Origin of the sequence: Bacillus sp. FH (assembly GCF_052216825.1) — a bacterium.
Lineage (GTDB): Bacteria > Bacillota > Bacilli > Bacillales > Bacillaceae_G > Bacillus_A > Bacillus_A paranthracis.
Genome location: NZ_JBQOUU010000001.1, coordinates 2,142,387 through 2,198,864 on the forward strand (window position 1 = coordinate 2,142,387; position 56,478 = coordinate 2,198,864).

68 protein-coding genes, 1 riboswitch and 1 other annotated feature (2 of these 70 running past the window's edge) are annotated in these 56,478 nt (G+C 36.9%); of the genes, 16 read left to right on the forward strand and 52 right to left on the reverse strand.

Annotation, left to right across the window (positions count from 1 at the left end):
* The 3 genes from ACTT1L_RS11430 to ACTT1L_RS11440 form a co-directional block, all read right to left on the reverse strand.
* Window positions 1-159, reverse strand: partial view of a TIGR01457 family HAD-type hydrolase gene (locus ACTT1L_RS11430; protein ID WP_000276467.1) — the start only. 606 nt of this gene lie to the left of the window's left edge; only the first 159 of its 765 coding nucleotides appear in the window; it begins with the start codon at window positions 157-159; its stop codon lies off the left edge, out of view.
* A gap of 109 nt (window positions 160-268) precedes the next feature.
* Window positions 269-901 (reverse strand): helix-turn-helix transcriptional regulator, encoded by a 633-nt coding sequence (locus ACTT1L_RS11435; protein WP_071729366.1) that lies wholly within the window; start codon window positions 899-901, stop codon window positions 269-271.
* Between the two features lie 70 nt (window positions 902-971).
* Entirely contained in the window at window positions 972-1,412 is a 441-nt protein-coding gene (locus tag ACTT1L_RS11440) for a DUF86 domain-containing protein (protein WP_061131750.1), read from the reverse strand.
* Window positions 1,413-1,559: 147 nt separating this feature from the next.
* Here ACTT1L_RS11440 and glpX point away from each other — a divergent pair, with 147 nt between their 5' ends.
* The 3 genes from glpX (at window position 1,560) to ACTT1L_RS11455 (ending at window position 3,688) form a co-directional block, all read left to right on the forward strand.
* Complete coding sequence (gene glpX / locus ACTT1L_RS11445) at window positions 1,560-2,531, forward strand: class II fructose-bisphosphatase (protein WP_000439091.1); 972 nt, start codon at window positions 1,560-1,562, stop codon at window positions 2,529-2,531.
* A gap of 17 nt (window positions 2,532-2,548) precedes the next feature.
* A complete protein-coding gene (locus ACTT1L_RS11450) occupies window positions 2,549-2,815 on the forward strand; it encodes a DUF3055 domain-containing protein (RefSeq protein WP_000392606.1) in 267 nt (88 codons plus the stop codon).
* A 372-nt stretch (window positions 2,816-3,187) separates the two neighbouring features.
* Window positions 3,188-3,688: a hypothetical protein gene (locus ACTT1L_RS11455; RefSeq protein ID WP_061131751.1), complete on the forward strand. Its 501-nt coding sequence runs from the start codon at window positions 3,188-3,190 to the stop codon at window positions 3,686-3,688.
* Between the two features lie 45 nt (window positions 3,689-3,733).
* On the opposite strand, the gene ACTT1L_RS11460 is transcribed toward ACTT1L_RS11455, so the two are convergent.
* Window positions 3,734-4,036: a YutD family protein gene (locus ACTT1L_RS11460; RefSeq protein ID WP_000435941.1), complete on the reverse strand. Its 303-nt coding sequence runs from the start codon at window positions 4,034-4,036 to the stop codon at window positions 3,734-3,736.
* Window positions 4,037-4,154: 118 nt separating this feature from the next.
* Between ACTT1L_RS11460 and ACTT1L_RS11465 the strand changes: the two genes are divergently transcribed.
* Window positions 4,155-4,733, forward strand: a complete 579-nt coding sequence (locus tag ACTT1L_RS11465) for a YhcN/YlaJ family sporulation lipoprotein (RefSeq protein WP_000744032.1) — start codon at window positions 4,155-4,157, stop codon at window positions 4,731-4,733.
* Between the two features lie 37 nt (window positions 4,734-4,770).
* Here ACTT1L_RS11465 and ACTT1L_RS11470 read toward each other — a convergent pair whose 3' ends face one another.
* Window positions 4,771-5,502, reverse strand: a complete 732-nt coding sequence (locus tag ACTT1L_RS11470; RefSeq protein WP_086707148.1) for a MerR family transcriptional regulator — start codon at window positions 5,500-5,502, stop codon at window positions 4,771-4,773.
* 85 nt (window positions 5,503-5,587) lie between these two features.
* On the opposite strand from ACTT1L_RS11470, the gene ACTT1L_RS11475 reads away from it, so the two are divergent.
* Window positions 5,588-6,403, forward strand: coding sequence for a YhfC family intramembrane metalloprotease (locus ACTT1L_RS11475; RefSeq protein ID WP_002163480.1), 816 nt, complete (start codon window positions 5,588-5,590; stop codon window positions 6,401-6,403).
* A 22-nt stretch (window positions 6,404-6,425) separates the two neighbouring features.
* Here the strand turns inward: ACTT1L_RS11475 and ACTT1L_RS11480 are convergent, their stop codons facing one another.
* Complete coding sequence (locus tag ACTT1L_RS11480; RefSeq protein WP_061129184.1) at window positions 6,426-6,869, reverse strand: hypothetical protein; 444 nt, start codon at window positions 6,867-6,869, stop codon at window positions 6,426-6,428.
* A gap of 132 nt (window positions 6,870-7,001) precedes the next feature.
* On the opposite strand from ACTT1L_RS11480, the gene ACTT1L_RS11485 reads away from it, so the two are divergent.
* Window positions 7,002-7,556, forward strand: coding sequence for a histidine phosphatase family protein (locus tag ACTT1L_RS11485; protein WP_061131754.1), 555 nt, complete (start codon window positions 7,002-7,004; stop codon window positions 7,554-7,556).
* 74 nt (window positions 7,557-7,630) lie between these two features.
* Entirely contained in the window at window positions 7,631-8,110 is a 480-nt protein-coding gene (locus ACTT1L_RS11490; protein WP_076875593.1) for a YbaK/EbsC family protein, read from the forward strand.
* 20 nt (window positions 8,111-8,130) lie between these two features.
* Here ACTT1L_RS11490 and lipA read toward each other — a convergent pair whose 3' ends face one another.
* The gene (gene lipA / locus ACTT1L_RS11495; protein ID WP_000166370.1) at window positions 8,131-9,027 is read right to left on the reverse strand and encodes a lipoyl synthase; all 897 of its coding nucleotides are present in this window, start codon (window positions 9,025-9,027) and stop codon (window positions 8,131-8,133) included.
* 189 nt (window positions 9,028-9,216) lie between these two features.
* Here lipA and ACTT1L_RS11500 point away from each other — a divergent pair, with 189 nt between their 5' ends.
* Window positions 9,217-10,200 carry a M23 family metallopeptidase gene (locus ACTT1L_RS11500; RefSeq protein ID WP_000944673.1) on the forward strand — a complete coding sequence of 328 codons (984 nt, stop codon included), beginning with the start codon at window positions 9,217-9,219 and terminating at the stop codon, window positions 10,198-10,200.
* A gap of 36 nt (window positions 10,201-10,236) precedes the next feature.
* Here ACTT1L_RS11500 and yunB read toward each other — a convergent pair whose 3' ends face one another.
* From yunB to ACTT1L_RS11575, 15 genes are all read right to left on the reverse strand, one after another.
* A complete protein-coding gene (gene yunB / locus ACTT1L_RS11505; protein WP_071742159.1) occupies window positions 10,237-10,968 on the reverse strand; it encodes a sporulation protein YunB in 732 nt (243 codons plus the stop codon).
* A gap of 54 nt (window positions 10,969-11,022) precedes the next feature.
* On the reverse strand, window positions 11,023-11,325 hold the full coding sequence (locus ACTT1L_RS11510; protein ID WP_000248464.1) for a YunC family protein: 303 nt from the start codon (window positions 11,323-11,325) through the stop codon (window positions 11,023-11,025).
* Window positions 11,326-11,390: 65 nt separating this feature from the next.
* Window positions 11,391-12,806, reverse strand: a complete 1,416-nt coding sequence (locus tag ACTT1L_RS11515) for a bifunctional metallophosphatase/5'-nucleotidase (RefSeq protein WP_442821967.1) — start codon at window positions 12,804-12,806, stop codon at window positions 11,391-11,393.
* A 538-nt stretch (window positions 12,807-13,344) separates the two neighbouring features.
* Window positions 13,345-14,742, reverse strand: coding sequence for a Fe-S cluster assembly protein SufB (gene sufB, locus ACTT1L_RS11520; protein WP_001118823.1), 1,398 nt, complete (start codon window positions 14,740-14,742; stop codon window positions 13,345-13,347).
* 48 nt (window positions 14,743-14,790) lie between these two features.
* Window positions 14,791-15,222 carry a Fe-S cluster assembly sulfur transfer protein SufU gene (gene sufU / locus ACTT1L_RS11525; protein WP_000009523.1) on the reverse strand — a complete coding sequence of 144 codons (432 nt, stop codon included), beginning with the start codon at window positions 15,220-15,222 and terminating at the stop codon, window positions 14,791-14,793.
* Window positions 15,212-16,432, reverse strand: coding sequence for a cysteine desulfurase SufS (gene sufS, locus ACTT1L_RS11530; protein WP_001020761.1), 1,221 nt, complete (start codon window positions 16,430-16,432; stop codon window positions 15,212-15,214). Before sufS ends, sufU begins: the two co-directional genes overlap by 11 nt.
* Window positions 16,432-17,724, reverse strand: a complete 1,293-nt coding sequence (sufD, locus tag ACTT1L_RS11535; RefSeq protein WP_000152165.1) for a Fe-S cluster assembly protein SufD — start codon at window positions 17,722-17,724, stop codon at window positions 16,432-16,434. The genes sufS and sufD overlap by 1 nt, the downstream gene beginning before the upstream one ends.
* A 15-nt stretch (window positions 17,725-17,739) precedes the next feature.
* Window positions 17,740-18,525, reverse strand: a complete 786-nt coding sequence (gene sufC, locus ACTT1L_RS11540) for a Fe-S cluster assembly ATPase SufC (protein ID WP_000929157.1) — start codon at window positions 18,523-18,525, stop codon at window positions 17,740-17,742.
* A 238-nt stretch (window positions 18,526-18,763) separates the two neighbouring features.
* Window positions 18,764-19,570, reverse strand: coding sequence for a methionine ABC transporter substrate-binding lipoprotein MetQ (gene metQ, locus ACTT1L_RS11545; RefSeq protein WP_000722401.1), 807 nt, complete (start codon window positions 19,568-19,570; stop codon window positions 18,764-18,766).
* 72 nt (window positions 19,571-19,642) lie between these two features.
* Entirely contained in the window at window positions 19,643-20,455 is an 813-nt protein-coding gene (gene metQ, locus ACTT1L_RS11550; protein ID WP_442821915.1) for a methionine ABC transporter substrate-binding lipoprotein MetQ, read from the reverse strand.
* A 23-nt stretch (window positions 20,456-20,478) separates the two neighbouring features.
* Window positions 20,479-21,144, reverse strand: coding sequence for a methionine ABC transporter permease (locus ACTT1L_RS11555; protein WP_000359556.1), 666 nt, complete (start codon window positions 21,142-21,144; stop codon window positions 20,479-20,481).
* Window positions 21,137-22,162, reverse strand: a complete 1,026-nt coding sequence (locus ACTT1L_RS11560; RefSeq protein ID WP_000601776.1) for a methionine ABC transporter ATP-binding protein — start codon at window positions 22,160-22,162, stop codon at window positions 21,137-21,139. The genes ACTT1L_RS11555 and ACTT1L_RS11560 overlap by 8 nt, the downstream gene beginning before the upstream one ends.
* 179 nt (window positions 22,163-22,341) lie before the next feature.
* Window positions 22,342-22,449, reverse strand: a riboswitch (SAM riboswitch).
* Window positions 22,450-22,574: 125 nt separating this feature from the next.
* Window positions 22,575-22,919 (reverse strand): hypothetical protein, encoded by a 345-nt coding sequence (locus tag ACTT1L_RS11565; RefSeq protein ID WP_074533262.1) that lies wholly within the window; start codon window positions 22,917-22,919, stop codon window positions 22,575-22,577.
* A gap of 154 nt (window positions 22,920-23,073) precedes the next feature.
* Window positions 23,074-23,382, reverse strand: a complete 309-nt coding sequence (locus tag ACTT1L_RS11570; protein ID WP_001998544.1) for a thioredoxin family protein — start codon at window positions 23,380-23,382, stop codon at window positions 23,074-23,076.
* Window positions 23,383-23,385: 3 nt separating this feature from the next.
* Window positions 23,386-23,730, reverse strand: coding sequence for a toprim domain-containing protein (locus ACTT1L_RS11575; protein ID WP_000640869.1), 345 nt, complete (start codon window positions 23,728-23,730; stop codon window positions 23,386-23,388).
* Between the two features lie 67 nt (window positions 23,731-23,797).
* On the opposite strand from ACTT1L_RS11575, the gene ACTT1L_RS11580 reads away from it, so the two are divergent.
* A complete protein-coding gene (locus ACTT1L_RS11580; RefSeq protein ID WP_001974357.1) occupies window positions 23,798-23,947 on the forward strand; it encodes a hypothetical protein in 150 nt (49 codons plus the stop codon).
* Between the two features lie 162 nt (window positions 23,948-24,109).
* On the opposite strand, the gene gcvH is transcribed toward ACTT1L_RS11580, so the two are convergent.
* The 5 genes from gcvH to ACTT1L_RS11605 form a co-directional block, all read right to left on the reverse strand.
* Complete coding sequence (gcvH, locus tag ACTT1L_RS11585; protein WP_000026900.1) at window positions 24,110-24,493, reverse strand: glycine cleavage system protein GcvH; 384 nt, start codon at window positions 24,491-24,493, stop codon at window positions 24,110-24,112.
* Window positions 24,494-24,534: 41 nt separating this feature from the next.
* Window positions 24,535-24,900 carry an arsenate reductase family protein gene (locus tag ACTT1L_RS11590; protein WP_000218967.1) on the reverse strand — a complete coding sequence of 122 codons (366 nt, stop codon included), beginning with the start codon at window positions 24,898-24,900 and terminating at the stop codon, window positions 24,535-24,537.
* A 744-nt stretch (window positions 24,901-25,644) separates the two neighbouring features.
* A complete protein-coding gene (locus tag ACTT1L_RS11595; RefSeq protein ID WP_080501294.1) occupies window positions 25,645-26,016 on the reverse strand; it encodes a hypothetical protein in 372 nt (123 codons plus the stop codon).
* Between the two features lie 117 nt (window positions 26,017-26,133).
* Window positions 26,134-26,376, reverse strand: coding sequence for a DUF3937 family protein (locus tag ACTT1L_RS11600; RefSeq protein ID WP_000475829.1), 243 nt, complete (start codon window positions 26,374-26,376; stop codon window positions 26,134-26,136).
* Window positions 26,377-26,630: 254 nt separating this feature from the next.
* A complete protein-coding gene (locus ACTT1L_RS11605; RefSeq protein WP_270727555.1) occupies window positions 26,631-27,158 on the reverse strand; it encodes a hypothetical protein in 528 nt (175 codons plus the stop codon).
* A gap of 143 nt (window positions 27,159-27,301) precedes the next feature.
* Between ACTT1L_RS11605 and ACTT1L_RS11610 the strand changes: the two genes are divergently transcribed.
* Window positions 27,302-27,949, forward strand: coding sequence for a phosphatase PAP2 family protein (locus tag ACTT1L_RS11610; RefSeq protein WP_000713754.1), 648 nt, complete (start codon window positions 27,302-27,304; stop codon window positions 27,947-27,949).
* Between the two features lie 56 nt (window positions 27,950-28,005).
* Here the strand turns inward: ACTT1L_RS11610 and ACTT1L_RS11615 are convergent, their stop codons facing one another.
* The 11 genes from ACTT1L_RS11615 to ACTT1L_RS11665 all read right to left on the reverse strand — a co-directional run bounded on the left by ACTT1L_RS11615 (window position 28,006) and on the right by ACTT1L_RS11665 (window position 39,611).
* On the reverse strand, window positions 28,006-29,019 hold the full coding sequence (locus ACTT1L_RS11615) for a PTS transporter subunit IIC (protein WP_000666170.1): 1,014 nt from the start codon (window positions 29,017-29,019) through the stop codon (window positions 28,006-28,008).
* 22 nt (window positions 29,020-29,041) lie between these two features.
* The gene (locus tag ACTT1L_RS11620; RefSeq protein ID WP_000820657.1) at window positions 29,042-29,992 is read right to left on the reverse strand and encodes an L-lactate dehydrogenase; all 951 of its coding nucleotides are present in this window, start codon (window positions 29,990-29,992) and stop codon (window positions 29,042-29,044) included.
* Between the two features lie 245 nt (window positions 29,993-30,237).
* A complete protein-coding gene (locus ACTT1L_RS11625; protein WP_001002987.1) occupies window positions 30,238-30,486 on the reverse strand; it encodes a spore coat protein in 249 nt (82 codons plus the stop codon).
* A gap of 13 nt (window positions 30,487-30,499) precedes the next feature.
* Complete coding sequence (locus tag ACTT1L_RS11630) at window positions 30,500-30,685, reverse strand: hypothetical protein (protein ID WP_001180555.1); 186 nt, start codon at window positions 30,683-30,685, stop codon at window positions 30,500-30,502.
* 146 nt (window positions 30,686-30,831) lie between these two features.
* Entirely contained in the window at window positions 30,832-31,545 is a 714-nt protein-coding gene (locus ACTT1L_RS11635) for a CPBP family intramembrane glutamic endopeptidase (protein ID WP_098671675.1), read from the reverse strand.
* A 488-nt stretch (window positions 31,546-32,033) separates the two neighbouring features.
* Window positions 32,034-32,600, reverse strand: coding sequence for a permease (locus ACTT1L_RS11640; protein WP_442821916.1), 567 nt, complete (start codon window positions 32,598-32,600; stop codon window positions 32,034-32,036).
* An 86-nt stretch (window positions 32,601-32,686) separates the two neighbouring features.
* The gene (locus ACTT1L_RS11645; protein WP_074533267.1) at window positions 32,687-33,244 is read right to left on the reverse strand and encodes a TetR/AcrR family transcriptional regulator; all 558 of its coding nucleotides are present in this window, start codon (window positions 33,242-33,244) and stop codon (window positions 32,687-32,689) included.
* A gap of 3 nt (window positions 33,245-33,247) precedes the next feature.
* On the reverse strand, window positions 33,248-33,970 hold the full coding sequence (locus tag ACTT1L_RS11650) for an MBL fold metallo-hydrolase (RefSeq protein ID WP_098671676.1): 723 nt from the start codon (window positions 33,968-33,970) through the stop codon (window positions 33,248-33,250).
* A 138-nt stretch (window positions 33,971-34,108) separates the two neighbouring features.
* Window positions 34,109-35,893: an acyl-CoA dehydrogenase family protein gene (locus ACTT1L_RS11655; RefSeq protein ID WP_000416279.1), complete on the reverse strand. Its 1,785-nt coding sequence runs from the start codon at window positions 35,891-35,893 to the stop codon at window positions 34,109-34,111.
* A gap of 142 nt (window positions 35,894-36,035) precedes the next feature.
* Entirely contained in the window at window positions 36,036-37,208 is a 1,173-nt protein-coding gene (locus ACTT1L_RS11660) for an acetyl-CoA C-acetyltransferase (protein ID WP_442821917.1), read from the reverse strand.
* Window positions 37,209-37,229: 21 nt separating this feature from the next.
* A complete protein-coding gene (locus tag ACTT1L_RS11665) occupies window positions 37,230-39,611 on the reverse strand; it encodes a 3-hydroxyacyl-CoA dehydrogenase/enoyl-CoA hydratase family protein (protein ID WP_000486341.1) in 2,382 nt (793 codons plus the stop codon).
* A gap of 235 nt (window positions 39,612-39,846) precedes the next feature.
* Between ACTT1L_RS11665 and ACTT1L_RS11670 the strand changes: the two genes are divergently transcribed.
* Window positions 39,847-39,993 (forward strand): YuzL family protein, encoded by a 147-nt coding sequence (locus ACTT1L_RS11670; RefSeq protein ID WP_001096347.1) that lies wholly within the window; start codon window positions 39,847-39,849, stop codon window positions 39,991-39,993.
* A gap of 87 nt (window positions 39,994-40,080) precedes the next feature.
* Window positions 40,081-40,920, forward strand: a complete 840-nt coding sequence (locus ACTT1L_RS11675; protein WP_000831472.1) for a D-alanyl-D-alanine carboxypeptidase family protein — start codon at window positions 40,081-40,083, stop codon at window positions 40,918-40,920.
* A 22-nt stretch (window positions 40,921-40,942) separates the two neighbouring features.
* On the opposite strand, the gene ACTT1L_RS11680 is transcribed toward ACTT1L_RS11675, so the two are convergent.
* The 4 genes from ACTT1L_RS11680 to ACTT1L_RS11695 all read right to left on the reverse strand — a co-directional run bounded on the left by ACTT1L_RS11680 (window position 40,943) and on the right by ACTT1L_RS11695 (window position 44,846).
* On the reverse strand, window positions 40,943-41,860 hold the full coding sequence (locus ACTT1L_RS11680) for a proline dehydrogenase family protein (RefSeq protein WP_442821918.1): 918 nt from the start codon (window positions 41,858-41,860) through the stop codon (window positions 40,943-40,945).
* Window positions 41,861-42,171: 311 nt separating this feature from the next.
* Window positions 42,172-42,417 carry a YusU family protein gene (locus tag ACTT1L_RS11685; protein ID WP_001290594.1) on the reverse strand — a complete coding sequence of 82 codons (246 nt, stop codon included), beginning with the start codon at window positions 42,415-42,417 and terminating at the stop codon, window positions 42,172-42,174.
* A 48-nt stretch (window positions 42,418-42,465) separates the two neighbouring features.
* The gene (locus ACTT1L_RS11690; RefSeq protein ID WP_001018860.1) at window positions 42,466-42,768 is read right to left on the reverse strand and encodes an MTH1187 family thiamine-binding protein; all 303 of its coding nucleotides are present in this window, start codon (window positions 42,766-42,768) and stop codon (window positions 42,466-42,468) included.
* Window positions 42,769-42,845: 77 nt separating this feature from the next.
* Entirely contained in the window at window positions 42,846-44,846 is a 2,001-nt protein-coding gene (locus ACTT1L_RS11695; protein ID WP_000946338.1) for a methyl-accepting chemotaxis protein, read from the reverse strand.
* 186 nt (window positions 44,847-45,032) lie between these two features.
* On the opposite strand from ACTT1L_RS11695, the gene ACTT1L_RS11700 reads away from it, so the two are divergent.
* Window positions 45,033-45,791, forward strand: a complete 759-nt coding sequence (locus tag ACTT1L_RS11700) for a TrmB family transcriptional regulator (RefSeq protein WP_000939491.1) — start codon at window positions 45,033-45,035, stop codon at window positions 45,789-45,791.
* A 27-nt stretch (window positions 45,792-45,818) separates the two neighbouring features.
* Here ACTT1L_RS11700 and ACTT1L_RS11705 read toward each other — a convergent pair whose 3' ends face one another.
* The 3 genes from ACTT1L_RS11705 to ACTT1L_RS11715 form a co-directional block, all read right to left on the reverse strand.
* On the reverse strand, window positions 45,819-45,995 hold the full coding sequence (locus ACTT1L_RS11705; RefSeq protein WP_052737355.1) for a hypothetical protein: 177 nt from the start codon (window positions 45,993-45,995) through the stop codon (window positions 45,819-45,821).
* Window positions 45,996-46,073: 78 nt separating this feature from the next.
* Window positions 46,074-47,258, reverse strand: a complete 1,185-nt coding sequence (locus ACTT1L_RS11710; RefSeq protein WP_136800465.1) for an MFS transporter — start codon at window positions 47,256-47,258, stop codon at window positions 46,074-46,076.
* A gap of 107 nt (window positions 47,259-47,365) precedes the next feature.
* Window positions 47,366-48,682: an APC family permease gene (locus ACTT1L_RS11715; protein WP_061131772.1), complete on the reverse strand. Its 1,317-nt coding sequence runs from the start codon at window positions 48,680-48,682 to the stop codon at window positions 47,366-47,368.
* 65 nt (window positions 48,683-48,747) lie between these two features.
* Window positions 48,748-48,985: a binding site (T-box leader), on the reverse strand.
* A gap of 165 nt (window positions 48,986-49,150) precedes the next feature.
* On the opposite strand from ACTT1L_RS11715, the gene ACTT1L_RS11720 reads away from it, so the two are divergent.
* The gene (locus tag ACTT1L_RS11720) at window positions 49,151-49,378 is read left to right on the forward strand and encodes a hypothetical protein (protein ID WP_000562242.1); all 228 of its coding nucleotides are present in this window, start codon (window positions 49,151-49,153) and stop codon (window positions 49,376-49,378) included.
* 81 nt (window positions 49,379-49,459) lie between these two features.
* Here ACTT1L_RS11720 and ACTT1L_RS11725 read toward each other — a convergent pair whose 3' ends face one another.
* The 3 genes from ACTT1L_RS11725 to ACTT1L_RS11735 form a co-directional block, all read right to left on the reverse strand.
* On the reverse strand, window positions 49,460-50,275 hold the full coding sequence (locus tag ACTT1L_RS11725) for a hypothetical protein (protein WP_086707160.1): 816 nt from the start codon (window positions 50,273-50,275) through the stop codon (window positions 49,460-49,462).
* 129 nt (window positions 50,276-50,404) lie between these two features.
* Window positions 50,405-51,187, reverse strand: a complete 783-nt coding sequence (gene yidC, locus ACTT1L_RS11730) for a membrane protein insertase YidC (RefSeq protein WP_000920536.1) — start codon at window positions 51,185-51,187, stop codon at window positions 50,405-50,407.
* A gap of 28 nt (window positions 51,188-51,215) precedes the next feature.
* Window positions 51,216-51,500: a hypothetical protein gene (locus tag ACTT1L_RS11735; protein ID WP_000394930.1), complete on the reverse strand. Its 285-nt coding sequence runs from the start codon at window positions 51,498-51,500 to the stop codon at window positions 51,216-51,218.
* 277 nt (window positions 51,501-51,777) lie between these two features.
* Here ACTT1L_RS11735 and ACTT1L_RS11740 point away from each other — a divergent pair, with 277 nt between their 5' ends.
* Window positions 51,778-52,671: a YitT family protein gene (locus ACTT1L_RS11740; protein ID WP_442821919.1), complete on the forward strand. Its 894-nt coding sequence runs from the start codon at window positions 51,778-51,780 to the stop codon at window positions 52,669-52,671.
* A gap of 99 nt (window positions 52,672-52,770) precedes the next feature.
* Here ACTT1L_RS11740 and ACTT1L_RS11745 read toward each other — a convergent pair whose 3' ends face one another.
* Complete coding sequence (locus ACTT1L_RS11745; protein ID WP_442821920.1) at window positions 52,771-53,292, reverse strand: GNAT family N-acetyltransferase; 522 nt, start codon at window positions 53,290-53,292, stop codon at window positions 52,771-52,773.
* Between the two features lie 462 nt (window positions 53,293-53,754).
* Between ACTT1L_RS11745 and ACTT1L_RS11750 the strand changes: the two genes are divergently transcribed.
* The gene (locus ACTT1L_RS11750; protein WP_001077770.1) at window positions 53,755-54,141 is read left to right on the forward strand and encodes a DUF3938 domain-containing protein; all 387 of its coding nucleotides are present in this window, start codon (window positions 53,755-53,757) and stop codon (window positions 54,139-54,141) included.
* A 451-nt stretch (window positions 54,142-54,592) separates the two neighbouring features.
* Here the strand turns inward: ACTT1L_RS11750 and ACTT1L_RS11755 are convergent, their stop codons facing one another.
* From ACTT1L_RS11755 to ACTT1L_RS11765, 3 genes are all read right to left on the reverse strand, one after another.
* Window positions 54,593-54,733 (reverse strand): DUF3985 family protein, encoded by a 141-nt coding sequence (locus ACTT1L_RS11755; RefSeq protein WP_000404784.1) that lies wholly within the window; start codon window positions 54,731-54,733, stop codon window positions 54,593-54,595.
* 96 nt (window positions 54,734-54,829) lie between these two features.
* Window positions 54,830-55,882 (reverse strand): hypothetical protein, encoded by a 1,053-nt coding sequence (locus ACTT1L_RS11760; protein WP_061131952.1) that lies wholly within the window; start codon window positions 55,880-55,882, stop codon window positions 54,830-54,832.
* Between the two features lie 42 nt (window positions 55,883-55,924).
* Window positions 55,925-56,478, reverse strand: the 3' portion of a protein-coding gene (locus tag ACTT1L_RS11765; protein WP_061131953.1) for a DUF3169 family protein. Its footprint extends 154 nt past the window's final position; 554 of the gene's 708 nt are visible here — the last part of the coding sequence; its start codon lies off the right edge, out of view; it ends in the stop codon at window positions 55,925-55,927.

The window sequence follows — 56,478 nt, forward strand, 5'->3', positions numbered from 1 at the left end:
TTCTGCCACTTGTTCTGGTTTACGAGTTGAGTTATTCGTAACGAATAAATATGGAATGCCGCGCTCTCCTAATGCTTTTACGAAGTCGCTCGCTTCTTCAATTTGTTCTTCTCCGCGATACATTGTACCGTCTAAGTCAATTAAGTAACCTTTATACATCGATTATGTCTCTCCTTCTATGCTAACGTTCTCACCTTATCATACCACTCTTATATTACCCGCTTTTTACAAAGAAAAAAACGCTTTACCTTAAAGCGCCCCATAACGTTCATTTTTTCTCTTTTATTTGATAAGAACAACTACAATCGCCCTCGCACATGTTTGCTAGCGTCTTTACATCAGCTCCTGCAAATAAACGCTTATACATTTCTTTTTCATCTTCACACACTTGCGGGAATCTCTCGGCAATTTCCTTTAACGGACAGTTTTGCTTTTCAATTACGAAAGAATTCTCTCCGTCTCTCTTAATTTGAACCATATAACCATTTTTCTCTTGCATAGCCGCTATCTCTTGCACTTTATATGCTAAATTCTTTTGATTACTCACTCGCTTTTGCAACTGTTCTTCCATTCGCTTCGTTCGCTCTTTTAAAACGTAACGAAGTATTTTTTCATCGCCCATTCGAGCTAAATCTTCTAGTATATCAATCGCAAATTGCTTATACTCCTTCGGGAATGTATCTTCTCCCTTTTCGCTTAATCCATACAAATAAGTTGGTCTTCCGACATGTTGCCTTACCATCTTGGAATAGATGAAACCATCTTTCTCAAGATTACTTAAGTGTCTTCGGATCGCCATTTCTGTAATCTCTAAAACTTCAGCTAGTTCCGCTACCGTGTGCTCTCCCTTTACTTTCAACAATTGGATAATTTCATCTTTCGTCGTACGTGCTTCCCCCATGCTTCACCCTTCTCCCTCACATACAATATAAGATCCCCAAAAAGGTAACTTGGGGATCTTATAAGCATAATTATTCTGGTACAAATGCAGATACAGGTCCTAATTCCTTTTCTAAATAACTGCGAATATTGGCTGGGTATTTCTCTACCACTGCAATATGTTTTTGAATCGTCTTATATAATTCATCATGATTCATTTGAATATAATCTTGCGTAAGCATTTTTCGAAGAAGGATAATTCCTTTCATCCCTTGTCCATCTTCTGCACTTATCACTCGCTCGTCCATTAAAATATCAATAATATCTTCATAGCTTCCTGGATCGCGCATAATAAATCCATCAATCATCGCATTCCCTACATCTAATACAGAATCAATCATTAGATGCGCTATGCGTTCTAATGCGTAAAATTCAAACTCGGTTTCATATATCTTTTTCTCTTGAAATGTACTTGTTGCTCGTTCTAAACATACTAGCATTTGTTCTATTTTCTTTCTGTCTACAAAATACATGAATGTCACCTACCTGGAAATTAAAGCATTTACATTTTAATTGTAACGCTTTCTTCTGAAAAAATCGACAATTTTTCGAATTCACCTTTTCCCCGTAATTTGTTATAGTTATATTTGTATGATTTTTGAAATTGGAGGAATGGAATCTTGGAACGTGAACTCGCACTAGAAATTGTCCGTGTAACAGAAGCAGCAGCATTAGCATCCGCACAGTGGATGGGCCGCGGAAAGAAAAATGAAGCAGATGATGCAGCAACTACAGCAATGCGTGATATGTTCGATTCAGTAAACATGGCAGGTACAGTTGTAATTGGTGAAGGAGAACTTGATGAAGCACCGATGTTATATATTGGTGAAGAACTAGGAACAGGTAACGGTCCAGAAGTAGACATCGCCGTTGACCCATTAGAAGGTACAAACATCGTTGCAAAAGGTCTTGCAAACGCAATGGCAGTTATCGCAATCGCAGATAAAGGAAACCTTCTTCATGCTCCTGATATGTACATGGAAAAAATCGCGGTTGGTCCAAAAGCAGCTGGTAAAATTAGCTTAGATGATCCAATTGAAAAAACAATTGAAATTGTAGCGGAAGCTAACAATAAAAAGATTCGCGATCTAACAGTTATCGTTCAAGAACGTGAACGTCATCAGGATATTATCGATCGTGTTCGTGCAAAAGGTGCACGCGTAAAATTATTTGGTGACGGTGATGTTGGTGCGTCAATCGCAACAGCACTACCTGGAACTGGTATTGATTTATTCGTAGGTATTGGCGGAGCTCCAGAAGGCGTTATTTCTGCAGCAGCATTAAAATGCCTTGAAGGTGAAATGCAAGCTCGCTTAGTTCCAATGAACGAAGAAGAAGAAGCTCGTTGTCGTGAAATGGGATTAGAAGACCCTCGTCAACTTCTAATGCTAGAAGACTTAGTGTCTGGTGATGATGCAATCTTCTCAGCAACTGGTGTATCTGCTGGTGAGTTATTAGACGGCGTGAAATTCCTAGGCGGAGATTTAGCTGAAACATACTCTATCGTAATGCGTTACAAAACAAGAACGGTACGATTCATTAAAACGCATCACCATTTAGATCATAAGCCACACTTAAACTTAGATATTTAATAAAAGGAGCCATGTGTATGGAAGAACGTTTCTTTCTGTACGACGACACTGTCGCTACAAAAACTCGTTTTGTTAGCTTTATGGGAGAAAATGAGCGTCATGATTTAGCGCTACTATACTCCGATCGTCATTACGGTAAAACAATTGTCCTTGATATGCAGCGTAATAAATTTGCAATCATCGGCGCTGACGATTTAAACGAACCAGGCTACTTAGAGCATGCATTTTCTATGACTGAAGAAATTGCAGAAGAACTACGCTCATTTTTATTTGAACTTATATAATTTATCTTAGGCACCAGCTTTTAGCTGGTGTTTTTCCACTTTAAGTATTTTGAATTTTCAATTATCTGTGTTATAATGAAGAATAAATCTATTTGGATAGAAAGGACGTTATCTACGTATGCCAACATTTACTTTGTAATGGACCAGCAATTGGATAGCATTACTCTCAAAAAAGCACCACGCTTTTTCAAGGGAGTAGTCTGCCCATTCCCATTACAAAGGAACGTATTGCATCTGTAGTATGATGTTTACGGAGGTTCCTCTTTACGGGAACCTCCTTTTATTTTTGTCTTTTTCTCATGTCTTCATACTACAAGACATCCAAATAGCTGTATTACGTTCCTTTACCACTACTATAAGAGGTGAAGGAAAATGCAGAAAGTACAACTTTCTTGGAGTTTATATGAAAACGAGCAAAACACAATCGAAAAGTATTGTAAAAATTGTAGACGCACTACCCTATTTACCGACACAAATATTCGTAGGCATAACGCCAACGGAAAAAACATATACCGCTTTGCCATTTATAAATGTCCGAAAGATCATACGTGGAATCAAAAATTGCATATTTATAAATCATATACTGACCACGTTGAAACAGTCGATATGACGCAGGAAGATCAAATAGAAGCAACTACTACTACCATTTCCATTACACAGCATAAAGAAAGTGGTATAGCTGAAATTACGATTGTATTAGACCTTGTTTTCGGTTCTCACCGGATGGATAAAGCATTATCCACATATATTTCCGACTGGAGCCGTACACGCATTGTGGATAAAATTAAAAATGGGGATATTCAATTGAACGGACAACAAATGAAACCAAACACAATACTTTCTGAAGGCGATCGTATCTCGATTTGTTTATAAATGAGAATATGCAAAAAATCCTCTTACAATCGTAAGAGGATTTTTTTATTTCTTCACTTTTCGTAATACGAAGTGTGCACAACCAAAGTTACAGTACTCGTATAAATACTCCGATAACGTACTAATTTTCGTATCATATGTCGCACGCTGGTTACTATCATCAAAGAATCCGCGCAATCTAAGTTGCTCATAACCCCAGTCCCCAACGATGTAATCATATTTATTTAAAATTTCTGCATAGCGCTCTTTAAATGCTTCTTCACTAAAACCGTCACGAAAGTTTTTAATTACTTCGTACTGCACATTATTAATGCTCACCGTAGCATGAATCTCCTGCTTTTGCTCCATCATTAACTTCCTCTCTAAGCATTCTTCTTTTTATCGTATCACAAAGCATACCAACCAACAATTTCAAATACAAAAAATTGAAAATTAGTGCATGCTATGGAGAAGGAGGTGATACATCGTGAAAAAACAAATTATACTTTCTCTCCTCACTCTTTCCTTATTTGCAGGCTGCCAACCAACGAATAAAGCCGAAATGGAACGTGAAGAAGGAAGTCGTGTTCTTGTTTCCAACAAAAACGACATGTATCATACGGAAAATACAAATACACGATTAACGAGAGTCGGCTATTCATCTAAACAAAAGCATGAAGTATCTAATAAACAAGTAGGAGCCATTAACCGTGAGAAAGTTGCTGAAATGATTACAAGCATGACAGTCAAACTTCCTGACGTTACAAACGCTGCTACGCTCGTTACAGACGATGAAGTATTTGTTGTATACCGTGCAAACACAACGGATCCGAAACTCGTAGCGGATCAAGTATATAGAGCTGCTTTGTCCATCGTCCCTCGCTATTATAAAGCATATGTATCAACAGACCAAAAGTTGATTTCTCAAATTCAAGGGCTTCAATCTGGCGCATTAAATGATACAGAATATACGCAAAGCCTCGATATGTTAAAACGTGAAATGAGTAAAAATCCTCATTTGAACAATACAGGGGATCAGACTTTGAATGATATGATAAAAAAATAAAGAAGGTGGAGAAAACCTCCATCTTCTTTATTTTTTACTATTTCTTACGATTTGCGTAAACCTCCATCGCATCACACATAAACTGAGCTAATCCTTCACCAAACTTATCGATATTTTTCGTAAAGCGCTCATCAGCGACGTACATTTGACCAAGTCCTTTAAAAGCATCTAATGAATATTCACCGAATTTTTGCAAGTAATTGTACCATACTCCAATTGCTTCTTGTGCCTCTTTAGAATCTGGTGCTCCGTGTCTAAGCGCCGCTAAGTTTCTGTAAATCGTATTAAACTCTTCTTGGTTTTCTTTAGACATACCTTTCGCATATTCATTCGCTTTATCTACAGCTCTGTCTCCCCATCTTTCACGCGCTTCTTCTTCGTACGGATTATGGCTGAAATCGAAGCCTTCAAATTTCTCTTTATTCGTCATTTCAATCTCTCCTTTTGTATGCTGAATTGTTTTATCAATCGTCGCAATCACTTTATCTAACCTAGCCCGCTTTTCAAGAAGCATTTTCTTATGAAGCTGCAATGCTTCTTCCCGGTCAAATGATGGACTCATGATAATTTCTTTAATTTTCTTCAAAGGGAAGCCTAATTCTTTAAAAAATAAAATTTGCTGCAGCGTCTCTAAATTTTCATTGGAATACAGACGATACCCAGACTCTGTCGTCTCATCTGGGGTTAACAACCCAATTTCATCGTAATGATGCAGTGTGCGCACACTAATTCCAACTAAATTAGCTACTTCTTTTACCTTCATTGCCATGTGTATCTCCCCCTTAATACATACGATAAAGTATGACGCAACGTTAGAGTCAATAAGTAAATTCATTTTCTTTATAAAATATTTCATGCATAATAGATATGTACATATATTAGAAAGTGGTGAAAATATGGTTTCAAATACTGTAATTGCCAGCATCATCTTTCAACTCATTGTCTCGATTCTGGTCCCAATTATTGTACTCGTTTATTTCCGTAAAAAATATAATATAAATTGGAAAGTAGTCGGTGTTGGTGTTCTTATCTTTATCGGATTTACCCAAATTCTCGAAACACCATTCCACCTATTTATGCGCGGTAATCCAGCAATCGCTCCAATTTTAGAAAATCCATTTGTCTTCGCACTTTATGGCGGACTAACTGCTGGTATTTTTGAAGAATTAGGACGCTTCGTTGCCTTCTTCTTCCTACTAAAAAAATATCAAGAATATAAAGATGGCTTTGCTTACGGAATCGGTCACGGCGGAATTGAATCCATTTTAGTTGGCGGATTCTCTGCATTCCAAGCACTTATATTTGCGAATTCAATTAACAACGGTAGCTTCGCCCAGATGGTCGAAAAAATGCCAGAACTAAGCCGCCTACAAGACATGTTAATTCAGCAACCTGCCTACTTATACTTCCTTGGCAGCTTAGAAAGAATTATGGCACTCGTGCTGCAAATCGCCTTTACAATGCTTGTTTTATACGCAGTAAAACAGAAGAAGTATATCTTCCTTGTGTACGCTATACTATTCCACGCACTTGTAGACTTCTTCGCGGCACTTTACCAAACGAAAACAATTAACATTTTTGTTGCAGAAGGAATCACCCTTCTCTTCACAATTGGCGCTATCATTCTTATTCGTAAAATGAAAGAGAAATTAATGAGTGTGCCAAAGTAAAAATAACCCGCCTGTTGGTGGGTTATTTTTTATAAAGATTATCATAGCGATGATAACTTTTACCGCTTTGTAGCTCCTTCTTTGTTTCTGCATCTATAACGATGTACTTGTGTAACTCTTCTACTTCATTTTGAGAAAAGGAAGCGAAAAAATAAACTTGGCGATCAGGGTGAATAAAAGAATCTTGAAGCACTACTTCACCCCGACAACCCGCGGCTGTTTTTTGTAAAAAGGAATATTCTTCGTCGGGTACTTCTTTAAATAAAATCTTTTTTCGAACACTATACGCTGCATTATTGTATTCTTTATACATTTTCTTATCTAACTGTTCGTAAAACACATCTTCGCTCACAAATGACTTATTTCGATTACTTGGATAATCTAACTTTTGATTGGATTGTGCATATGTTGTGGACATTTGCGTAAGAAAACAAATCATGAATACGAGACATATCATTTTTTTCATACTGGCACCTCAATTTTCATTATCCACATTACTTTTCCACATCTATAAATCAATATGCCGTTTCCAATAAAAAGGAATTTTTTCCGCATTTGTCGAAGTATATAGCGTCAACTTGAAAGATGGGGATGAATTATGAAGAAAATCATTGTCATACGACATTGTTCAGCCGCTGGACAAGAACGTCATGCCGAATTAACGACCGATGGAAAAAAACAAGCAAACACCCTTGCCACATTCCTTTTAGAAAACCAACTACAAATAGATCATATTATTTCAAGCCCATTTGTGCGAGCTATCGATTCTATTCGGCCCTATGCACTCCAAGCTAATTTGTCTATCCAAGAAGATGAACGATTAGCTGAACGCATATTAAGCGACGTTTCAATGGACGATTGGATGCAAAAACTAGAATCTACTTTTACAAATATAGATATTGCCTTTTCAGGCGGAGAGTCAACGAAACAAGCAACGGACCGTGCTATATCGCTTATCGAAGACGTTTTAAAATTAAACCATACTACAATATTACTCGTTACACATGGAAACTTACTTACGCTCATTTTAAAGCACTTTGATCATACGATCGGCTTTCATGAATGGAGAGCTTTAACGAATCCTGATATGTACGAAATTACAATTAATGAACAATGTAGCCTAAAACGATTATGGAAAGCACCGTCCAAGTAATATCTCTTTCCAACACATTCAGTTGACGCCACGAGAAGAAACTGTACTAATAATAGAAAGGGGTATCACTCCATATGTACGAAGATGTACTTGCTTTACTACATAAAACAAATGTTTCTTATGAAAAATTCGAACACGAACCGGTACTCGATTATGAGACAGATCGGATCGTACGCGAGAGGCTTGGCTTACAAGGTACTCCAAGTAAAAGCTTATTTTTAAAATCAAAGGCTGGAGATTATTACGTATTTTTCACGTTAGAGGGCACAAGGCTTAACCGCGGAGAGATGAAAGAACTAACAGGAGAACGCTTATCTCTCTGTTCCGCTGATGAACTGCGAGACAAAACTGGTTGTACGCCAGGATGTGTAGCTCCTTTCGGGTATGCACACGATGTAACAATTATTGTGGATAACGCTATTTATACGTACGATAAAATTTTAATTACACCTGGTGTACCTGAATTTACAATTGAATTATCCACAGAAGAATTAAAAAAGATTTTATTAACATGTTCAAATACTGTTTTGGAGTACAAACAAAAAGAGAGCTAATCATTAGCTCTCTTTTTTCATTATTTTGCTTCTGCTGTGTTTTCTTTTGCAGAACGAACTTGCTCGTCCGCATGGTAAGAAGAACGCACAAGTGGGCCAGCTTCACAGTGGCTAAAGCCTTTGCTAAGTGCAATTTCTTTTAGCTCTGCAAATTCCGCTGGTGGGTAATATTTAAGAACTGGTAAATGCTTCTTAGATGGTTGTAGGTATTGTCCAAGAGTTAAAATATCCACATTGTTTGCACGTAAGTCATCCATTGCCTCAATTAAATCTTCTCTCGTTTCACCTAAGCCCACCATAATGCTCGATTTAGTTGGAATATCAGGCTGCATTTCTTTTGCTCGACGTAAAAACTCTAATGAACGATCATATTTTGCTCTAGCGCGAACTCGGTCAGATAATCGACGTACTGTTTCAATGTTATGGTTTAAAATATCTGGTTTTGCATCCATTAACATTTTTAAGTTTTCTTCTACTCCACCCATATCAGATGGTAATACCTCGATTGACGTAAATGGATTTTTACGACGTACAGCGCGTACTGTTTCAGCAAAAACAGCTGCTCCACCATCTTTTAAATCATCACGTGCAACCGCTGTTATAACAACGTGCTTTAAGCCCATTTGTACTACAGAATCTGCTACGCGTTCTGGCTCTTGTAAATCAAGCTCAGTTGGTAAGCCTGTTTTAACCGCACAAAAACGACAAGCACGTGTACAAACCGCACCTAAAATCATAAATGTTGCTGTTTTTCTTACAGCCCAGCATTCATGAATATTCGGACATTTTGCTTCCTCACAAACTGTATGAAGATTTTTAGAACGCATCATTTTCTTTAAGCCTGTATAGTTTTCATTCGTGTTTAACTTAATTTTCAACCATTCGGGCTTGCGCTTATATTCTGTTTGTTTTGTCATGGTTATCAACTCCGCACAATATGAAATAGTTTACCGTGTTCGCTTCTTTCAATGTAACATATCTATTCTAACGTATGAAAGCGATTTGCTCAAATGAAGATTCTAAGATTTTTTCCAATCGTTCCCTATAATGAAATACTCCGTATATCCCACACTAAAAAGAGTGATGATGTGAAAGGAGTCTATTTCATGCTTCGAAAAATTTCTCTTTTGCTTTCGATTTGCTTTCTTCTCCACCAAAACATCGCTTACGGTGAAGATAATCAGCAAAGCATATACGAAAAGCGCATGGCACTATATAAAGAAACCGAGCAATCTTCAGGCATTCCGTGGTATTACTTAGCTGCAATGGATCAATACGAAAGAAATATACGGAGCGTAAGAAAAGATATTCCGAAAAAACCAGATGCCATCATTTCCCTTTATTTCAAACCAGAAATATGGGCTGGACCTGTTAATGGTAACGACACTCTCCCCCACACAATTGCTCTATTTGGCGGGTTAGGTTTAGATGGTGACAAAGATGGATTTGCAAATGCAAATAACGACCGTGATCTTTTGCATACAGCAGCAACGATTTTAAAGAAACAAGGAACGTCAGAAGAACGTATTAAAATCATGCTCTGGGAATATTATAGACGTGCAAAAACAGTTGATTTAATTACCGAATACGCCCAAATTTATAAACATTACGGACGTATTAATTTAGAAGGAAATGCGTTCCCTCTTCCGATTCGTAGTGACCATAGCTACCGTAGTACTTTTGGCGCTGGAAGAAGTTTTGGGGGAAGAAGAGTTCATGAAGGAACCGATATATTCGCAGGCTATGGCGTACCAGTAAGATCCACTTGCTATGGCATTATTGAAACAAAAGGCTGGAACCGCCTTGGCGGATGGCGCATCGGTATTCGTGACCTTCATAACAATTATCATTATTACGCTCACTTAGGCGGGTTCTCAAAAGAGATACAGCTTGGACAAATTGTCGAACCCGGAAAAGTAATCGGATTTGTTGGTAGCACCGGTTACGGTCCTCCCGGCACAGCTGGAAAATTCCCGCCTCACCTACATTTCGGCATGTATAAAGACAATGGTTATACAGAATGGGCTTTCGACCCCTACATGCACTTAAGTCTTTGGGAGCGAAAAGAACGCGCAAATACAAAACGATAACCGTAGCACATTGCTACGGTTATTTTTTATTTATGGCTAACTATCCGTTTTCTTTTTATCAGGTACAACAACACTTCCGCTTCCGTAATAAGTAGGCACTTCCCCTTGAACGATGCGCGTCGCAATTGGAACATTTTGTTTCACTTTTATTTCTTTCGTATGAAATGGAATAATGACTTGCAACGTAACTTCCATCTCCATAATAATTTGAATCGCTGTCGTATTGATTCCGTGCGGCTCAATTTTTTGTTTAATATCCGTATTTACATGACCAATCGTCGTGAAATCAATTGGAATATCGGGTCCGATATTTCCAAGAAGCGCATTATTTGTTACACGGCCAAACGGAACTGCCATCGTTGCCCCATTTTTTTCAGAAATATCTAGTCCCTTCAAATTCCCTTGTTCTACTTGCTGTAAATACTTTTCTATGTATGTGGTCGTTGACGTTACGATTTCATTTACTTGCTTCGTATTTAAATTAATTGTGGATACTTTCCCGTTTTTATCATTTTGTACTTTCATTAATGAATCGACATCGAATCCCTCATCAATTCTATCTTTTACCGCCTTCGTCATAACCGCTGTCGCCATTTTATGTGTCTCTACTTCTCCATATTTCATTAACGTCGGCTGAATGCTGCTATTCACAATCCATAATCCTTGCACGAGTAATATGACAAAAAGAATACACGACATAAGCAGTATGTGCCGAAAGGAAATAGGTCCCCTTCGAAACCGCGAATTTTTCGAACGAAATATACTCATAAAAAAACCTCCTTCTTATATCATTTCTATGCAAGAAGGAGGGACGATATATGCTTATCTCATTTTTAATAATGCTTCTTTTCCGATTGTGCCAGCCGTAATACCTAACGATTCGGCTTCAATCGTTACTGATTCTAGCGGTGCTTCAAGAAGTTGTTCAATCGTTCTTACACCAACCGCGCGACCAGCAATAATACCACGATCTCCTAACTTCTCATTTAAAAGACCTACATCTAATGCACCGCACATAATATATCCTTTATCGCTCATTACAGCTAGCAAATTTGTCTTTGGAAGTTTGACGCTAACCGCAATAAACGTATAATTATCGATTATAATCGGCTCTACATTAACCATAGTTCACACTCCTCTCTTTCTTATCTGTATGACAAGAGAAAAATGAGTGTTACAAGTTAACTAGCCTATAGTTTGACAGAAGATGTATAAGTTATTAACATGTCTGCTAACACATCCCTAAGTAGTTCTGGCATATAATATTGTTTGTTAGAAAGTGTGGATAGCTCTGGGTATAAGTACCCAAATGTAAACATATCAATCGTTCCTACTGTATATATACGATCTAACTCAAGCGATTCTCCGTTAATTAATACATCTTCGAGTAAAATTTTATTCCCGGGAATCGTATCTGGAATGACTTCTACACCAGCGTAAATCATTTTCCCCATTACTTTCCCCCGAAATCCAAACCCTTTTACCTCAAGGTTCTCCATATTCGGGCGACGTGCTTTCAAGATCACTTCTCTTAACGTTTTCCCCGGCACTTTTAATAGGCATGGATTAATTGGATGTGGACAAATTCTGTGAATATCTCCGCGCGTCACAACGCCTTCTTCTAATCCTTCAAGAAGTACACCGGCGTTTACCATGCCAATTTCTGCATCGCACCAGTTTTTCAGCGCATTTGCTAACATGTGCGAAAATGCTGTCTCATGAAACCAATCAACCGGTAATGATTCCTTTAAATGAACGACAGGCTCTTCCATAATATATTTACTTTCTTCCTGCAGCGCTTCAATTGTGGATAATGGTTTGTTATAAGCACCTAAACGTTCAGTCTTAATCGCTCTACCATCCTTTTTCAACAGCTTCTTCGTCTCTTTATCCACAGTAAGCTGAACGTGCCCAACGTAACGTCCCCACTTTTCACAACAACAAAGTAACGTATGATTCATAAGAACACCACGCTCAAATAAATGATGCGTATGTGCCCCTAAAATAACATCTATATCATACTGCTCCGCCATATACTCATCCATACTTTTTCCAAGGTGAGAAAGGACAACCGTTATATGAGCCTCATCTCTCACTTCTTCTAAAATAGACTCTAAATGCTCAATTGGATCTTCAATATGCCAATCTAACATTTGATAAAACTCTGGATACGCAACCGTTAATCCGATAAAAGCAATCGTAATCCCATCTGTCGTTGTATGTAATTTATAAGGCTTTGCCCACTCTGGACGTACCCCTTCTTTTTCAAATAAATTCGCGACAAGCACCTCAAATCCAGCATCATCATATAGACGATTCAAATGCTCCTTCGCTAACGTAATTCCTTCATTATTTCCGATCGTTACATAATCATATAAAGCCTCATTTAAAAGTTTCGTATTGCCAAGCCCATTCGTCGCTTCCGAAATACTATGAAAACGATCCACATGATCGCCGATATCTACAGTTAAAACAGTCTCTCCCGCTTCCTGTCTTCGCTTTTTCTCTCCTTGTACAAACCGAGAAATTTGCGGCCAATTTTCAAAATGACTATGTATATCGTTTGTATGATAAAGGTGGATAATTGTTTCTTTATTTATATTCAGAGAAAAAACCTCCTCTCAGTTCCTTACTGCCATTTACGCTATGCGCACGCAATAATCCTGTAAATACTTTTCGTCTTTTCTTGCTATTTTACATTGTACTCGCATTGTGAGAAAAAGCAAAAGATTGCCCTTTTTATATGAGAAACTTTACTTTTTCCAGTCTGGGGATTTGTTGGTAGAGCGGGGATTTGTCAGAAAGTTCAACAGGAGATTCGCAGGTCTTTTTTCAATTGGATTCACCAGTGGATTTGTCAGTATCTTTGCCTTACTTCCAGTCGGTCCCCTTTCATATAAAATGTTGCAGGGTATATGAAGAATTTCTTTTGTCGTAATTTGTTGATAAGTCGATATTCCTTGTCGAATCGTCGATATATTGAAATAATCGCCGATATATTCGGAGTTATCGTCGATATATTTGAAAAATCGCTGATATATTTAGTCAGAAACCCACCTAGGTATCTCGGCTAACCCCACCCCAAGCCCAGCTCACACAATAAAAAAGCGCCCTGCACAGCAGGGCGCTTTCTTCATACATATATTAACCGATAGAACCTTCCATCTCAAACTTGATTAGGCGGTTCATTTCAACTGCGTATTCCATTGGAAGTTCGCGAGTGAATGGCTCGATGAAGCCCATTACGATCATTTCTGTAGCTTCTTGCTCAGAAATACCGCGGCTCATTAGGTAGAATAATTGTTCTTCTGATACTTTCGATACTTTCGCTTCGTGCTCAAGTGAAACGTAATCATTTTTGATTTCGTTGTAAGGAATTGTATCAGATGTAGATTGGTTATCCATGATTAACGTGTCACACTCGATGTTAGAGCGAGAGTTTTTCGCTTTTGGTCCGAAGTGTACGATACCACGGTAAGTTACTTTACCACCATGCTTCGCAATCGATTTAGAAACGATTGTTGAAGACGTGTTTGGTGCTAAGTGAATCATTTTCGCACCAGCATCTTGGTGTTGGCCTTTACCAGCAATCGCGATAGATAATGTTAAACCACGAGCGCCTTCGCCTTTTAAGATAACTGCTGGGTATTTCATCGTTAATTTAGATCCGATGTTACCGTCAATCCATTCCATCGTTGCGTTTTCTTCACAAACCGCACGTTTTGTAACTAGGTTGTATACGTTGTTCGCCCAGTTTTGGATTGTTGTATAACGGCAATATGCATCTTTCTTAATGATGATTTCTACTACCGCACTGTGAAGTGAGTTAGTCGTGTAAACAGGTGCTGTACAACCTTCTACGTAGTGTACGTGTGCGCCTTCGTCTACGATGATAAGCGTACGCTCGAATTGTCCCATATTTTCAGAGTTAATACGGAAATACGCTTGAAGTGGTGTATCAACTTTAACACCTTTTGGAACGTAGATGAATGATCCACCAGACCAAACTGCAGAGTTTAATGCTGCGAATTTGTTGTCTGTCGGTGGGATTACTTTTCCGAAATGCTCACGGAAAATATCTTCGTTCTCTTTTAATGCGCTATCTGTATCTTTGAAGACGATTCCTAGAGCTTCTAGGTCTTCTTTCATGTTGTGGTATACAACTTCAGATTCGTACTGTGCAGATACACCAGCTAAATACTTTTGCTCAGCTTCTGGAATACCTAATTTATCAAATGTAGCTTTAATTTCATCAGGTACTTCATCCCAAGACTTCTCAGATTTCTCAGATGGTTTTACGTAGTACGTAATTTCATCGAAATCTAAGTCGTTTAAGTCGCCGCCCCATTGTGGCATTGGCATTTCATAGAACTTATCCAGTGATTTTAAACGGAAGTCTAACATCCACTGTGGTTCTTCTTTCATACGTGAAATCTCTTCAACGATCTCTTTTGTTAAACCGCGTCCAGCACGGAAAATCGAAACGTCTTTGTCTTTGAAACCATATTTATAATCGCCGATATCTGGCAGTTGCTTCGCCATGTTGGTGTGTCCCTCCTTAGATAACCTCGTTTTTAGGAACCTTTAACATTACTTATCTTCGTTTAAGCCCTTTTCTAACGCTTTCCACGCTAATGTTGCACATTTAATACGTGCAGGGAACTTGCATACGCCTTGTAATGCTTCAATATCTCCTAAATCGATGCTGTCATCGTACTCTTTTCCTAGCATCATGTCAGAGAAAATTTTAGAAAGCTGAAGTGCCTCTTCAATTTTCTTACCTTTTACTGCTTGTGTCATCATTGAAGCTGAAGACATTGAGATAGAACATCCTTCTCCTTCAAACTTCGCTTCTTGCACAATACCTTCTTCTACTTTCATCGTAAGTTGAATACGATCGCCGCAAGTTGGATTGTTCAAGTTCACTGTAACACTATCTTCTAACACGCCATGGTTACGAGGATTCTTATAATGATCCATAATAACTTGACGATATAACGTATCTAAATTATTAAATGACATTTGTGAAATACTCCTTTGTCTTGATTAGCGATTCAACAAATGTATCAATTTCTTCTTTTGTATTATATAAATAGAAGCTTGCACGTGCTGTTGAAGAAGCTTTCAGCCACTTCATAAGCGGTTGTGCACAGTGGTGTCCTGCGCGAACCGCAATACCTTCTACATCTAATACTGTCGCTACATCGTGAGGATGTACGTCTTCAATATTAAATGTAACAAGACCAGCGCGATGCTTTGGACCATAAATTGTAACGCCATCTACTTCTGATAGTCTTTCTAAAGCGTATTGCGCTAATTCATGCTCATGCTTTTCAATATTATCAAGACCGATTTCTTCTAGGAAATCAATTGCCGCACCAAGTCCGATTGCATTACCGATAATCGGCGTACCTGCTTCGAACTTCCACGGAAGCTCTTTCCAAGTAGATTCTTGTAAATCTACGAAATCAATCATTTCACCGCCAAATTCAATTGGCTCCATATTGTTTAGCAATTCTTTCTTACCATATAATACGCCGATACCTGTAGGGCCGCACATCTTATGAGCAGATAATGCGTAGAAATCACAATTTAAATCTTGTACATCCACTTTCATATGAGGTGTACTTTGTGCACCGTCAACGACCATAATTGCGCCATTTTCGTGTGCAATTGCCCCGATTTCTTTTACAGGGTTAATCGTTCCAAGTACATTAGAAACATACATGATAGAAACGATTTTTGTATTCGGTGTAATTGTTTGACGAGCATCTTCTATTGAAATTGTCCCATCTGGTTGAAGCGGAAGATATTTTAAAGTTGCACCAGTTTTCTTCGCAACTTGCTGCCACGGAATGATGTTACTATGGTGCTCCATGTAAGAAATAACGATTTCATCGCCTTCTTTTACATTTTCAAGACCATAGCTAGCCGCTACTGTATTTAATGCAGTTGTCGTTCCGCGCGTGAAAATAATCTCTTCCATTGATTTCGCATTAATAAACTTGCGAACTTTCTCGCGTGCACCTTCATACGCGTCGGTAGCTTTCGTACCGAGCGTATGAACACCGCGATGCACGTTAGAATTGTATTCTTTATAGTAACGTTCTAACGTTTCAATGACTTGAATTGGTTTTTGAGAAGTTGCTGCACTATCGAAATAAACAAGTTGTTTGCCGTTCACTTTTTGATCAAGAATTGGAAACTGTTTGCGTATTTCATGAATATTCATTAGCGAACTTTCCTTTCAATTACCTCAACAAGCTGTGCCTTTACTCCTTCAATTGGAAGCTCATTAACTACAGGTGCTAAGAATCCATGGATGACTAAACGTTCTGCTTCGCGTTTTGGAATACCACGGCTCATTAAGTAGTATAGTTGAGTTGGATCTACGCGACCTACTGAAGCTGCGTGACCTGCCATAACATCATCTTCGTCAATTAAAAGAATTGGGTTTGCATCACCGCGTGCTTTCTCATCTAACATAAGAACGCGAGAAGATTGTTGTGCATTTGACTTAGATGCACCGTGTTCAATCTTACCAATTCCGTTAAAGATAGATGTTGCACTATCTTTTTGTACACCGTGTTTTAAAATCCAACCTTCAGAGTGTTTACCGAAGTGAACAACTTTAGTTGTAAAGTTTTGTGTTTGGTTACCACGGCCAATTGTTACTGTTTTCGTATCAGCATATGAACCGTCGCCCATTAAGTTTGTAACGTTCTCTGAAATTGTGTTTCCGTCATTCATAAGGCCTAGAGCCCAATCAACGCGGCCGTCGCGTCCAACAATACCGCGGCGGTTAACGTAAGTTGTTACGTCTTTTGCTAATAGATCAACCGCACCGAATTTCACTTGTGCGCCTTGTTCCACGATTACTTCTGCTACGATATTTGCAATACCTTTAGCATTTTCATTTGCAACGTAGTTTTCTACATAAGTTGCAGTACTGTTCGCATCAGCTACGAATAATACATGGTTATATACGTTAGCTTCTTCGCCGTCTACTAAGAATACAGCTTGAAGTGGAGTTTCAAGAACAACGTTTTTCGGAACATATACGAATGCACCACCGTTGATTAATGCAGCATGAAGTGCAGTTAGACGATGCTCGTCTACCTTCACGCCGTCTTTCATTAAGTACTTTTGTACTAGTTCAGCATGCTCAGTTGCAGCTGTTACGATGTCTGTGAAAATAACACCTTTTTCTTTTGCTTCGTCTGCTAAAGAAACGAATGCAGTTGTACCAGTACGTTGCACTAATACACTGTTATTTTCATCGATTAAGTTTTTCACTGCTTCTGGAAGCTCTGTTAAAGAACTTACAGGCTCTTGCTTAGCAGCGTCGCCTTTTCCGATAAAGTCCCATTTGTCAATTTTCGTTTTATCAGGAGTTGGCATTGGAAGTTCAGTTGCTTGTGCAAGAGCTTGTAAGCGGAACTCAGTCAACCAAGCTGCTTCGTTTACTTCGCTTGCGCGTTGACGGATTGTTTCTTGATCGAAAGGTAATGTACCGATTGTCATGTTTATGCTCCTCTCTTACGCTTCTTGCTCTGTTGTTTCGTCTTCAATACCTAATTCTTTTTTAATCCAGTCGTAACCTTCAGCTTCTAGACGTTGTGCAAGCTCAGGTCCACCAGATTTAACGATACGACCGTTCATCATAACGTGAACGAAGTCTGGAGTGATGTAGTTTAATAAACGTTGGTAATGCGTAATCATTAGGCAACCGAAGTCTTCGCCGCGCATTTCGTTAATACCTTTAGATACAACTTTTAATGCATCGATATCAAGACCTGAGTCAATTTCGTCTAAGATTGCGATTTTTGGCTCAATCATCATTAATTGAAGAATTTCGTTACGTTTTTTCTCACCGCCAGAGAAACCTTCGTTTAAGTAACGTTGTGCCATTTCTGGATCCATTTCTAGGAATTCCATGTTTTTATCTAATTTACGGATAAATTTCATAAGAGAAATTTCATCGCCTTCTTCACGACGTGCGTTAATTGCAGAACGTAAGAAGTCAGCGTTTGTTACTCCGCTAATTTCACTTGGATATTGCATTGCTAGGAATAGACCTGCTTGTGCGCGCTCATCTACTTCCATTTCTAATACATCTTCACCGTCGATGATGATGCTACCTTCTGTTACTTCATATTTTGGGTGACCCATAATTGCAGAAGATAAAGTTGATTTACCTGTTCCGTTAGGTCCCATAATTGCGTGGATTTCTCCACCTTTTACTTCAAGGTTTACACCTTTTAAAATTTCTTTGCCATCAATTGATACGTGTAAGTCTTTAACCGTTAATGTAGAACCAGCCATCTCAATACCTCCATTAATCCTATATATACATTTTAAAAATTCCTAAAACGTTCATATTCTCATTTTATTCTCATTCTAATTTTATATCAAATAAAATGATATCGCAAACGACGAAAAAAAGTAACAATTTTTTCACAAATGTATATAAGTATTTCCTTCACATCTTTCTATGATACACCTTTCTTCTTATTTATATAAAGAAAAAAGGACTGGTAATTTTCCAGTCCTTTCCTTATATTTATTCACTTACCGGAAGTACAGCACCTTTATATTCTTTATTAATAAAATCTTGAATTTCTTTTGAATGCAGTACTTCTACTAGCTCTTTAATTTCTTTTTTCTTCTCGTCACCTTTACGAACTGCAATAATATTTGCATACGGAGAGTCTGATCCTTCAATCGCAATCGCATCCTTTGTTGGATTTAATTTTGCGTCAATTGCATAGTTTGAATTAATAAATAATGCATCACCTTCATTATTTTCATATAACTTTGGTGAAAGCCCAGGCTCTACATCTGTTTTAAACTTTAAGTTTTTCGGATTTTCTACAACATCTTTTACTGTTGCTTTCACAACATCTACTCCGTCTTTTAGTTTAATAACGCCGCCTTTTTGTAACAGTGCTAGCATACGGCCACGCTCCGCTACGTTATTACTCATAATCACTGTCCCGCCATCTGGTAAGTCTTTTAAGCTTTTATATTTCTTCGAATAAATACCCATTGGCTCTAAATGAATTTTTCCCGCGTTTACAATTTTATATCCTTTTTCTTGGATTTCTTTATCTAAATAAGGAATGTGTTGGAAGTAGTTCGCATCAATTTCCTTATCCGCTAACGCTTTATTTGGCAACACATAATCTTGGAATTTTTTAATTTCTAATTTAATTCCCTTTTTCTCTAATATCGGCTGTGCCTTTTCTAAAATAACAGCGTGCGGTACGTTAGAAGCTCCCACAACAAGCTTATTCTCCTCTTTCCCTCCGCAAGCAGCTAATGTAAATACAGACAACGCTGTAACAACTGACAATAGAATCTTTTTCATATGATGTCCCCTTCTCCCGTATAATTATGTAGTTATAAAAAAGGCTGGCATACACCAGCCCTTTTACAGCAATTATTCTTTTACAGGAACAACTGCCCCTTTATATTCTTTATTAATGAAGTCTTCGATTTCTTTAGAATGTAATACTTCTACAAGAGCTTTAATCTCTTTCTTATCTTTATCGCCTTTACGAACAGCTACTACGTTTGCGTATGGTGAATCATTACTTTCAATTGCAATTGCATCTTTTTCTGGGTTTAACTTCGCATCAATTGCATAGTTCGAGTTAATTAAAACCGCGTCGCCTTCTTTATTGTTATACACCTGTGGTAATAAACCAGGCTCAATATCTGTTTTGAATTTCAAGTTTTTCGGGTTATCCGCAATATCTTTTGGAGTTGCTTTAACTGGATCCACCCCATCTTTAATTTTTAAAATGCCTTCTTTTTGTAAAATTGCTAAACCACGTCCATGATCAGCAACTGAATTACTCATAATAATTGTCGCTCCGTCTGGAAGTTCTTTTAAGCTCTTATATTTTTGAGAATATACACCAATCGGTTCTAAATGAATTTTTCCTGCTACTTCAAAATCATATTTTTTATCTTTCATTTCTTTTTCTAAATACGGAATGTGCTGGAAGTAGTTTGCATCTAAATCCTTATCTGCTAACGATTTATTTGGTAATACGTAGTCTTGGAATTTTTTCACTTCTAATTCAATTCCTTTTTTCTCAAGTAACAGTTTTGCCTTTTCTAAAATTTCAGCGTGCGGTACGTTAGAAGCACCAACAACTAGTTTCTTTTCATCGTTATCTTTCCCGCCACAAGCAGCTAACCCAAAAATTGAAGTTGAAATAAGTGCTGTCAGTAATAATTTTTTCATTTAAAACATCCTCCCGTTTTTTATTATCGTTTATCTATTCGAGTCGTTACACGATCACCAATCCATTGAATGAAAAATACAACTAGTAATACACAAATTGTCGCAACGATTGTTACGTCGTTATTTCCTCGTTGGAATCCTTCTAAATAAGCAAGTGTTCCAAGGCCACCAGCACCAACAACTCCCGCCATTGCTGTATAGCCTACTAAAGCAATTGTCGTAACCGTAATACCAGATACTAATGCTGGTAACGATTCTGGAATTAACACCTTCAAAATAATTGTGCTTGTTTTTGCTCCCATCGCTTTTGAAGCTTCAATTACACCTTTATCAATTTCACGAAGGGCGATTTCAACCATTCTCGCGTAAAACGGTGCCGCTCCAATAATTAAAGCTGGAAGTGCTGCACTCGCTCCAAGAATTGTTCCAAGCAGAATCTTTGTGAATGGGATTAATAAAATGATTAAAATAATGAACGGTATCGAGCGGAAAATGTTTACGAACGCTCCAATCGCCGTGTTAACCGCTTTGTTTTCCCATAAATTATCTTTCGCTGTCATAAAGAGTAACAATCCTAAAATGAGTCCTAAAACAAATGTGGCAAGAGCTGCGATTGCCGTCATATATAACGTTTCACCCGTTGCTTCTAACATTTGATTCCAATCAACATTTGTGAGTAATTTATCCATGTGCAATCACCTCCAGCTCTACTTGATCTTGATGTATTCCCTCTATTGCTTGCTGAATCGCTGTTTCCTCACCATTTAAATGAACAACTAAACTACCGTAAGAGCCGTTATTCGTTTGTGCAATATTTCCTTGCAAAATGCTAACTTCTATATCACTGCGCTGCATTAACCTTTGAAGTACTGGTCTTTCTACCGCTTCACCGATAAACTGCAAACGAATTACTTTTCCATCTGGATATTTTTCAATTAAACTTTCAATCGTTTCATTTGTATCTTCAGAATCCGTTAACTGCTGTACAAATCGTTTCGTAATGTCTTGCTGTGGATTACGGAATACATCAAGTACTGGACCTGTTTCTACAATCTTCCCTTTCTCCATTACCGCAACACGATTACAAATCTTTCGAATTACGTGCATCTCATGTGTTATAAGTACAATTGTTAAGCCGAGACGCTTATTAATATCTAATAGTAAATCTAAAATTTGATCTGTCGTTTCTGGATCAAGAGCTGACGTCGCTTCATCACATAAAAGTACTTGTGGGTTGTTAGCTAATGCTCTTGCAATCCCAACGCGTTGCTTTTGCCCTCCGCTCAGCTGAGATGGATACGCGTCTCCTCTTCCTTCTAATCCAACAAGATGAATTAGCTCATCAACGCGTTTTCTTCTCTTCGCCTTATCAACACCTGCAATTTCAAGTGGGAACTCGATATTTTCACGTACAGTTCGTGACCAAAGTAAGTTGAAGTGCTGAAAAATCATTCCGATTTCTTGCCTTGCCTTACGAAGTTCGCTTCCTGTAATTGCTGAAATGACACGATTTGCAATTGTAATTTGGCCAGAAGTTGGTTTCTCCAACTGATTGAACAATCTAATTAAAGAACTTTTTCCAGCGCCACTATATCCGATAACACCAAATATTTCACCTTTCTCTATTTTTAAATTGGCATTATCTACAGCAGTGACATCACCGCTTTTTGCTTTATATATTTTCTTTACATTCTCTAATAGAATCATGGTGTATCACCCCTTTTTTGTTTAGGTCGACTCCGCAATTTTTTATTTTTGATGCGTGTAGTCCACCGTTCTCATTACTTTTATTATTTGAATGTCCTCCACATTCAAACAACAAAAAAACCTTTCCGCTTTAGAGAAGCAGAAAGGTTTATATGCGTATATAACAACATTATCCCTCTCTCTCATCTCTCAAAGCATTTGCTTTGCAGGAATTGGCACCATTTCAACATAAGTTGACGGTTGCCGGGCTTCACAGGGCACAGTCCCTCCACCTCTCTTGATAAGAGAAATCAGATTACATTTTCGTCTGATTTGTAATTTATGAAATTGTCTATATTTTATGAATTGAATTGTATCAATATCCACACACCATGTCAACAGAAATTTTCGTAAAAAACGAAACTTCAGAATTTTAAGCACCTACTGACATTGGTTTACATATATGAAACATCGATTCAATTAATAACATCGTTCGATACGTTCCCGAATATTGTATACGTCCATCGTCCATTAACGTTTGCAATCGTACATTGCCATTCACCAATTGTTTTACATCTTCTTCATCTACACAAACGATTTGCTCTGTTCCTCTTTCTTCTTTCAACAGCTCTATATAATCTCTTGAAATTTGTAACGAACAACTTTCATCTCCAAAGCGGAAATTAACAGTTTTTTCTCCTTGTCTTAAAAGCGGTTCTAAATGATATTGACCATTAGCGTAATTTACAAATGATTGCAGCAAAGAATATAATTTCACTCTAAATCACATCCTTCATATCACTTTCTATTACACATACCATTCCCTCTCACTCAAGAGCAATCCTGTTACTTTCGCTCGACAAATACTGTAACCACCCTGCATCTCGACATATTTCCCAAGAAATATGTCGAGGCGGCAAAAACTTTGCCGCCTACTTTAATTCCGTATATAAATATTCAACCGAATGAAATGCATATATCTTCTTCATGAGTGTCCCATTTTCAAAAACAAGTAAACACGGTACACTTTCAATTCCATACTCTTTCGCGAAATGCGGAGCATAATTTAAATCTAACATCCCAATTTTCAAATCTTCAATTGTCATCTCAACGACTGTTAACATCTTTTTTGCTAATTGGCATGTTCCACACATTGGAGTATATACATATAACACTGTTTTTTCTTCGTTCTCTATTAGGGCTGTAGCTTCGGCTCCTGTCCAATCAATCACTTCTATCATTCCTTACCGTAAATATTCTGTATAAACGTCAATGTCAGCTCCCCATAATACATTTGCTAAGTGTGAAGATGGCGCTGTTGCCACTTCCCGGTACGAGCGATCAATATAAATATGCTCTGCTTGCGGAAATTCTTTTCGAAACTGTTTCCTTAACTTTTCTCCAGCATCATCAGCATCCACTAGCACATACACTTCCTTATCAAAAAACTGATCAACGAGCTCATCCATTTTCGACAAACCAATTGTACCATTTGTACAAACAATTTCCACCGGTTCCCGAATAATAGATTCAATCTTTCTTCTATCTGATGTACCTTCTACAATAATGACTTTTTCTACATAAATCATATGTCATCACCCGATCACCATATACTATACAACCTTTAACTTAGTATATAGTATATTCGTTATTTTCATGTTGTTTCCTGTTTATTTTTGCAAAAGAAAAGCGCAAGCGGCTCGTTCAGATTGTGAGGGGGATGGAGCTTCTGACGTAAAGGCGCTTTTTGCCTTGCAGGAAGAAGCGAAGCCACCGAACAATCTAGCTGCTGGAGCTGGATCATAATAAAAAGCGCAAGCGGCTCGTTCAGATTACAAAGCCCCATGAAACCTTATCGAAAAACATTCATTCCCATAATAGCTTATTCATTTGCGCTCGTTTTTAAATACATTATGTAACACAAAATAAAAAAGGACAGCACAAAGGCTGTCCTTCAGTCGACTATAATTAGTCTTGGTTTGTCATTTCTGCATATTTTTCAGCAGTTAATAACTTCTCAACTTGGCTTGCATCAGAAAGTTCAACTTTAACCATCCATGCACCCTCGTATGGAGATTCGTTAACAAGTTCTGGTTGGTCACTTAATTCTTCGTTTACTGCTACAACTTTACCGCTTACAGGTGCGTATAATTCAGAAACTGTTTTAACAGATTCTACGCTTCCGAATGGCTCGTCAGCTTCGATTGTTGCACCTACTTCTGGAAGTTCAACGAATACGATATCGCCTAGCTCACTTTGTGCAAAGTGAGTAATACCGATAACAACTTCATTACCTTCAGTTTTTACCCATTCGTGTTCTTCAGAGTAACGTAAATTATTTGGAATGCTCATGACTGTACCTCCAGTGAATGTATTAATTATGTAAAAATACCTTATTGGTACTTTTTCCACACACTTTCAAACTGCTCTTCGTTAAAACCAAGTGTTACCTTCGTTCCATCTGTTACAATTGGACGTTTAATCAACATGCCATCAGATGCTAAAAGCTCGTACATTTCGTCTTCACTTGCATCTTTTAACTTATCTTTCAGACCAAGTTCACGGTAACGCATTCCACTTGTATTAAAGAATTTTTTTAATGGTAATTCACTTTTTTCATGTAAATTACGTAAATCTTCTTTTGATGGTGGATTTTCAACAATATGAATCATCTCATATGCTACATCGTTTGCCTCAAACCATTTCTTTGCTTTTTGACATGTGCCACACTTTGGATATGAATAAAATGTTACTGTCATAAATTCACCTACTTTTTTACTAACCTTTACCTTTATCATATAGAAAACGTTTTATTATTTCAAACGATTATTCGCTAAACTTTTACTTATTTCGTGATAATTTTTAATAATCCTGCGAATTTTTCTTATTTTTCCGCCATTTGTTAAGAAAAAATAAATATATAAATTTTTTTAGATTCTTCTCTTATCACTCTCCGAACATATATCTTAAACAAACGTTTGATTAACTCCCCTTTTTTCTTTGTTAACCCTTGAGCTGTATCGCTTTCTTCCTACCGAACATACATCTTAAACAAACGTTTGATTAATTCCCTTTTTTCTTTATTAACCCTTGAGCTGCATCGTTTTCTTCCTGCCGAACATACATCTTAAACAAACGTTTATTTAACCAGTTCAGCCTATAGTCACAAAACCCGGAAACACTTTACATGACAAAGGCGTACAGATGAAAGGAACTAACGATTTTGACCGTAGTAGTGAGCCCATAAAAAAGTTATTAAGCCTATCATCAATAAAGCAAAAGTAACTGCTCCTGAGAATATGAAATTCAAATTACTGACTGAAATATAAAAAGAAGTGCCCTTGCTTAGAAACAGGAGCACTTCTTTTTTATCATCAATCTAAAGGTAAACGTATCCTTTATTAAAGCAGAAATGTATACTTTTCTACTTTTTCGTAGTTTATTTAAACTCTTTGCGGAATCGCCACTAGCTTATTTACATCATTATCGTTAGCTGAGGTTAATTATATTTTTCTACGTACTACATAAAAAGCTAAGGAACCCATAATAGTAGGTGCAACTAAACTAGAAGCATATGCACTAGTAATAGTAAAAAGAGAGAGTATAAATATATAGATAAGAGATAGTCCAATAAATACAGGAATTCCAACTCGAAACTTCCTACATTGTTTTATGTTCCTGTATAACACTTCTCCAATTAGGCAAGCTACAAGATCTAATACACTACCAAATATGATGAGAATTACAATAAATCCAACTATGTTAGGTAAACCATTCTCGTTAGAATAACTAGGATCCGAAATATACGGTATTAAGAACCATATAATAGTAAAAGTAAGCAGGCTTGCAGCATAACTAATTAAAAATTCCCTCAACGTAATCATCCCCATAAATTTCTAATATTATCTTCATTGTATGGCATAATGCTCTATCATTGATAGCAAGACTACCATCCACAAAATTGCTAATTGCATGAAATAAAAAAGACGCATTTAAATAGATGCGTCTTTTGGCGATGTTTCTTTTGTGAAATCATATAAAGCAATTGCGCCTAAAATAACCAATATACTTTCAGGGGCATCTAACAAAATAGTTCTCCAAGTTTCTGATACTGCCCATTTAATACCTGCCGCTGATTCAAGATATGTTTGAAAATAACTGATTGTAAAATCAATTACAAATAAACATACAAGTAATGTTAGACCGAATCGAATTAATTTCTTATTTTTAAACATGTAACACCTCTCAAAATTCATTGGATATTTCTAATTTTAGTTCATTACATATAAAAATCTCTATATTTAATTTTAACATACAAAAATTCCAAATAAATACAATATGCATATTTGCATATTTCGTGTATATTGAGGACTTACTGTTAATAAAAAAGCCCTACTAGTAACCTCATAAAAATGGAATCATTTGGACCATTATATAACCAATTCCTGAATGCAAAATAAAGGAGAAACCTTGTTTACAGGCTTCTTCCTCATCTATTCAAATAATCTGCAATTGTTTCAAATACGACGATATACATATTATGAATACTTTCTTCTGTATTTCCGCCATTAGATAAACCAACTGCCCATTGTTGTCCTTCACCACTGCCGATATTTGCAAACCCTTGCGTATACATCGCATTTACATCTTTTCGGGCACTGTTATACTCTATCCCTTTTGTAATAAAAATCGAATATGATTTATCTTGTAAACCGATAAAAAATACTGGTTTCTTTAGTGATGAAAATACATTTTTGTATTGCTTTGTTGAGGCTTCTTGAAAGTGATCTTTCATTATTAGAAAACCATCTACTTTCTTAGATTTCTTTTCCAGTTCCTCTAACTTTATTTCCTCAAACTTTACATTCCTAAACGTATCTTTCGGTTTTTCTCCAACAACTCCAATTACGAGTGCTCTTCCGTTATATTCTAATTTCTCTCCTTCTTTATCCTTTGCACACCCAGCACTCGCTAGGCATATGAATATAAAAACTAAGAAATACGATAAACGCTTCATTCAGCACCCTCCCCTTCTTTTCAGTCAAGTGACAAAAACGTAAGGTTCATTCAAGAAAATGTAAGTAAAATCGATAGCCCAAATTGCGTTTCTATATTATAATCAATTGAATTTACTTACATTACTAAACATAGGAGATTATCATGAAGAAATTTAAACTTTCATCTTTTCTTCCGTTAAGTTATATACTTCTACTCGTACTCGTAAGTCCCCTTTACGATGTATTAAATAAATCGACTGTACACGCAGTAGATGTCACAACTGTAGTAGATGATTGGATTCCATTTGTGAAAGCATTTATTATTCCTTATTTAATTTGGTTTCCTTACTTATACGGCGCACTTATTTATTACTGCTTTGCAGATCGAAAACAATATTATGTCACTTTAAGTAGTATCATTCTTGGAAAACTTGCTTGTTTTTCTATTTATTATTTTTGGCAAACAACTGTACCACGTCCAACCGTCGTTGGAACAGACGTATTTTCCGAACTAGTCCGCTATATTTATAGTATCGATCAACCGGTGAACTGTTTCCCTAGCATTCACGTTCTTACTACCTTTATCATTATGTTAGCTGCCTTTAGACGTAGAGAACAACATGCTTTTGAATATTACATTCTTACCTTCTTCGGTACGCTTATTATTTTATCAACGCTATTTACGAAACAACACGCATTTGTAGACGCCATTTCTGGAATGACGCTTGCAAGCATACTCTACTTCGGCGTTCAGCTTTTATTAGCAAAAGAAACCGTACGTGTTCCAGTAAAACAAAATCATAAAATGTAAAAAGCAGACTGTGGCTTCTCAGTCTGCTTTTCTCTATATAAAAGGAGATTTTCAAGTTAAGATTGCGGTACAGTCATATCACCAGAGTGAATACGACCTGCTTTTTTAAGAGCAATGTAAAGTATATAAGAAACAGCTACTGGAATGACGATATAAGTGATTACCATCGCTGGGACAACTTCCCATCCTTCGCTGGAAATTAAATTAATTGGTGCGATAAGAGAACTTAATCCAAGACCTGCAATTTCTTTTCCTGCTTCCAGTTGGAAAATTAATGCGGATACTGGACCAACTATCGCACTGGCGACGACAGTTGGGACGAGAATCATTGGATTTTTAGTGATATTTGGCAACTGTACTTTCGGAGTACAAAGTGCTTGAGCTAATATGCCACCTAAATTATTTTCTTTCGCTGAGATGACAGAGAATCCGATAAACTGAGCAACGCAGCCTGCAAGAGCAGCACCACCTGCAACACCGTCTAAGCTAAGTGCGATCGCTAACGCAGCTGATGAAGCTGGAGAGATAAGTAATAGTCCCCAAACGACTGCAATGACGATAGAAGCGATAAACGGGCTACCAGCTGAACTATCTTTAATGAATGCTCCAACTGCATTTAAAACAGGAGTAATATTATGAGATAACCAAATACCTACTAAACCAGAACCTAATATTGCCGCAAATGGAACGAGCATCATATCTAACGCAGTTTTTCCACTTAAACGTTTACCAATATATACAGCTAAAGTCGCTGTTAATAATGCACCGATTGGTTCACCTGTTTTAATAATTAGACCTGCTTCAGTAATGGAAATGGATCCGGCACCAATCGCTCCAGCTACCATAGCTGAGAAGATTACAAGACCGTTTGCACCGAGCATAAAAGCAATTCCGGCACCAATGGCTGGTGCCATAAGTGATTTTGCAACAACTCCGATTGTAATAAGCAACGGAATATCAACAATTCTTCCTATATTTTCGATTAGTAAACCAATTCCAAGGGATACGAAAATACCTTGTGCGATTCCAGCTGATGCTTTAAATACACGAGACATTATATATTCCTTCATTTGTTTCACCTTCTCCTATAAGTTAGTAGCCAATTGTTTTCATATAATCACGTAAAATGTCGTTTGATTTTGCGAATCGAGATTCTTCATCCTCTGTTAAATTTAGTTCTACAATTTCTCTTATACCATCTCTAGTAATAATAGCTGGCACTCCTGTACAAATATCATATTCACCATACTCACCATCTAAAATAGCTGATACAGCAATGACACGGTGATCATCGTTAAAGATTGAGTTTGCAATATATGCTAGAGAATTTCCGATTCCGTAATAAGTAGTACCTTTTCGTTTATAAATTTCCCATCCGGCTTTTGCAGTCTTCTCAACGATTTCATCTAAATCTATTTCACCAAATCGTTCTTTTTGTTCTTCTAATATTTGCAGAATTGGTTTTCCACCAACAGTTACGTGTGACCAAGCAACCATTTGAGAATCACCATGTTCTCCTAATGAATACCCATGAATACTACGAGGATCTACATGTAACATTTCAGATAAAATTGTTCGTAAGCGAGAAGAATCTAGTGATGTACCAGTACCGATTACACGATTTCTAGGTAATCCAGATAATTTCCAAACTTGATATGTAATAATATCAACTGGGTTCGATGCAAGTAAGAAAATACCATCAAATCCACTTTCCATTACGCCGCCAACAACACTTTCCATAATCTTTGCGCTTGCTCCTAAAGTATCTAAGCGACTTTGCCCTGGTTTTGGCGCTGGTCCTGCTGTAATAATAACGATATCCATATCTTTGCAGTCTTCATAGCTTCCTGCATATACTTTTGTTCTTGTATTTGTAAAGTTAATGCAGTGCGATAAATCCATCGCTTCCCCAACTGCACGTTCATGATTTATATCAATTAATAATAGCTCTTCGCAAATGCCTTGATTGACAATCGAATATGCACAACTTGATCCAACTAATCCAGTACCGATAATTGCAATTTTTCTTGTATGTCTTTTCATAGCCATCTCTCCTAATTGATCATATAATCTATTTCTTTTGTTCCTTACACTCCTAATTATAGAGGTTCCCACGATAGAAACCATGGATACTTTGTGAAATGTTGAGCAAAGTTTTTGTCCTTTTTGTGAATTGTTATATTCCATTTTCGTCATATTTGTTACAACTGGAAAAATATTTATTATGTATTTATTGACATATACAAAAAGAAAACGAGCAAATAGATTCGCTCGTTTTCTTTTTCCTGTTATTCCGCACTTAATTGGCTTTTTAATTGCTGTACAATCATCGGATTTGCAGGTGCCGCTGGCTTGTAATAACTCTTTTGCTTTGCATACTCATACATATTACGTTGGCGCATTTCATCTTGATTACGAATTTGGATTAACGTTTGGTGTAACTGTTCATTATCAGACTGAGCAATATAATTTGCATAACTTGTTAAACTTGCATTTAATCCTGCTAAATAATCATTTACCATATCTTTTTCATTCATGTTCCGCTTCCTCCTATCCTAGGAAAGTCATTAATTGTTGCTTCGTATTTCGTGCATCTTGCGCATCTTTTTGTAGCATTTGTTTCAGTTGTGGATCCGTACACGTCTGTGCATACTGCTCCAACTTGTTAATAATTGTTGCGTGTCCACCAATTAAATGACGTAAGTTTTCTACTTCAAGCTCTGTTAAGTTTTGCATAGGATACTCCTACCTTTCTTTATTCTTTCACTGTTAGTATTTAGCTATTTTTTGATTGTATACATGAATTAACTTTTTCACGTGCATACAAAATAAAAGATGAATAGCTAAGCCATTCATCTTTTATACTGGTTATGTATTTATTTTTATAGAGATACAATCATACTTATACTCACAAGTAAGTTCCATACAATGTGTAAAATAATACTAGGTATAATAGATTGCGTCTTTTTGTATAACATTGCAAATACCATTCCCATAATCGTTGCCGTAATTAGAAGACCTCCATGAAGAATTCCAAAAATGAAGGAAGAAATAATGATACTAACTAAAAAATTATATTTCTTTTCTAAAAATCGATATAAAATACCTCGAAATAGAATTTCTTCTTTAACCGGTGTAATGATAGCAACACTTAACACATATATAATACTTTGTATGCTATTTTGAAGCCCTAAACTCCCTAATTGTTCCTTTTGTTCTGCTGCGCTTTCAAAACTAAACACATGTAACATTAAATATTGTGATACTGCAATGATAATAAAACCAATTAATAGATATAAATATGTCTTCCCACTCTTCAAAACGGATACATCCCAAATGTATTTAATAAAATGAAGAACCGGTTTATAAGCTAATAAAACGATAGCAACAACAATTGCATCGAATAAGAGTAAATAATAACCTTCTAAATTAGTACTTAATACTGCTTCTCCATAAATCCCAAAGGCTAAACTAAGGAATAATCCTCCTAGGAGTGAAATCCCTATAATCATTGCTATCATTACAAATAGATTTTTATATGTTATATTCTCGATTTTCCTTTCCACACTATACGCTTCTAACACTGTTTTACTCACAGTATCCCTCCAGTTATTCTCATTTATCTTATTAAAATCCTTAAATTGAAATATAAAGATAATATAACAAATTTTACAAAAAGAATAATATGCAATTTTACATATTATGAAAACTTTATATTTTATAGTTTTAGGAATAGAATCGCTATGCAATAATTATTATATGAAATTTCAAAAAAACACTTTCTATCCACAGTAACCCTCGCATCATATAAAACCTATTAGTTAAAGGAGCAACAAACATGAAAACACATGACTTCCTTACAGAAATCCAGAAGGGCTCTGAGCCTAGTCCATATCAAGATCCTATCGTATTCAGTTTCGTTTGCTTTTTCTTGGCCATATACACATTTTTCAAACCTGCAAAATAATATCATGTAACAAGAAAGAGCCTCTAAACCACTAGAGGCTCTTTCTCATCTAATCTTTTGGACTCATACGCACTAAAAAACCTTAGAATCGCTTCTAAGGTTTCCGGCTATCCATATTCAAGACACTATACTGATGAGCAACGAAAAAATTAATAATATAACTACCAACCCGCCGATTATTCTTGCTATAAATTTCTTTTGTTCGCCCGCACTTGAAACGATAAAACGGAAATATAATATACCACCTATCGCAATAAGAATACATTCCGATATGATACTAATAGCCGGAAATCGCCAAAAACCAAACCCAAGCATAGGTAAGTCTCCAAAATTCCCTGGAAGTAACGGCAAATCAGCACGGTGCACAAGTAAATCTAAAATCCAATGACTAAAAACTACAGCTCCAATAACAAAGCCATTTCGCTTTCCCCACAGCCTCGTACCGACTATTCCTGCAACAAAAGCAATAAACAGTGCTCCTATTAAAGAGTGTGTGTAATCCGCATGAATGATTGCTTCACCATAACTATTCCTGTTAATAGGTTCAATTGTCTCTACTCCTAAAATATAAAGTGGCAAAAAAATGACATCCAACAATTGTGAGCTTAACATGAGAACCAAAAGTGGTAGTTTCGGTGACTTTGTTTTCACTAATACTGCTAAACCAAAATGCCCTGCAAACATTTCACATCACATCCTTTTGTCATGTGCCTCCAACAAACCGCAACTTACTGTACAAAAGCATAATCAGATGTTTTCTTTCTTCTTATTCATTTTCGTATTACATGTAATCCTTTAATAAACGTTTCCAACAATACATGTAAACTTGTATCTAAATCTAATGGCAGACCAAATCCGCCCTGCTGTTCAATCGACGCAAATCCATGACAAATACTTCTGAATCCACGTGTCGCATGAAGTGCATTCTCTCCTTCTAAGCCGTACTGTTGTAAAACTTGAAGACAAAGCTTTACAATTCCGTCACCTGCTTTTCTTACTTCTTCATCTCGTAAAAAAGTTGCTTCATACAGTCCAGGATGTTTACGTACGAATGCTACATACGCTTCTCCTAAAGCATGAATTGCTTCATCCATCCGTTTACCCTCGGCCGCTTCTTCCAGTTTGTTATACAGCTGTTTGATTCCGTAAATACCAAGATGTTTCCGTACATCTTGTAAACCTTTCACATGATTGTATAGCGAGGGTGAACGTACCCCTAATGTTTGCGCTAATGAAGCTAACGTTACTTCTTGTATTCCATTTGTATCTGCAATTTCTGCTGCTGTTTCTACAATTTTCTGTAATGTAAGTCCGATTCTCGGTGACATAAATTAACCCTCTTTTCTACTTTCTATATTCCGCTTCGCTTCCTTAATAGCAAGCTCTATAATAGCACCTGGATCCTTTATCATTTTCCCATGTCCTGCCGCAAGTAAGGAAGGCTCATATTCTCTTAACTTCTCTGCACTTTGTAATGATATTTCTTTACTCCACGTTGCCATCGCAGGAAACGGAAACCAAAATTTCATTTGTCCCGAAACAGCCGTACCTCCTCTTGTTTGAAATGCATCTCCAACAATAAGAGCTTTATTTCTTATATCAAGAAATGACATGGAGCCCGGTGTATGTCCCGGTGTCATAATAGCAAGCAGCGATCCAACTCGGTCACCATCTTCTAATAAAATATCAGGTACCGTTTTTATCTTTTTAGGTACACCGCCTTTTATTGGCGTATTTGGTTCATCCTTTTGTAACGTCGTATCTCCTTCTAACAGCTTTGCGTCCCGCTTAGAAATATAGACTGGAACATGAGGAATTACTTCCTTTAATGCGTCTAATGCACCGATGTGATCATCATGCGCATGTGTTAATACAATATTCGTAATTGGTTTCCCTATTTTCTCAGCCGCCTGCAAGATCCCTTTTGCGCTATATGGTAAAGCAGCATCAATTAAAGTTAAACCATCTTCTTCCTCCACAAAGTAACAATTCACAGGAAACACTCTTGGCAAAAATGACAATTGATATACCGTTTTTTCATGCATCATTCTCATATTCCCATCTCCCTCTTCACGAAAACTAATACCATTAGTTTTATTATACTAATGGTATTAGTTTTATGTCACTAAAAATTTATTTTTTTCAGAAAAAATAACAGTAGTCGTATAAACGACTACTGTTATTTAAAGATATTAAACTGTATAACGCTCATCTTCTAAAATTTTCGCAGCGATTTCACGTTTCTTCGGAATTACGTTAAGTGGTGTGTGGCGAGTTAATTTACGTAATGATGATAACATCATGCGTAACATGTCGCCGTTTTCAACTGCGATAAGTGTTTCTTTCGCATGTGCTTCGATTTCGTTGAACGCTTCTTGGCAGAATACTTCAGTGTATAACACTTTTTGTTTATTCTTTTCAAGACCAGTTGTTTTAATTGCTTTTTCTGTACGAAGAACAGCTGACTCCATTGCGTATAAGTTGCTTACGATGTCAGCGATATTCACAAGAATTTCTTGCTCTTTATCTAATGCTTTACCGTATTTTTGAGCAGCTAATCCAGCTACCATTAAGCCGATTTTCTTCGCGTTATTTACTAAATATTTTTGAAGTGCTAATGGCTCATCGCCTACTTCTTCTGGCATCATCATCATTAACTCTTCTTGTAATTTTTGTGCTTTTTGAAGAAGTGGTAATTCACCTTTCATCGCTTTACGTAAGAACGTACCTGGTACGATTAGGCGGTTAATTTCATTCGTTCCTTCGAAAATACGGTTAATACGAGAATCGCGATACATTCTTTCAATCTCGTACTCTGCCATAAATCCGTAACCACCGTGAATTTGAACACCTTCATCTACTGTATAGTCTAGTACTTCAGAACCGAATACTTTGTTTAAAGAGCACTCGATTGCATATTCAGCGATAGAAGCTGCTACTGCTTTACCGTCTTTTACTTCTTCTTCAGATAATGTGCTCATTCGGCTTTCGAATAAGCCTACTGTACGATATACAGAGCTTTCAGCTGCATATGTTTTTGCTGCCATATTCGCAAGTTTCTCTTGAATTAATGGGAAACGAGCGATTGGTTGCTTGAACTGTTGACGTTGGTTTGCATATTGTGCTGAAATTTCTACTGCACGTTTCGCAGACCCAACTGTACCAACACCTAATTTATAACGACCAATATTTAAAATGTTGAATGCGATAATATGACCTTTACCGATTTCACCAAGTAAGTTTTCTTTCGGTACTAACGCATCTTCTAAAATTAACGTACGAGTTGACGAACATTTAATACCCATTTTCTTTTCTTCTGGGCTTGTAGATACACCAGCGTAGTCTTTCTCTACGATAAATGCTGAGAAGTGCTCTCCATCAATTTTTGCGTATACGATAAATACGTCAGCGAATGCAGAGTTTGTAATCCACTGTTTTTCACCATTTAATACGTAATGTGTACCTTCTGCATTTAAACGTGCCGTTGTTTTTGCACCTAATGCGTCAGATCCTGAACCTGGCTCTGTTAATGCGTATGCAGCTAATTTTTCACCAGTTGCAAGTAATGGTAAATACTTTTTCTTTTGCTCTTCGTTACCGAATAACACGATTGGTAAAGATCCGATACCTACGTGAGCACCGTGAGTAATTGCAAAGCCACCAGCGCGAGAGAATTTCTCTGCGATTAACGCTGAGCTTACTTTATCAAGACCAATTCCGCCGTACTCTTCTGGTACGTCAGCGCCTAATAAACCAAGTTCCCCAGCTTCTTTTAAAAGACGAACAGAACGATCAAACTCATGTTGCTCTAAATATTCAAGCTCTGGAAGAACTTCATTTACGATAAAGTCCTCTGTCGTTTTTGCAATCATTTTATGCTCAGATGAAAAATCTTCTGGCGTAAACACTTGATCAATCGTAATCTCATCTACTAAAAAGCTACCGCCTTTAACCGCATTTCCTACTGTTTTTTCCATGAAAATTTCCTCCTTCATATTTTCATAAGCCGCTTCTCTCATTTTGAAAGAAGCTGGCTCTCCCGTTTATTTTTTATAAACCTTTGTTGCTTCCATTCTTTGCATTGGTGACGTCTCGTTCTGAGCGAGCCGCTTCCACTTTTTATAGTAATTCAAACACTCCCGCTGCTCCCATTCCGCCGCCGATACACATTGTTACGATACCGAATTGTTCGTTGCGGCGTTTCATTTCGTGAATAAGAGATAGTGTTAGTTTTGCTCCTGTACAGCCAAGTGGATGTCCAAGTGCGATTGCACCGCCGTTTACGTTTACTTTTTCTTCATCTAAACCAAGTTCACGAATAACTTGGATCGATTGTGAAGCGAATGCTTCATTTAGTTCAAATAGGCCGATATCAGATAGCTCTAAGCCAGCTAATTTTAATGCTTTCGGAATTGCTGCGATTGGGCCGATTCCCATTACTTCTGGTGGTACACCCGCTACTGCAAATGAACGGAATTTCGCAAGTGGCTTCATGCCATCGCTCACTGCCTTTTCGCGATCCATTAATAGTACAGATGCTGCACCGTCACTCATTTGTGAAGAATTACCAGCTGTTACAGAACCGCGAATGTTAAATGCTGGACGTAATTTACCTAAAATATCTAGCGTCGTCTCTGCTCTTACACCTTCGTCTTGCGCAAAAGTAATTGTTTCTTCTTGCAGTTTGTTATTTGATCCAACAGTACGTAACGTTACATCTACAGATACTGTTTCATCAGCAAAGTTCCCTGCAGCTAATGCTTTCGCAGCACGTTGATGACTTCTTACTGCAAATGCATCTTGCTCTTCACGAGAAATTCCATATTTCACAGCAACTTGCTCTGCTGTATGTCCCATACCCATATAATATTCTGGAGCCGCTTCTACAAGGCGACTATTCGGACGAACGACGTGCCCCATCATTGGAACTAAACTCATTGATTCCGCTCCACCTGATAATACAGCTTCCGAGTGACCAAGCATAATACGCTCTGCTCCGTAAGCGATACTTTGTAAACCTGAAGAACAGTAACGGTTAATTGTAATAGCTGGAACATCGTAAGAAAGTCCTGCTAATCCGCCGATATTACGAGCCATATTTAAACCTTGCTCTGCTTCTGGCATCGCACAACCGAAAATTAAATCATCGATTGGCCCTTCATAATTCGCACGCTTTAACGTTTCCTTTACTACTAACGCCCCTAAATCGTCAGGACGAACTGTTTTTAATGAACCCCTCTTTGCTTTTCCAATTGGTGTTCTTGCTCCCGCAACAATGACAGCTTCTCTCATGAACGATATCTCCCCTCGTTATTAGTTACGTAATGGCTTTCCTTTTACAAGCATGTGCTGCATTCTTGCTTGTGATTTCATCTCACTTACTAAGCTAATAAATGCTTCACGTTCTACATCTAATAAATACTGCTCATCAACTTCTGTTCCATACGGCACTTTTCCGCCCGCAATGACATATGCAAGTTTCTTCGCAATGTGAAGATCGTACTCTGAAATGTAACCAGATAAGTGCATTGCTTCTGCACCAAGTGCAAGTGTTGCATATCCTGTTTCACCAACAACCGGTATCTTTTTACGAATCGGTGCTTTATAACCAGCTTCATATAAAGCAAGTGCTTTCTGTTTCGCATCGTATAGTAAGTGATCACCATTCACACTAATACCATCTTTATCACCTAAGAAGTTATGAGAAATCGCTTCTTGTCCTGAAGTTGAAACTTTCGCCATTGCGACTGTTTCAAACACTTTATTTGCAACTTTTTGTAGATCAAATTCTACGCCGTTTGCCATTTTATTTAAGTGCTTAATGTATAGCTCTTTATTACCGCCTCCGCCAGGGATTAAGCCAACACCAACTTCTACTAAGCCCATATACGTTTCACTAGAAGCTTGAATGCTCGCTGCTGGTAAGCAAACTTCTGTACCTCCGCCAAGCGTCATACCATATGGCGCTGCTACAACTGGCTTAGAAGAGTATTTAATTTTCATCATTGCATCTTGGAAGTTTTTCACAACTAACTCAATTTCAAAGTAGTTGTCGTCTTGTGCTTCCATTAAGATCATTGCTAAGTTCGCACCAACGCAGAAGTTCTTCGATTGGTTACCGATAACAAGACCTTTATAATTCTTTTCTACTTCATCAACAGCGTAGTTAATCATTTGCGTAATATCCATGCCGATTGCATTGCTCTTCGAATGGAATTCTAAGCAAAGGATGCCGTCGCCTAAATCGATTAAGCTCGCTCCGCTATTTTTCTTTAATACGCCATTTTTCGCTTTTAATTGTTTAAGAGAAATGGCCTTTTTATTACGCTCGATTAACTTATATTCGCCATTATCGTAATAGTAGCTATCTCCGTTATCATGTTTGTAGAAAGTAGTGAAACCTTTCTCTAACATTTCTTTCACCCAAGCCGGAACAACTACGCCGTTTTCTTCCATCTTTTGAACGGACTTTTCAACGCCGATTGCATCCCAAACTTCAAACGGTCCTTGCTCCCAGCCGAAGCCCCACTTCATCGCTTGGTCAATTGCAACGATATCGTCAGCAATTTCTTTATGAAGTTTTGCAGAGTATAAAAGAGTTGGTGTAATGATGTTCCATAACAACTCTCCTGCGCGGTCTTTCGCGTATACAAGCGCTTTCAATTTATTCGATAAACCTTTTTCTTGTTTACTTAACTCGATCGATGCAGCTTTTAATTTTTTGCGAGCTTCGTACTCCATTGTTTCTGGATTTAATTCTAGAATTTCTTTTCCTTGTTTTAAGAAGAAGCCTTGACCTGTTTTGCTTCCAAGCCATTTTTTATCAAGCATGTCATGCATGAAAGCTGGTACTTTAAATACATCGCGCTCTTCTTCTTGTACGTTTTCATATACGTTATTTGCAACGTGTACAAATGTATCTAAACCGACAACATCTAATGTACGGAACGTTGCGCTCTTCGGACGACCAATAAGTGGGCCTGTTACAGAATCAACTTCCCCAATGCTATAGCCGCGTTTTACCATCTCTTGAAGAGTTACTAATAAACCGTACGTACCGATGCGGTTTCCAATAAAGTTTGGTGTGTCTTTCGCGATAACAACGCCTTTTCCAAGAACGTCTTCGCCAAATAGTTTCATGAAGCTTAATACTTGTGGATCAGTTTCTTTCGTCGGTATTACCTCTAGAAGTTTTAAATATCGTGGTGGGTTAAAAAAGTGTGTGCCTAAGAAGTGTTTCTGGAAGTCGTCTGAACGACCTTCTGCCATTTTTTCAACTGAAATGCCTGACGTATTCGAGCTTACGATAGAACCCGGTTTACGAACAGCATCTACTTTTTCAAATAGTTTCTTTTTAATATCTAAGTTTTCAACTACTACTTCAATAATCCAATCTACATCAGCTAGACGCTCAAGGTCATCTTCTAAGTTACCTGCTTCAATCAGTGCTAAATTTCCTTTCACTGTCAGAGGAGCTGGTTTTTGCTTTAATAGTTTTTGTAGTGCCGTATTACTAAAACGATTTCTCACACTTTTATGTTCTAATGTAAGTCCCTTCGCTTCTTCTTCTTTCGTAAGCGCAGGTGGTACAATATCAAGCAATAATGTCGGAATACCAATATTAGCTAAGTGTGCCGCAATTCCTGAACCCATTACGCCTGAACCTAGAACAGCAGCCTTTTTAATTTGGAACATCCAATTCTCCCCCTATTCTTGAATGAATGCTCATTCAATTTTTCGACATAAGTCGCAATCAATGAGTGAGCCTCTACTAATAAATATATGATACTGTTTAAATTTTCGCAATATATTTATTGATAAAATTTTCTGAAATAAATATTTTTCTTTTATTTGCCCATGCTATATATGTATTTTCTTCACTAAAATACACTTTCCCTTTTTATAATCTGACGAAACTGGAGGAATATATATGGCAAAACTTAAGAAGAACCCTTCAAAGGCTGGAATTAGCGCAGCAAGTGTGACAGGAAACGCTGGACCAACTGATCGAGGCGTGGAAAAAGGACGTCAAGGTAATAACCAACAATATAAGAAGCATAATATGGGCGAAAAATAACGCTATATTTTTGGGCAGAGAACGTGGCATAATGGGTAATGGCTGCTTTTTCTGCCCAATTTATTTGTAACAAATGAGGGAATTATAATGAAACGAACAATAGTTATGATTGTAATGATTGCCACACTATTTACAGGGATGATTTTCTTCTCTTACGCACAAAGACAACAAGCTGTAAGAGCCGATCAACCTAGCATCACTGGGCAATACGGGATTACAATCGATGCAGACACAGGTGAAATTTTGTATGGCAAACGAGAAGACGAACGCTCTTATCCGGCTAGTATAGCCAAAATGATGACAACGCTTCTTTTACTAGAGAATGTAAAAGAGGATGAGGAAATTACAGTTACAGAAAACGCAATTAAAACAGAAAGTCAAAGTAAGAAAATTAAACTTCGTGCTGGGGAAAAGTTAAAACGTGATGAGGCATTAAAACTGATGCTTATCATTAGTGCAGATCCAATAGCTGAATCCATCGCAGAACATATCGCAGGATCAAAAAATGAATTTGTAAAAATGATGAATGCTAGAGCGAAGGAACTTGGTACAAAGCATGCGACTTTCAAAAACGCAAGTGGTGCTGATGCACTAGGAAACAAAGTATCACCATATGACATTGCTATAATTACGAAAGAAGCATTAAAGTACCCAGTTGTTTTAGAATATATGAATTCAACGCGTACAACTCTACATACTTCAGAACGCTCTCCAAAGATTGCAAACTATGGACGAGAAGAACTATATGACGATCCATATGCAATTGGAAGTAAAAGCGGTCTATCAGCACTCGGAAAATATACAGTCGTAACAGTGGATGAGAAAGACGGTAAACGCGTCATTAATGTTGTATTATCTTCTACTCGCAAGCAACTGTATCCTGATACAAAGAAAATGGCACATTACGCATTTCAGCAATTAAAATAACCAAGGAGTATTTTCTCCTTGGTTATTTTTTAACCATACCTTTTAATACGAACGCAACGTTTGCTGGACGCTCTGCTAGGCGACGCATGAAGTAACCATACCAGTCGTTTCCATAAGGTACGTAAACACGCATTTTGTAACCTTCTTTTACTAGCTCAAGTTGACGCTCATTACGAATACCATATAACATCTGGAATTCAAATTGGTCTCTTGGAATGTTGTGTTCTTCGGCAATTTTTTTTGTATATTCAATAATCGCTTCGTCATGTGAAGCAATTGCAGTATAATTTCCATTTAATAAGTGCATTTTAATAATCTTTTTATAATTTTCATCTACATCTTTCTTGTCTGGGAATGCCACTTCTTCAGGTTCTTTATAAGCCCCTTTTACAAGACGTAAATTAGGATTATAAGCATTTAAATCCTCAATATCTTTTTCTGTACGATATAGGTAAGCTTGAATAACAGTACCGATATTATCGTACTCAGATTTTAATTGTTTAAAGATATCGATTGTCTTTCCGCAACGTGTATAATCTTCCATATCAATTGTAACGAATACACCATTTTCTTTTGCAGCTTCTAAAATGCGGCGCATATTGTTCATTACAATTTCATCAGAGATATCTAATCCCATAGAAGTCATCTTTAAAGAAAGTTGCGAATCCAAACCTTCTCTTCCAATAGCACGGATTGCTTCAATCGATTGGTTAGCCATTTCATTTGCTTCCGCTTCATTATCAACGAACTCCCCTAAATAATCGATTGTTACACAAAGTCCTTGCTTGTTTAATTGTTTAATAGCTGCTGTCGCTAATTCAATTGTCTCCCCTGCGACAAAGCGACCTGCACCAAAGCGTAAACCGTACTTTTTAGCCAGTTTTGTTAGCGCTTTATTTTTAGATAAGAAAAGAAACGAATTTCGCATTAATTGTTCCATGTAATTCACCCCTATGACTTGATTTATCTGTTTTTTACCCCTCTTCGAAATTATATCATTGTTTAAAATTATTGGATACAAATAATTATTTAGATAATTTATAAAATACTATAAAAACATTTAAAAACCTATATTCTCGCTTATAAATATGCCTGAAATATTTTTCGACATTTAGAAAAATAGAGTTTAATAGGCACAAAATAAGCATGCCGAAAATATTCGACATGCTTATAAAATCCTTTATATTCCATGTAAATTATATGAGGATATTAATAGAGAAAACTTGAGATTATATTTATCCCAAGTTTTTTTTATTGTTCATTTCTCTTTTCTTCATTCAGCCTTTTAATATCAGTAATTAACTGCACCATCTCTTCTTTCGCATCGGGATAAGTCTCATTCCAGTGCTTCACTAAAGCCGGCATCGTCTTCGCTATGTAAGAATACAGTGCCCACTTCTGTACCTGTTCTTTTCTCTCTTCATTGCTCTCTCCAAGTAATAGTTCCGTGTATTTCTCTAATAACCCGTCAAATTGTTCGTTAAATTTTTCACTCATCTTATCTACCTCCTATATGAAAAAAGCAGCGAAGATCGCTGCTTTTCTTTATAATTTTGATCGAACAGAGTTTAATTTCTTCTCCATTGTGCTTACTTTATCACGACGATCATCGATACGAATTGTTGTTGCAACGCGCTGTGCACCTTTCGTATATGGAACTTCATGCATTTGTTGAATTACTTCTAGAATGACAGGAAGATCTCCTTCAATAATTGTATTCATTGGTGTTAATTGATACTTCACGCGATCTGCATTTTTCTCTAGCACCTTTTGTACTTCTGCTACATATTCACTAACACTTGGATTACCTGTTCCTACTGGAATAATCGATACGTCAACAATTGCCATAGTAGTCTTCCTCCTATAATTGCTTCTTATATATCCATTATCTATTTTACCGAAATACGCATCATTTTACTAATTTGTTATTCCTCTATTTTAAATTGCTCAACCAATCTTTCCAAGTCTCTCATATGCTCCGTCAAGCTTTCCATCGTATGAGCTACCTTTTCTAGATGATTCACTTGTGATTCAGTTGCAGCATTTACTTCTTCCGAAACAGCTGCGCTTTCTTGACTCGTACCAGCAATTGTATGCATGACCGCTGTAATTTCTCCTTGTTCGTGACCGATGTTATGTACCTCTTCTACGATTTGCTCTACTGAAGTACTAATTGTATTTACAACTGACATAATTGTACGGAATTCCGCCTCTGCTTCTGTCGTAACATTATTTTGTATATCCGCAATGTCTTTTAATTTACTTACAACTTCTACAACTCTTCTTACCTCTACTTGTACATCACCAATCATCGTCGCAATTTCTACTGTTGCTTCTTTTGATTGTTCCGCTAATTTTCGAACCTCTTCCGCAACAACAGCAAAGCCTTTACCTTGTTCACCCGCACGTGCCGCCTCGATTGAAGCATTTAAAGCAAGTAAATTCGTTTGATCCGAAATACCTTTTATAAGCTCTACAACATTTTGAATCGATCCAACTCTTTGCTCTAACTTTCCAGATGCTTCCTCTGTATGAACGACAATTGAAGAGGATTGTTCTCTCGTACGAACTAAATTTCGCATCGTATTTAATCCTTGCTTAGATGCCTCTTCTGCTTTACCAGCTACTCCTTTTATTTCACCAACAGAGTTATTCATTTGTTCCACTGACTGCGCCATATTCTCGAGCTGCTCTGAAACCTCATCTACACTATTAGCGAGCGTAGAAGCTCCTCCGCTCACGTCATCCATTGCACCTGACACTTCTTTACTAGCTGCTACAGTTTCATTCGTTAAATAATGTAGATTATTCGTTGATTGTTGCACGGTTGATACACTATTTTTAATTTTGCTTACCATTTCATTCATTTGTTCAACCATATGATTAAAATGGTTCGTCAGTTCTCCAACTTCATCCTTACTTGTCACTTTCATTTGCAATGTTAAATCACCTTCTGCTACTTTTTGAACGTGATTCGTTAATAATTGCAGTGGTCTTGCTAATCTTCGTGAAAACAAGTATGAAGCTACGATTCCAACGAATAAGCTAATACATGCCATTATAATGACTGTATTTCTCGTACTATGTAATAGCCCATCAATTGTTTCTTTCGGATAAAAAATTCCTATCTTCCATTTCATCAAATCAAATGACTGACTATATGCAACTACCTCTTCACCTTTTAATGTAGTGACAGCATATTTTGTTACATCTTTATTTAAACTCTGCACAAGTGGCTCTTTCGAAACATCTTTCCCTATCTTTTCCGGGTAAACAAGAGCCATATTTTTATCATTTATAATAAACATTTCTCCGCCGTTATTGTATTGAATATTATGAAGTAATTTCTGAATTGTTCCGAGCGATACATCCATCGCCACAACACCTAATACAGATCCATCTTGAGCTGTAATTGCTTTAGAAACTCCCACGCTTAACTTACCTGTTGCAATTTCATACATAGGTTGTCCCCAGTGAACCGTTTTCACATCAGCTTCTGAGTCTTTATACCAAGGTCTTGTCGTTGGATCATATCCCTCTGGCACTTTTCCACCTTCAGCAAGATTGGCACTTAATGTTTTTTTATCTTTCGTACCAATATATAAGTCTAAAATGCCTGGATGGTTCTTTTTATACTCCGAAAACTCTTTCGTCAAAAATGCTTCCTCTTCTGGAGTAACTCCGTCTTGAAGCATATTACGAATCATCTCACTGTTCGCATAATACCCCATATCTTCATCCGTTCTTTGAACAAATGTCGTAAGTTGCTCTGTCACAAGATCCATCGTATTTTGAGAATACTGGTCTAAGGAGCGCACTTCCTTCTCTTTCTGTAATTCATACATAGCTGTACCTAATATTACGAACATCATAGAAATAAGTACCGAAAATACTACCGCAATTTTTAAACGTAAACTTCTTAACATCTTCCCCCAAGCATCCCCTTCGCATTGAATTCAAAACTTATTAATCATTATATTAAGTATAATAGATAAAATTGAAAAATTGAAATTAATTCTCACCTTAATACAATTAGAAAACTGACTACCACTTGTGCAAAAACAAATAGTTCATTATCCTTAAACTATAATCTCATTCGTTCGGAGGGAACTATGTTACAAAAATTCGGTTTCTCACAATATGAAAGCCAAGCTTACGAAGTTGTCGTATCAAGCAACGAACCATTAGATGCTACAACGATTGTGAAGCATTCTGGCGTGCCAAAAGCAAAAATATATGAAGTGCTTGCACGTCTAATCGATAAAGGAATGGTAATGGATTCTGTTTCGGAGAAGAAAAAGATGTATACAGCATTACCACTCAAGCTAGCAATTGAAAAATTAACGACAGAATTTCAATCCAATATTAAAGAATTGGAGACAACTATATCGAAAAAATCATTTACAGATGACCGTGTATGGAGCTTAAAAATGCAATCTTCTATTCGCGTTCAAAGTAAAGAGCTCATCGAAAGTGCAAAAGAATCAATTCGCATTTCAGCTTGGAATGATACTCTTTTAGAATATCTTCCGTTATTAGAAGAAAAAGCAAAACAAGGCGTCAAAACCGAATCACTTATAGTTGGAAAAGTCGAAACAGACTTAGAAAATATGCATTTTCTAATCCCAGCGGAAGAGCCTAACGCGCTAGAGCGATACTTACTGCTCATCGTTGACGACCGCGAAATTTTATTTGCTGGTGTAGAGCAAGAGTCATGGCAAGCAATGAAAACAATGTCACAACCTTTCGTAAAGTTCTTTACAGAATTTTTCTATCATGACGTTGCACTTGCAAAGATTACCCAGAAACACCATGATCTCTTTATGGAAGATGAGGAAATTAAGAGTTTGTTGATGAAGTTGAGATATTAATTGCATACAAAAAAGGAGTCTAGCTGTTCACCTAGACTCCTTTTCATTTTGTTCCTTTATCTCCATCAACAGCTCAATAATCTTCTCATTTTGCTCCACTTGTTTCTCTGAATTTTGATAGATGAAACGAACCCATCTAAAAATAAACGCGACCACAAATATTGGTATAAGGCTAAGTATCACTCCGACTAAATCATATGCCATTTTCTATCACCTCGCTACATACAAATTCTCTACCTTTCTACTAAAACCTGCAATTTTTTACAAATAAAAAAGAACCTATCAAACGATAGATTCTTCCTTCGCAAACTGAGTAGAACGTCCTCTCGTAATCGAGAAAATCGCACAAAGCAGCGCTAATATAATAAAGCCGCCTCCTACCCAAGCATTATATATAACAGACGATTTCTCAATAACAACTCCGCCTACTGTTGAACCGAGCGCAATTCCTAAGTGAAGGGCAGAGTTATTTAAACTTTGCTGAATACCAGCTGATTCCGGTGCAATTTCAATTAAATAATTTTGTTGTGCTGGCGAAATAGCCCAGCTCAGCATACTCCAAAGTCCCATCATAATAATGAACAGCGGGAATGAGAATGTCATCATCGGCAATAGGAAGATCGCACACGCAAATACGATAATAATTGAAATAATACTTTTCTTCGATCCCCATTTATCAGCAAGCCAACCTCCGAAGCCGCCCCCAATTACTGCTGCGATTCCGAAGATGAAGTAAAATACACTAATCCAATTCGCTTCCACATGCATAACATCTTTTAAAAATGGTGTTAAATATGCATATAGTGTTAAATGACCCGTTAAAAATAAGAATGACGTTAACTGTGCACTGACGATTTTTTTATCTTTTAACGTAGCAATCTGCTCTCTTATTGATAATACCGATGTCGGTGGTACTTTCGTTAAGAATAATGAAATACAAGCGATTGCTATAACTGTTAAGATCGAAATGAGTACAAATGGTGCACGCCATCCGTATGCATTTCCGAGTACAAGGCCAAGCGGTACTCCAAGTACAAGTGACCCACTAATCCCCATGAAAATGATTCCAATTGCACGCGCACGAAAATGCGGTTCTACAACGCTAGAAGCAAGTGTTACTGACAGTGCAATAATAAGCGAACCACTCGCCGCACAAATCACCCTTGAGAACATTAACATCCCGTAATTCACACTACATGCTGAAATAATATTTCCGATTAAGAAAATTGATAATGCCCCAACATACAATGTTTTTCTTTCAAATTTCCCTGTTAAAGCTAGTAAAACAGGACCTGATAAAGCAAATACTACTGAAAATATTGTGATAAGCTGACCAGCTGCACTAATAGATACACCTAAATCGTTGGCAACTAAATCGAGCGTTCCTCCTATAATTAGCTCAACCGTTCCGACTACGAAAGCCGCGATAGCTAAAATATACACACGAAAATTCAAGTCTTTCCCCACGCTTTCTATTTTGGTTACTACGATTATAGTAACCAAAATAGAAGTTGAACACAAGTACAATTTTTTTACAGTAAAAAAGGTAGGCGCATTATACGCCTACCCTTCAGTCATGACACTTCATTTTTATTCTTCTTATTTAAATACCAATATACCGGCAGCCCCGTAAACACAATTCCAATTGATAAGAAACAACTTACCGGATCATTGATAATGGCACTACCAATTACAAAGAGCGAGCCGAAAATCGCAACGATTGGTACGATTGGGAATAACGGTACACTGTATGCACGCTCTTTATTTTTATTACGTTTTCTTAAAATGAAGACACCGATAAACGTCATTACGTAGAAAATATAAATAATGAATACGGAAATCTCAGATAGCTTATTCGGATCGCTAATAATCATTAAAATAATTCCTAAAATGATTTCAACAGTAATCGCATTTGCTGGTGTTTTAAATCTTGGACTTTCCTTCGCAATAAACTTAGCAAATGGAAGTTGTCCACGTTCTGCCATCGACATCGGGATACGTGGGAACGTTAAAATCTTTCCATTTAAACAACCGAAAATAGAAACGATAATACCGATACTAATAATTTTCCCACCATATTCTCCAAGTAGCATTCCTGCAGCTGTCGCTGTTGCATTTTCTCCAAGTTCTACAATTTGCGTTGCTGGTAATACATTCAATAACGCCAAATTAATTAATACGTAAGCAGCTGTTACAATTAAAATCCCAACTGTCATTGCTTTCGGTAATAGCTTTGTTGGATTCTTCATTTCTCCACCAATCGAAGCAAGTAAAATCCAACCGTCATAAGCAAATAACGTTGCTAAAATTGCCATCCCGATACTTTGATTTTCTGATATCGGCACAACTACGTTAAAGATGTCGCTATTCCCTTTCCAAAAACCTAACACAACAATTAATACGATTGGAATCATCTTTCCGATTGTCGTAATCGTTTGAACGATACCTCCGTATTTTGTTCCCATACTATTTACAACGCCAAGGAACACAACTGTTCCGATCGCAATTGGTAAATTCCATACTTTATCTAAATAGAAAAAATTAATCATTAAAGAACTAAAGTATAACCCTAACGTTCCAATAATAGCTGGCCCATACACAATCGTTTGCATCCAGCCTGATAAATATCCCCAAAAGCTTCCATAAATCTCCTCTAAATACGTATACAACCCACCATTTTTCGGGATTTGCGCTCCAATTTCAGCTACTGTTAAACCACTTGCTAACGTCAACAGACCACCAATTATCCAAGCAAGAATCGCCATATTAGAACTCCCCGAGTAATCTAATACGCTGCCTGGTTTCATAAACACACCAGACCCAATGATCGTTCCTACTACGATAGAAAGTGCTACCGTTAAACCAATTTTGTTCTTCTCATCATGATGCATGCTTCTTATCCTCCTTCCAATTCTAGTGTGATGCAAAAATGAAATAAAAAAACACTCCTCCCTAAAAAAGGGACGAGTGTTATATTCGTGGTTCCACCCTTGTTTCAATTCGCAAAGTAACACACTTCACCAATTTCTCAAGTCTAAAATAACGGTTTTTGCCGGCAAGCAATTACTAAATGTTCGTTCACTGCTGCAGTTCAGAGGTGGTAATCTATTTTTTCGTATTAGGAAGCTCACAGCCAAAGGCTTCCCTCTCTGAGAATCGTAAAAAATTGATCGTGTCCTCATCATCACTTCTTGATGTCGAATTTTGTAGTTATTGTTCATTATATTGAATTGTTAGAAAAAATCAATATATTTTTTATATAACATACGAAATTTTTCTCTTCTTATATTATAACAGAATTTACGACACTTCTCTAATTCCCTAAAAACGGTATAATTCATATAGGAGGTGCACCAATAATGATTGCTGTTTTTTGTATCATCGCTACATTTCTTTCTGTTCTATTCGCTATCATGCATCGGTACAAGTATCCTGGTTATAGCATTTTAGCGGTAGCTATTATACCAGCTGTTTCCTTCTATGTATTAGGCAAATATCAATATACAGAAGTATTTATCGGTTTTGCAATCTTCTACTGCGTCTTTGGATACATACTAACTATGAAAAAAATTTTATTAAATCATTAAAAGGGACCGATTTCTGCTGACAGAAATCGGTCCTCGCACGTACCTTCCGGTTGCCCACACGAAAGATACGAATTCATTCAATTATTTCTCATCTTTTTTCATAAAAAACTTATGGTGCGGTAAATCAACATTCAATGCCTCTAATTGTTTCTTTTCATTGTCTAAAATCTCTTTTGCCTTTGTTTTTGTTGCCTCATCTAATCCCACAAACATTTCTTCATGCTTCTCTTTCTCTGGGAGTTTCACACCTAACTTCGTTAATTCTTCTTTTGCTTGCTCATGCGTTAATTTGCCGGACTTAACTTGTTCAAAAATTGACTTCACTTTTTCTTTCGCCTGTTCATCTAAGTTAGCAAGCATATCTTTACGCTTACCCTTCTCCGGCATTTTCACGCCTAATTTCGTTAATTCTTCTTGCGCTTGTTCACGTGTTAATTTTCCGGATTTCTCTTGCTCTAAAATTGATTTCGCTTTTTCTTTCGTTTGATCATCTAATCCCGCAAACATTTCTTTCTGTTTACCCTTTTCCGGCAACTTCACTCCTAGTTTTGTCAATTCTTCTTTTGCTTGTTCTCTTGTTAATTTTCCAGACTTTTCTTGCTCTAAAATTGATTTCGCTTTTTCTTTCGTTTGATCATCTAATCCCGCAAACATTTCTTTACGTTTTTCTTTCTCTGGAAGCTTTACACCTAACTCCTCCAACTGTTTCTTTGTATCATTCATAATCGTTTTTACTTTTTGTTTTGTAGCGTCATCTAAATCTTTTCTCGCCGTTTTTGCAGACTGATCCACTGCTGGAGTATTCGTTGCCGCGAATGCCGGGATGCCGACTCCCCCAATGATTCCGAATGATAACGCACCTGCAATCGCTAAATACCCAACTGTTTTCTTCTTCATAGGAAATTTCCTCCTTCATATTTCTAATGCATGTACACTTTCGTATACAACGCCTATAGTAATGTTGGTTTCTTAACATTTCCTTAACGACTTAACAAAAAAACACCGCTCATGATGAGCGGCGTTATTCTATGCTTTTTGTAATTGTAATTCTTCACGTTCCATTATTCTTCTTAATACAATTGTTTGTGTCATTGTAAATAAGTTACCTGTTATCCAGTACAACACAAGACCTGATGGTGCCGCAAATCCCATAAATAAAATCATTGCCGGCATCATAATTTGCTGCATCTTTAGCATCTGTACTTGTTCTCCAGGTGTAATATTCGATTGGAAAACCTTCATTTGAATAAATGTCGTTAATGCTGCAATAATCGGTAATATATGATAAGGATCTGCATGTCCTAAGTTCACCCATAAAAACGAAGATGTGCGAATCTCTTCTGTTCGGCTAATCGCATAATACAAAGCAGAGAAAATCGGCATTTGTATAAAGATTGGCCAACAACCAGCAAGTGGATTCCAACCGCCTGATTTCATTAGTTCTGACATTTCTTTTTGATACTGTTTTTGTTTTTCTAGATCTTTGCTTACATCACCGTATTTCTGCTTTAACTTCTGCAATTCAGGTTGCATTTTCTTCATTTTCGCTTGGCTACGATATTGCGAAACAGCTAATGGAATCATTGCTGAACGAATAACGAGCGTCATAATAATGATAGCAATCCCAAAGCTAGCTCCCGGTATATGATGAGCAACAAATTGAATCATAAACGAGATTGGATATACAAAATAATGATCCCAAATTCCCGTACTATGTGCATCAATTGGTGCTGCATTACTGCAACCAGATAAAACAAAAACAAGTAATAATGATAAACTAACGAGCACAGCTCGGTATGATTTTAACATGTTCATTCCTCCAATGTTTCGTAATTATTTAGCGAAACATTGGTGTATACGGACCGACCTCGTCATTCTCTTCACTTGATTCTTGTCTGCGTACAGAACGAATCATTCCATATTTATAAAAAATAGAAAATAGCGGTACATTCCCCGCACTATCTTCACATGTATCAACTAACGCAAATGCTCTTTGTCTACCGCTCGATGCTTGCTGACGCACAAAGCGAGAAACGTTAGCAAGGAAGAAAACTTCTAACAAACAAAGTGCTGTCGTTACAAACGATATATATAGAATTGCATCCTGCAATAAAAATTCCATCGCTTCACATCCTTAATAAGGTCATTTTAGCACATTCGGCAAACATTCTCTATTTCCTTTTATCGTCAAAAAAAGTATTTTGCATATTTTCTCAAGAAAATAATAATTAAGAAACATTGTATTCGCTTTCTTTAGTATATTCACACACATCAATGAATAGGCTTGATTTATTAGAAATTTATAAAATTTTTGCATTATAATAAAACTATTGCCAGTTTTTGAAAAAACCTTTATTCTCTTCTTGTAATCAAAAATGAATATGGAGATGAAACATACTATGGGTCAACTAGGAGACGCCGATTACGTTCCCGACACCGCCTTTTTATCCTTCCCAGCAGCTAAAACATTTCACTTAGAATTTATCATACAGTTGGTTGTTATTTTCGTAGCTTCTATTTTGTATGCAATTTCTATGAATATGTTCTTTATCCCGCATAACATGATTAGCGGTGGATTCGCTGGGGTAGGGATGATTATCGGTTATTTAATGCACTACAATATCGGTGCACTTATCTTTTTACTAAACATTCCTCTTCTTATTTTAAGTCACTTTTACTTAGGCAAGAAGACAACCTTTTTAACAGCGTACTTTGTAGCTGTATCATCGTTAGCGATGAACATTATCCCTGTACACCAAGTTTCAGACGATATTTTACTATCTTCTGTATTCGGCGGTGTAATCTGCGGAGCAGCTTCAGGAATCATATTCCGATTTGCTTCTTCAACAGGTGGTTTTGATGTTGTTGGATTGATTGTAGCGAAATATCGAGATGTTTCAATTGGAGCAATCATATTTGCATTCAACTTAATCTTACTTGTTGTAGCAGGATTTATTTTCGGATGGGATATTACACTTTATACGTTAATTAGTCGATTTGTAGTCAGCAAAGTGATCGATGCTGTGCATACGAAACATATTAAATTAACGATAATGACAATTACAGAAAAAGGCGAGGAAATAAAAAGCGCCCTACTACATCACGGCATACGTGGCGTGACAATGGTAGATGCTGTCGGCGGCTATACAAACCATAAGAAAAAAATGATTTACACTGTCGTGACTCGCTATGAGTTAGGCGAAATGAAACGCATTATCCGTCAAGTGGATAATAAAGCATTTATGAACATTACTGAAACAGTTGAAATTGTCGGCCGTTTCAAACGCATATAAAAAAGGTCAATACATGAAAGGGCATCACATATTATATGTGATGCCCTTTGTTATTCAACTCACGCACCTTTTAGCATAATACAATCACTACGTTTATTACTACAAATCGGAGGATAGCATTCCATATACAATACTGTCTGTCCATTCATCTTTATTCCAGAAATCTTGTATGAAATATGCTTCCTTTCTCATGCCTATTCGTTCACACAATTTTTGTGAAGCTGTATTTCGTGCATCAAGATTAGCTTGTATACGGTGTACATTACATTCATGAAATAATTTAAATACCAAACGACTTACTGCTTCTGTTGCCAAACCTCTCCCAGTTACTTCATTTGAAAAACTATAACCAATCTCAACAGTGTCTTTCATATTTGTGTACCATACGGATAAATCACCAACTACCTTAGTTTTGTATATAACCGCCAAACTTAATACTGATTCTTTAGTAAGCACATTGTTTTCTAGCTTCTTATTAAATCTTTCCTGCATGTCTTCATAAGTCCACTTATTATGTAATAGGAACTTACATGTATCCTCACTATTATAAATAGCAAATACATCCTGCAAATCAGTACTTTTAAAAGGTCTAATTATTAATCTTTCTGTTGTGAACTCCAAGTTAACTCTCCTCCCTTACATTACATGCATGCCATAAAACATTTTTTATCATATTTAAGTCTACTTAGATCTCACCTTGATTACATATTTCATCAAAATAAATGAAACTCCTTCTTCTACTAAACCGCACCGTTAATGGTATTTCCTTGCGTTTTTTATTTTTTACACTTATTACAAAATCAGATAATTCTATTATTATGTCTCTAAATGTGTTATAATGAAAACAGACTCACAAAAAAAGAGTATATAGACTTGGAAGTTTCTCATATTTTACAAACAAAAAGAAACGAGCAGTCAGGTATATTTCAGACACCATACACGTAACGGTTTAAATAACCGATCATCTTAGTTACTCTTCAATGATCTTTTTATAAAAAGATACGTACAATTAAAACTCACTTCAATATACTATACCTACCTTTTTGACTTCCAAATCATCTTATTACATAAGGAGATGAACATATGAATCAATATATACGATATACAATAGCTGTCCTGTTTGCTATTATCGGCGGAACAATCTGCTTCTGGACAAACACTCAGCTTGGAGAGAATATCATTTTTAATGGAATCGAAACACTTGTAAGCGCTTCAATTTTAGGAGGATACATTTTCTTCCTCTTCAATCCAGAAGAAAATGCGCAAAAAACAATGTTATTAACAATGATCGGAATTGTCGGCGGATGTATTTCCTACTCAATGACTAACTATACATTACCACTTCAATTAAGCTCAGCTTTCTTCCACGGTCTATGGACTTGGTTCATTGCATTCTGTCTAGCAGATGTATTCAACCTATTACAAGACAACGAAGAAGAAAACGGTCGCCAAATTGAAAGTAACTCGTAAGCTGGAAGAGATTCTTCCAGCTTTTTTATGTTGGTTTGCATACCCCGTCACCATAATAAAAAGAAGCTACTCTACAGCAACTCCTTCCCTATATACCCCATCTGGTAATCGCCGGAATATATCAGCGATTTTTCAAATATATCGACGATTTCTCCACTTATATCAGCGATTTTTTCATTATATCGACGATTCGACACAGGATATCGACTTACCGACAATTTTCGGCAATCTATTTATACTCTATACCCCGCCACTACAATAAAAAGAAGTTACCCTCACGGCAACTTCTTTTCCATATACCCCATCCAGTACCAACCAGATTATATCAGCGATTTTTCAAATATATCGACGATTTCTCCACTTATATCAGCGATTTTTTCATTATATCGACGATTCGACACAGGATATCGACTTACCGACATCTTTCGACACTAAAGACGCTCAACATACCCTATCCCCCAAGCAATTTACTGCCGAACTCTACGATTAAAAAGATAATTAATAAGATCGCGAGTATTTTTAATGCTACATATGCCACTTTAAAAACAACATAAATGAGCAAGACGATTAAAATAATCGTTAAAATTTCCATCTAGAATTCCTCCAAGCTTTGCTCTTCTTATCTTATTTTACTCGCCCCACACTTTTTATGGAACGGCATAAGACGACATAGAAAAAAGAGGTTACCTCACCCATCGTAAGATACCCTCTTCTTTAGCTGCTCAAACCATTCTCTCTCTAATTGTAAATATCCCATTCCACTCTTCTCAGCGCTCTTCAATTCTTTATCAGCTTTCCTCATATAAGTACGAGATGCTTCCATATCGCCCTCTAAATATTTAATAATTCCTTGTGTGCGATAATATCCGTTTAGGTCCATTTTTGTAATAGCCTTCCCATGTTCCCTCGCTTCTTCTAAAGAAAGACTATCCATCTCATAAAGGGCTTTATATAGAAGGTACCAACTATGAAAACTACTAACGAAAAACTTATTTTCTTTCGTTACAGGTAGTTGAACAATTTGTTTTATATACGGTACGGCTCTTTCCATTCCCTCTTGATCCGCACGAGCCAAAAAGACGAGCATAAGTCTACTCATTATCTCTCTTATCCCTTTATTTTCTTTTATTTTTTCCTCACTCAGTTCTACCAATCTTTCATCCCAATCTCTCGGTCTTTTATAACTAAATAACTCACTCGATATTTGAATCTCATATAAATGATTTCTAGCTCTTTCATCATCTTTAATTAAAATAAGAAATTGCATACCATCACTCATAAGCGTTCCTTTTATCGGCACAATTGTAACTGCAAAGATTGCAAAATGGAAAAAGGAAAAATATAAAAGATATTGATAATAACTCACCATATATATGTAACCTGAAGTAATACCAAATAGTAAACTCGTAATCGGTCCACCTAAAGTAAGCCATGCCCACTTTTTCGAAAGGTTCGGTGTCTCTATAGAAGGTGGTACTAGTGTTGCAACGCCTCCAAAGTACGCCCATAATTTATTTTCTCGAATGCGTACTCTCCCCTTCTCTTTTTGAACAGTAATGGGTCCTACTGTCATAAATTTAAAATTCAAACCACCTATTACACCGAATACTACATGCCCTAGCTCATGAATGGCTAATACTAACAATGAAATTCCAACTATTGCCCATAGGTTCAAAATTACTTCTAATTTCCCAGTTCGGATTACTCCGTATAAAATGGACAAAACTAACGCCGCCGTCATAGTACCAGCTGGCCTTCTTAAAATATCCACCTTTTTCTCCCCTTAATAAATCATTTTTCTATGCATTTCGTACATGAACTTTCCGAGATGCAATATCCAAATAAATGAGATTAAGCCAATTAATACAAAGTCGATATCACTAGCCGCCGTATATATAACGGCAGCCCACCATACATATGCCAATATTGTATTCGTAAATTCATAAGCTTTATATCCAGCCTCATGCACAATGTGCTTTAATCCTTCATCTGCGTTTTTCGTCCACATTTTCATAGATTCCATATATGTCACACCTTGTTCAGGATATAGCTTGTTATAACGATTTTTTGTTATGAGCCCACTAATCACTACAATAGTTAAACAAACAATAGAAGCTACTAAATTCCACACTGCAAATGAAACATTTGTATCCTGCAACAGTGCACGTCTACATGCAATAACTGCATATACAAACCATGCCTGCGTAACTATATCACCTACACGTAAATATATACTTATAATGCCTAATTTTCTGCCTTGTACACTCTCTTCTTCATCGCGTGCCTCTGCTAACATACGTGTATTCTTCCAAGTGTAGTACATCATTAAGATTCCAA

Coding starts and splice junctions, on each gene's coding strand:
- ACTT1L_RS11435 (WP_071729366.1), bottom strand. CDS start 901: ATGGGGGAAGCACGTACGACGAAAGATGAAATTATCCAATTGTTGAAA.
- ACTT1L_RS11440 (WP_061131750.1), bottom strand. CDS start 1,412: ATGTATTTTGTAGACAGAAAGAAAATAGAACAAATGCTAGTATGTTTA.
- ACTT1L_RS11450 (WP_000392606.1), top strand. CDS start 2,549: ATGGAAGAACGTTTCTTTCTGTACGACGACACTGTCGCTACAAAAACT.
- ACTT1L_RS11455 (WP_061131751.1), top strand. CDS start 3,188: ATGCAGAAAGTACAACTTTCTTGGAGTTTATATGAAAACGAGCAAAAC.
- ACTT1L_RS11460 (WP_000435941.1), bottom strand. CDS start 4,036: ATGGAGCAAAAGCAGGAGATTCATGCTACGGTGAGCATTAATAATGTG.
- ACTT1L_RS11470 (WP_086707148.1), bottom strand. CDS start 5,502: ATGGCAATGAAGGTAAAAGAAGTAGCTAATTTAGTTGGAATTAGTGTG.
- ACTT1L_RS11475 (WP_002163480.1), top strand. CDS start 5,588: ATGCATAATAGATATGTACATATATTAGAAAGTGGTGAAAATATGGTT.
- ACTT1L_RS11480 (WP_061129184.1), bottom strand. CDS start 6,869: ATGAAAAAAATGATATGTCTCGTATTCATGATTTGTTTTCTTACGCAA.
- ACTT1L_RS11485 (WP_061131754.1), top strand. CDS start 7,002: ATGAAGAAAATCATTGTCATACGACATTGTTCAGCCGCTGGACAAGAA.
- ACTT1L_RS11490 (WP_076875593.1), top strand. CDS start 7,631: ATGTACGAAGATGTACTTGCTTTACTACATAAAACAAATGTTTCTTAT.
- lipA (WP_000166370.1), bottom strand. CDS start 9,027: ATGACAAAACAAACAGAATATAAGCGCAAGCCCGAATGGTTGAAAATT.
- ACTT1L_RS11500 (WP_000944673.1), top strand. CDS start 9,217: ATGCTTCGAAAAATTTCTCTTTTGCTTTCGATTTGCTTTCTTCTCCAC.
- yunB (WP_071742159.1), bottom strand. CDS start 10,968: ATGAGTATATTTCGTTCGAAAAATTCGCGGTTTCGAAGGGGACCTATT.
- ACTT1L_RS11510 (WP_000248464.1), bottom strand. CDS start 11,325: ATGGTTAATGTAGAGCCGATTATAATCGATAATTATACGTTTATTGCG.
- sufB (WP_001118823.1), bottom strand. CDS start 14,742: ATGGCGAAGCAACTGCCAGATATCGGCGATTATAAATATGGTTTCAAA.
- sufU (WP_000009523.1), bottom strand. CDS start 15,222: ATGTCATTTAATAATTTAGATACGTTATATCGTCAAGTTATTATGGAT.
- sufS (WP_001020761.1), bottom strand. CDS start 16,432: ATGAATATTCATGAAATACGCAAACAGTTTCCAATTCTTGATCAAAAA.
- sufD (WP_000152165.1), bottom strand. CDS start 17,724: ATGACAATCGGTACATTACCTTTCGATCAAGAAACAATCCGTCAACGC.
- sufC (WP_000929157.1), bottom strand. CDS start 18,525: ATGGCTGGTTCTACATTAACGGTTAAAGACTTACACGTATCAATTGAT.
- metQ (WP_000722401.1), bottom strand. CDS start 19,570: ATGAAAAAGATTCTATTGTCAGTTGTTACAGCGTTGTCTGTATTTACA.
- metQ (WP_442821915.1), bottom strand. CDS start 20,455: ATGAAAAAATTATTACTGACAGCACTTATTTCAACTTCAATTTTTGGG.
- ACTT1L_RS11555 (WP_000359556.1), bottom strand. CDS start 21,144: ATGGATAAATTACTCACAAATGTTGATTGGAATCAAATGTTAGAAGCA.
- ACTT1L_RS11560 (WP_000601776.1), bottom strand. CDS start 22,162: ATGATTCTATTAGAGAATGTAAAGAAAATATATAAAGCAAAAAGCGGT.
- ACTT1L_RS11570 (WP_001998544.1), bottom strand. CDS start 23,382: ATGATAGAAGTGATTGATTGGACAGGAGCCGAAGCTACAGCCCTAATA.
- ACTT1L_RS11575 (WP_000640869.1), bottom strand. CDS start 23,730: ATGATTTATGTAGAAAAAGTCATTATTGTAGAAGGTACATCAGATAGA.
- ACTT1L_RS11580 (WP_001974357.1), top strand. CDS start 23,798: ATGTTGTTTCCTGTTTATTTTTGCAAAAGAAAAGCGCAAGCGGCTCGT.
- gcvH (WP_000026900.1), bottom strand. CDS start 24,493: ATGAGCATTCCAAATAATTTACGTTACTCTGAAGAACACGAATGGGTA.
- ACTT1L_RS11590 (WP_000218967.1), bottom strand. CDS start 24,900: ATGACAGTAACATTTTATTCATATCCAAAGTGTGGCACATGTCAAAAA.
- ACTT1L_RS11600 (WP_000475829.1), bottom strand. CDS start 26,376: ATGTTTAAAAATAAGAAATTAATTCGATTCGGTCTAACATTACTTGTA.
- ACTT1L_RS11605 (WP_270727555.1), bottom strand. CDS start 27,158: ATGAAGCGTTTATCGTATTTCTTAGTTTTTATATTCATATGCCTAGCG.
- ACTT1L_RS11610 (WP_000713754.1), top strand. CDS start 27,302: ATGAAGAAATTTAAACTTTCATCTTTTCTTCCGTTAAGTTATATACTT.
- ACTT1L_RS11615 (WP_000666170.1), bottom strand. CDS start 29,019: ATGAAGGAATATATAATGTCTCGTGTATTTAAAGCATCAGCTGGAATC.
- ACTT1L_RS11620 (WP_000820657.1), bottom strand. CDS start 29,992: ATGAAAAGACATACAAGAAAAATTGCAATTATCGGTACTGGATTAGTT.
- ACTT1L_RS11625 (WP_001002987.1), bottom strand. CDS start 30,486: ATGAATGAAAAAGATATGGTAAATGATTATTTAGCAGGATTAAATGCA.
- ACTT1L_RS11630 (WP_001180555.1), bottom strand. CDS start 30,685: ATGCAAAACTTAACAGAGCTTGAAGTAGAAAACTTACGTCATTTAATT.
- ACTT1L_RS11640 (WP_442821916.1), bottom strand. CDS start 32,600: ATGTTTGCAGGGCATTTTGGTTTAGCAGTATTAGTGAAAACAAAGTCA.
- ACTT1L_RS11645 (WP_074533267.1), bottom strand. CDS start 33,244: ATGTCACCGAGAATCGGACTTACATTACAGAAAATTGTAGAAACAGCA.
- ACTT1L_RS11650 (WP_098671676.1), bottom strand. CDS start 33,970: ATGAGAATGATGCATGAAAAAACGGTATATCAATTGTCATTTTTGCCA.
- ACTT1L_RS11655 (WP_000416279.1), bottom strand. CDS start 35,893: ATGGAAAAAACAGTAGGAAATGCGGTTAAAGGCGGTAGCTTTTTAGTA.
- ACTT1L_RS11660 (WP_442821917.1), bottom strand. CDS start 37,208: ATGAGAGAAGCTGTCATTGTTGCGGGAGCAAGAACACCAATTGGAAAA.
- ACTT1L_RS11665 (WP_000486341.1), bottom strand. CDS start 39,611: ATGTTCCAAATTAAAAAGGCTGCTGTTCTAGGTTCAGGCGTAATGGGT.
- ACTT1L_RS11670 (WP_001096347.1), top strand. CDS start 39,847: ATGGCAAAACTTAAGAAGAACCCTTCAAAGGCTGGAATTAGCGCAGCA.
- ACTT1L_RS11675 (WP_000831472.1), top strand. CDS start 40,081: ATGAAACGAACAATAGTTATGATTGTAATGATTGCCACACTATTTACA.
- ACTT1L_RS11680 (WP_442821918.1), bottom strand. CDS start 41,860: ATGGAACAATTAATGCGAAATTCGTTTCTTTTCTTATCTAAAAATAAA.
- ACTT1L_RS11685 (WP_001290594.1), bottom strand. CDS start 42,417: ATGAGTGAAAAATTTAACGAACAATTTGACGGGTTATTAGAGAAATAC.
- ACTT1L_RS11690 (WP_001018860.1), bottom strand. CDS start 42,768: ATGGCAATTGTTGACGTATCGATTATTCCAGTAGGAACAGGTAATCCA.
- ACTT1L_RS11695 (WP_000946338.1), bottom strand. CDS start 44,846: ATGTTAAGAAGTTTACGTTTAAAAATTGCGGTAGTATTTTCGGTACTT.
- ACTT1L_RS11700 (WP_000939491.1), top strand. CDS start 45,033: ATGTTACAAAAATTCGGTTTCTCACAATATGAAAGCCAAGCTTACGAA.
- ACTT1L_RS11705 (WP_052737355.1), bottom strand. CDS start 45,995: ATGGCATATGATTTAGTCGGAGTGATACTTAGCCTTATACCAATATTT.
- ACTT1L_RS11715 (WP_061131772.1), bottom strand. CDS start 48,682: ATGCATCATGATGAGAAGAACAAAATTGGTTTAACGGTAGCACTTTCT.
- ACTT1L_RS11720 (WP_000562242.1), top strand. CDS start 49,151: ATGATTGCTGTTTTTTGTATCATCGCTACATTTCTTTCTGTTCTATTC.
- ACTT1L_RS11725 (WP_086707160.1), bottom strand. CDS start 50,275: ATGAAGAAGAAAACAGTTGGGTATTTAGCGATTGCAGGTGCGTTATCA.
- yidC (WP_000920536.1), bottom strand. CDS start 51,187: ATGTTAAAATCATACCGAGCTGTGCTCGTTAGTTTATCATTATTACTT.
- ACTT1L_RS11735 (WP_000394930.1), bottom strand. CDS start 51,500: ATGGAATTTTTATTGCAGGATGCAATTCTATATATATCGTTTGTAACG.
- ACTT1L_RS11740 (WP_442821919.1), top strand. CDS start 51,778: ATGGGTCAACTAGGAGACGCCGATTACGTTCCCGACACCGCCTTTTTA.
- ACTT1L_RS11750 (WP_001077770.1), top strand. CDS start 53,755: ATGAATCAATATATACGATATACAATAGCTGTCCTGTTTGCTATTATC.
- ACTT1L_RS11755 (WP_000404784.1), bottom strand. CDS start 54,733: ATGGAAATTTTAACGATTATTTTAATCGTCTTGCTCATTTATGTTGTT.
- ACTT1L_RS11760 (WP_061131952.1), bottom strand. CDS start 55,882: ATGACGGCGGCGTTAGTTTTGTCCATTTTATACGGAGTAATCCGAACT.